46 protein-coding genes (1 of these 46 running past the window's edge) are annotated in these 57,671 nt (G+C 40.4%); 30 read left to right on the top strand and 16 right to left on the bottom strand.

The features are described 5' to 3' along the window. On the bottom strand, positions 1–4,009 hold the 5' portion of the coding sequence (locus tag RMY16_RS19295; protein ID WP_322737772.1) for a non-ribosomal peptide synthetase. 1,967 nt of this gene lie to the left of the window's left edge; the window shows 4,009 of its 5,976 coding nt (coding positions 1–4,009); it begins with the start codon at positions 4,007–4,009; the stop codon falls past the left edge of the window. Between the two features lie 294 nt (positions 4,010–4,303). Then, complete coding sequence (locus RMY16_RS19290) at positions 4,304–4,645, bottom strand: hypothetical protein (RefSeq protein ID WP_322737771.1); 342 nt, start codon at positions 4,643–4,645, stop codon at positions 4,304–4,306. 1,509 nt (positions 4,646–6,154) lie between these two features. Here RMY16_RS19290 and RMY16_RS19285 point away from each other — a divergent pair. The 7 genes from RMY16_RS19285 to RMY16_RS19255 all read left to right on the top strand — a co-directional run bounded on the left by RMY16_RS19285 (position 6,155) and on the right by RMY16_RS19255 (position 16,415). Beyond that, on the top strand, positions 6,155–7,597 hold the full coding sequence (locus RMY16_RS19285; protein ID WP_322737770.1) for a sugar transferase: 1,443 nt from the start codon (positions 6,155–6,157) through the stop codon (positions 7,595–7,597). A gap of 232 nt (positions 7,598–7,829) precedes the next feature. Further along, complete coding sequence (locus tag RMY16_RS19280) at positions 7,830–9,263, top strand: oligosaccharide flippase family protein (RefSeq protein ID WP_322737769.1); 1,434 nt, start codon at positions 7,830–7,832, stop codon at positions 9,261–9,263. An 80-nt stretch (positions 9,264–9,343) separates the two neighbouring features. Further along, positions 9,344–10,441 carry a glycosyltransferase family 4 protein gene (locus tag RMY16_RS19275; RefSeq protein ID WP_322737768.1) on the top strand — a complete coding sequence of 366 codons (1,098 nt, stop codon included), beginning with the start codon at positions 9,344–9,346 and terminating at the stop codon, positions 10,439–10,441. Positions 10,442–10,458: 17 nt separating this feature from the next. Beyond that, a complete protein-coding gene (locus RMY16_RS19270) occupies positions 10,459–11,673 on the top strand; it encodes an O-antigen ligase family protein (RefSeq protein WP_322737767.1) in 1,215 nt (404 codons plus the stop codon). A gap of 272 nt (positions 11,674–11,945) precedes the next feature. Continuing rightward, entirely contained in the window at positions 11,946–13,142 is a 1,197-nt protein-coding gene (locus RMY16_RS19265; protein ID WP_322737766.1) for a glycosyltransferase family 4 protein, read from the top strand. 643 nt (positions 13,143–13,785) lie between these two features. Continuing rightward, the gene (locus tag RMY16_RS19260; RefSeq protein WP_322737765.1) at positions 13,786–16,014 is read left to right on the top strand and encodes a GumC family protein; all 2,229 of its coding nucleotides are present in this window, start codon (positions 13,786–13,788) and stop codon (positions 16,012–16,014) included. A 206-nt stretch (positions 16,015–16,220) separates the two neighbouring features. Then, positions 16,221–16,415, top strand: a complete 195-nt coding sequence (locus tag RMY16_RS19255) for a hypothetical protein (protein WP_322737764.1) — start codon at positions 16,221–16,223, stop codon at positions 16,413–16,415. 200 nt (positions 16,416–16,615) lie between these two features. Here RMY16_RS19255 and RMY16_RS19250 read toward each other — a convergent pair whose 3' ends face one another. The 5 genes from RMY16_RS19250 to fabI form a co-directional block, all read right to left on the bottom strand. Further along, the gene (locus RMY16_RS19250) at positions 16,616–18,001 is read right to left on the bottom strand and encodes a right-handed parallel beta-helix repeat-containing protein (RefSeq protein ID WP_322737763.1); all 1,386 of its coding nucleotides are present in this window, start codon (positions 17,999–18,001) and stop codon (positions 16,616–16,618) included. A 931-nt stretch (positions 18,002–18,932) separates the two neighbouring features. Then, on the bottom strand, positions 18,933–20,402 hold the full coding sequence (locus RMY16_RS19245; protein ID WP_322737762.1) for an SLBB domain-containing protein: 1,470 nt from the start codon (positions 20,400–20,402) through the stop codon (positions 18,933–18,935). A 498-nt stretch (positions 20,403–20,900) separates the two neighbouring features. Further along, positions 20,901–21,884, bottom strand: coding sequence for an ABC transporter ATP-binding protein (locus RMY16_RS19240; RefSeq protein WP_322664794.1), 984 nt, complete (start codon positions 21,882–21,884; stop codon positions 20,901–20,903). 262 nt (positions 21,885–22,146) lie between these two features. Next, positions 22,147–22,788 (bottom strand): imidazoleglycerol-phosphate dehydratase HisB, encoded by a 642-nt coding sequence (hisB, locus tag RMY16_RS19235; protein WP_322664796.1) that lies wholly within the window; start codon positions 22,786–22,788, stop codon positions 22,147–22,149. A gap of 81 nt (positions 22,789–22,869) precedes the next feature. Then, complete coding sequence (fabI, locus tag RMY16_RS19230; RefSeq protein ID WP_322737761.1) at positions 22,870–23,646, bottom strand: enoyl-ACP reductase FabI; 777 nt, start codon at positions 23,644–23,646, stop codon at positions 22,870–22,872. A 380-nt stretch (positions 23,647–24,026) separates the two neighbouring features. On the opposite strand from fabI, the gene ntcA reads away from it, so the two are divergent. The 3 genes from ntcA to RMY16_RS19215 all read left to right on the top strand — a co-directional run bounded on the left by ntcA (position 24,027) and on the right by RMY16_RS19215 (position 26,960). Continuing rightward, positions 24,027–24,698 carry a global nitrogen regulator NtcA gene (gene ntcA / locus RMY16_RS19225; RefSeq protein WP_017652326.1) on the top strand — a complete coding sequence of 224 codons (672 nt, stop codon included), beginning with the start codon at positions 24,027–24,029 and terminating at the stop codon, positions 24,696–24,698. Between the two features lie 168 nt (positions 24,699–24,866). Beyond that, positions 24,867–26,357, top strand: coding sequence for a DUF3084 domain-containing protein (locus RMY16_RS19220; RefSeq protein WP_322737760.1), 1,491 nt, complete (start codon positions 24,867–24,869; stop codon positions 26,355–26,357). Between the two features lie 147 nt (positions 26,358–26,504). Continuing rightward, on the top strand, positions 26,505–26,960 hold the full coding sequence (locus tag RMY16_RS19215) for a pre-16S rRNA-processing nuclease YqgF (protein ID WP_322737759.1): 456 nt from the start codon (positions 26,505–26,507) through the stop codon (positions 26,958–26,960). Between the two features lie 46 nt (positions 26,961–27,006). On the opposite strand, the gene RMY16_RS19210 is transcribed toward RMY16_RS19215, so the two are convergent. Beyond that, entirely contained in the window at positions 27,007–27,270 is a 264-nt protein-coding gene (locus RMY16_RS19210) for a DUF3146 family protein (RefSeq protein ID WP_118171445.1), read from the bottom strand. 911 nt (positions 27,271–28,181) lie between these two features. On the opposite strand from RMY16_RS19210, the gene RMY16_RS19205 reads away from it, so the two are divergent. From RMY16_RS19205 to RMY16_RS19175, 7 genes are all read left to right on the top strand, one after another. Continuing rightward, a complete protein-coding gene (locus RMY16_RS19205) occupies positions 28,182–28,382 on the top strand; it encodes a heavy-metal-associated domain-containing protein (protein WP_322664804.1) in 201 nt (66 codons plus the stop codon). 421 nt (positions 28,383–28,803) lie between these two features. Continuing rightward, on the top strand, positions 28,804–29,670 hold the full coding sequence (locus RMY16_RS19200) for an aldo/keto reductase (protein WP_322737758.1): 867 nt from the start codon (positions 28,804–28,806) through the stop codon (positions 29,668–29,670). A 263-nt stretch (positions 29,671–29,933) separates the two neighbouring features. Further along, a complete protein-coding gene (locus tag RMY16_RS19195) occupies positions 29,934–30,734 on the top strand; it encodes an EndoU domain-containing protein (protein WP_322737757.1) in 801 nt (266 codons plus the stop codon). A 40-nt stretch (positions 30,735–30,774) separates the two neighbouring features. Then, a complete protein-coding gene (locus tag RMY16_RS19190) occupies positions 30,775–31,314 on the top strand; it encodes a GNAT family N-acetyltransferase (RefSeq protein ID WP_322737756.1) in 540 nt (179 codons plus the stop codon). 257 nt (positions 31,315–31,571) lie between these two features. Then, the gene (locus tag RMY16_RS19185; RefSeq protein ID WP_322737755.1) at positions 31,572–32,348 is read left to right on the top strand and encodes a class I SAM-dependent methyltransferase; all 777 of its coding nucleotides are present in this window, start codon (positions 31,572–31,574) and stop codon (positions 32,346–32,348) included. A 92-nt stretch (positions 32,349–32,440) separates the two neighbouring features. Then, positions 32,441–32,785, top strand: coding sequence for a cupin domain-containing protein (locus RMY16_RS19180; protein WP_322737754.1), 345 nt, complete (start codon positions 32,441–32,443; stop codon positions 32,783–32,785). 21 nt (positions 32,786–32,806) lie between these two features. Further along, complete coding sequence (locus tag RMY16_RS19175) at positions 32,807–33,298, top strand: hypothetical protein (protein WP_322737775.1); 492 nt, start codon at positions 32,807–32,809, stop codon at positions 33,296–33,298. 44 nt (positions 33,299–33,342) lie between these two features. Here RMY16_RS19175 and RMY16_RS19170 read toward each other — a convergent pair whose 3' ends face one another. Together RMY16_RS19170 and RMY16_RS19165 are read right to left on the bottom strand one after the other, a co-directional pair. Beyond that, entirely contained in the window at positions 33,343–34,041 is a 699-nt protein-coding gene (locus RMY16_RS19170; RefSeq protein WP_322737753.1) for a Crp/Fnr family transcriptional regulator, read from the bottom strand. A gap of 2 nt (positions 34,042–34,043) precedes the next feature. Continuing rightward, positions 34,044–35,447 carry an amidase gene (locus tag RMY16_RS19165; protein WP_322737752.1) on the bottom strand — a complete coding sequence of 468 codons (1,404 nt, stop codon included), beginning with the start codon at positions 35,445–35,447 and terminating at the stop codon, positions 34,044–34,046. Between the two features lie 208 nt (positions 35,448–35,655). Here RMY16_RS19165 and RMY16_RS19160 point away from each other — a divergent pair, with 208 nt between their 5' ends. Beyond that, positions 35,656–37,119 (top strand): hypothetical protein, encoded by a 1,464-nt coding sequence (locus tag RMY16_RS19160; protein WP_322737751.1) that lies wholly within the window; start codon positions 35,656–35,658, stop codon positions 37,117–37,119. A 138-nt stretch (positions 37,120–37,257) separates the two neighbouring features. Here the strand turns inward: RMY16_RS19160 and map are convergent, their stop codons facing one another. The 5 genes from map to RMY16_RS19135 all read right to left on the bottom strand — a co-directional run bounded on the left by map (position 37,258) and on the right by RMY16_RS19135 (position 43,129). Beyond that, complete coding sequence (map, locus tag RMY16_RS19155) at positions 37,258–38,085, bottom strand: type I methionyl aminopeptidase (protein ID WP_322664819.1); 828 nt, start codon at positions 38,083–38,085, stop codon at positions 37,258–37,260. A 322-nt stretch (positions 38,086–38,407) separates the two neighbouring features. Beyond that, positions 38,408–38,932 (bottom strand): plastocyanin/azurin family copper-binding protein, encoded by a 525-nt coding sequence (locus RMY16_RS19150; RefSeq protein ID WP_322737750.1) that lies wholly within the window; start codon positions 38,930–38,932, stop codon positions 38,408–38,410. Between the two features lie 103 nt (positions 38,933–39,035). Next, positions 39,036–41,954: a pitrilysin family protein gene (locus tag RMY16_RS19145; RefSeq protein WP_322737749.1), complete on the bottom strand. Its 2,919-nt coding sequence runs from the start codon at positions 41,952–41,954 to the stop codon at positions 39,036–39,038. Positions 41,955–42,096: 142 nt separating this feature from the next. Then, complete coding sequence (locus RMY16_RS19140; protein WP_322737748.1) at positions 42,097–42,540, bottom strand: VOC family protein; 444 nt, start codon at positions 42,538–42,540, stop codon at positions 42,097–42,099. Between the two features lie 76 nt (positions 42,541–42,616). Further along, on the bottom strand, positions 42,617–43,129 hold the full coding sequence (locus RMY16_RS19135) for a TIGR02652 family protein (RefSeq protein ID WP_322737747.1): 513 nt from the start codon (positions 43,127–43,129) through the stop codon (positions 42,617–42,619). A 239-nt stretch (positions 43,130–43,368) separates the two neighbouring features. Here RMY16_RS19135 and RMY16_RS19130 point away from each other — a divergent pair, with 239 nt between their 5' ends. The 3 genes from RMY16_RS19130 to RMY16_RS19120 all read left to right on the top strand — a co-directional run bounded on the left by RMY16_RS19130 (position 43,369) and on the right by RMY16_RS19120 (position 45,760). Next, the gene (locus tag RMY16_RS19130; protein WP_322737746.1) at positions 43,369–43,896 is read left to right on the top strand and encodes a gamma carbonic anhydrase family protein; all 528 of its coding nucleotides are present in this window, start codon (positions 43,369–43,371) and stop codon (positions 43,894–43,896) included. Between the two features lie 222 nt (positions 43,897–44,118). After that, on the top strand, positions 44,119–44,244 hold the full coding sequence (locus RMY16_RS19125) for a photosystem II protein Y (protein ID WP_012411301.1): 126 nt from the start codon (positions 44,119–44,121) through the stop codon (positions 44,242–44,244). 217 nt (positions 44,245–44,461) lie between these two features. Beyond that, positions 44,462–45,760 (top strand): folylpolyglutamate synthase/dihydrofolate synthase family protein, encoded by a 1,299-nt coding sequence (locus RMY16_RS19120; RefSeq protein WP_322737744.1) that lies wholly within the window; start codon positions 44,462–44,464, stop codon positions 45,758–45,760. A 156-nt stretch (positions 45,761–45,916) separates the two neighbouring features. On the opposite strand, the gene RMY16_RS19115 is transcribed toward RMY16_RS19120, so the two are convergent. After that, positions 45,917–47,215, bottom strand: coding sequence for a sugar ABC transporter substrate-binding protein (locus tag RMY16_RS19115; protein ID WP_322737743.1), 1,299 nt, complete (start codon positions 47,213–47,215; stop codon positions 45,917–45,919). A gap of 152 nt (positions 47,216–47,367) precedes the next feature. On the opposite strand from RMY16_RS19115, the gene pilM reads away from it, so the two are divergent. From pilM to RMY16_RS19070, 9 genes are all read left to right on the top strand, one after another. Then, positions 47,368–48,474 (top strand): type IV pilus assembly protein PilM, encoded by a 1,107-nt coding sequence (pilM, locus tag RMY16_RS19110; RefSeq protein WP_194042182.1) that lies wholly within the window; start codon positions 47,368–47,370, stop codon positions 48,472–48,474. A gap of 4 nt (positions 48,475–48,478) precedes the next feature. Then, positions 48,479–49,255 carry a PilN domain-containing protein gene (locus tag RMY16_RS19105; RefSeq protein WP_322737742.1) on the top strand — a complete coding sequence of 259 codons (777 nt, stop codon included), beginning with the start codon at positions 48,479–48,481 and terminating at the stop codon, positions 49,253–49,255. Next, positions 49,252–50,016, top strand: coding sequence for a pilus assembly protein PilO (locus RMY16_RS19100; protein ID WP_322737741.1), 765 nt, complete (start codon positions 49,252–49,254; stop codon positions 50,014–50,016). Before RMY16_RS19105 ends, RMY16_RS19100 begins: the two co-directional genes overlap by 4 nt. A gap of 277 nt (positions 50,017–50,293) precedes the next feature. Continuing rightward, positions 50,294–52,621 carry an AMIN domain-containing protein gene (locus RMY16_RS19095; RefSeq protein ID WP_322737740.1) on the top strand — a complete coding sequence of 776 codons (2,328 nt, stop codon included), beginning with the start codon at positions 50,294–50,296 and terminating at the stop codon, positions 52,619–52,621. Positions 52,622–53,305: 684 nt separating this feature from the next. Further along, positions 53,306–53,881, top strand: a complete 576-nt coding sequence (locus RMY16_RS19090; protein ID WP_322737739.1) for a Uma2 family endonuclease — start codon at positions 53,306–53,308, stop codon at positions 53,879–53,881. Between the two features lie 56 nt (positions 53,882–53,937). Further along, the gene (locus RMY16_RS19085) at positions 53,938–54,579 is read left to right on the top strand and encodes a Uma2 family endonuclease (RefSeq protein WP_322737738.1); all 642 of its coding nucleotides are present in this window, start codon (positions 53,938–53,940) and stop codon (positions 54,577–54,579) included. Positions 54,580–55,342: 763 nt separating this feature from the next. Further along, positions 55,343–55,627: an HU family DNA-binding protein gene (locus tag RMY16_RS19080; protein ID WP_010998076.1), complete on the top strand. Its 285-nt coding sequence runs from the start codon at positions 55,343–55,345 to the stop codon at positions 55,625–55,627. Between the two features lie 26 nt (positions 55,628–55,653). Further along, positions 55,654–56,784 (top strand): threonine-phosphate decarboxylase CobD, encoded by a 1,131-nt coding sequence (gene cobD / locus RMY16_RS19075; protein WP_322737737.1) that lies wholly within the window; start codon positions 55,654–55,656, stop codon positions 56,782–56,784. Between the two features lie 72 nt (positions 56,785–56,856). Next, positions 56,857–57,671: FAD-dependent oxidoreductase (locus RMY16_RS19070; RefSeq protein WP_322737736.1), on the top strand; the 815-nt coding region annotated here is incomplete at its 3' end.

Genomic DNA, 57,671 nt, shown 5'->3' with positions numbered 1-57,671 from the left:
GAGTCGGTTCTAAGTTATACTCTTCTTCTGGCAAGCATAGGGTTGCACCACTAGTTAAAGGTAAAAAGATATCTCTAAGAACGACATCAAAAGAAAGACCAGTTAATTGGGCAATGCGGTCTTGCTGATTAATTTCAAAAGTCTGTTGCTGCCAGTTCAGAAAATGCGCCAACCCTTTATGACACCCCAGCACCCCTTTGGGCACACCAGTAGTGCCGGAAGTAAAGAAAATATAAGCTGCATCGTCGTCAGCGATTTCAGGTAGATTTACTGCTTCAATACTCTTTTGGGAATTTATAGCTTCTCCTGTGTCTCGGTTGACACAGATGCTAGTTAAAGGCTCCCCTATCTTGTCGTCTTCTGGACGCTGACCATCAATATATAATATGTATTTAGCTTTAGCTTCCTGTAGCATTAGGCGCTGGCGTTGGCTGGGAAGTTTCGGATCGAGGGTGAGTAGCACACCACCACTCAAGAGTACGCCTAGCATACTGGCAATTAGCCCAAAGCTGCGTGTACCATATACGGCTACGACATCTCCCCGCTCTACTCCGTGAGATAACAAAACCTGTGCTAAGGTTTGAGCGATTTTGCCCAATTCCCCATAATTCCAAGTGCGAATTCCTTGACGAAGTGATGAATGTTCTGGGGTACGGTTTACCCAAGAGGTAAACATTGTTGTCGTCAACTGATACTGTGGTTCTGGTAAAACCGCCCTTGGTTCTGGCAGCAAAAGTTGCGCTTTTGGTGTCACCAGAGAATATAAACTAATTTTCCTCTCTGGAGCAGCAACAATTTGATTTAGCAAGTGATGGAATTGATGAAGCATTTCCATCATCCGTTCTGAAGTAAACAGAGCGGTGTTGTAAACTAAATCAAGTTGGATTCCTTGATTTTGTTCTGTAACGTAAAGGGTTAAGTCGAACTTAGAAGCTGTTTCTAGGATCGAGACTGGTTCGATAGCCACTCCAGGTAGTTCTAGTTGGATGTCCCTTAAGTTGAGCATATTAAACCACACTTGAAACAGTGGGTTACGACTGGTATCTCGCTCTGGTTGCAGTTCTTCTACCAGCTTCTCGAAGGGCATATCTTGATGGGCATAAGCAGCTAATGCCATCTGGCGAACTCGATTTAGCACTGAACGAAAACTGGGGTTGTCGGCAAAATCAGTCCGTAAAACAACGGTGTTAATAAAAAATCCAATTAACTCTTCAATCTCAGAACGGTTACGTCCGGCAATGGGAGAACCGATAAGAATGTCTTCTTGCCCAGTATAGCGGTGCAGTATTGTCCCAAAAGCTGCCAACAATGTCATGAATAGAGTGACACCCTCCTGATGCGAGAGTTCTGTGAGTGATGCACTCAAAGTCTGCGGTAGCATCAGAGATTCGGCTGCTCCTTGGTAAGTTTGCACTGGTGGCCGTGGTCGGTCGGTGGGCAATTCCAGTACAGTATTAGCACCTGCTAATTGGGTTTTCCAATAGTTAATTTGACTGGAAAGCACCTCACCTGATAGCCATTGGTGCTGCCACACAGCAAAATCCGCATACTGAATGGGCAATTTTGCTAATGGGGAAGGCTTATTACTCAAAAAGGTTTTATAAAGCGCTATTAACTGCTGCCAGAGAATACCAATTGACCAACCATCTGAAGCGATGTGGTGCATCATTAACAAGAGTATATGCTCCTGTTCGTCTACCTGGAGCAAAGTAGCACGCAGCATCAAGTCAGATTCTAAGTTAAAGGGGCGTTGCACCTCTTGATTAAGGAGAAATTCTACTTGGTCTTTTGTTACCTTAATAATTTTGAGTTCCACTGGCCGAGGCGTACCAATTACTTGTATGGGGCTACCATCAGGTGATGTAATAAAGTTGGTTCGCAATGCCTCATGATGGACAACGATCGCATCTAGTGACTTTTGCAATACACCCACATTTAACTTGCCCGTTAAGCGCTGTGCATTGGAGACAATATATGCTGCGCTGTTAGGTTCCAACTGCTCCAAAAACCAGACTCGCTGTTGGGCAAAGGATAAAGGGGCTGACTTGCGGTTTGCTATTTGAGGAATGGTCTGATTTTGGGGATCGTTTTCTGGAGTTTGGTTTTGAGCGTTCCTGCTTCGGGTTGCCGTAGGCATCGCTTGAGCTAAAGTAGCGATCGTGGGATTCTCAAATAATAGTTGCAACGGTATTTCTATTTGAAAAGCTTGGCGAACTCTCGACATCACTTGAGTGGCCAGCAGTGAATGGCCTCCCAATTCAAAAAAATTGTCGTGGATGCCTACTTGCTCCAAACACAAAACTTTCGCCCAAATGCCAGCTAAGACTATTTCTATCGAATTCTGAGGTGGAACAAAGTTAGTTGACAGCTTAATATCAGATGTATCCGGTGCAGGTAAGGCGCGGCGGTCTATTTTACCGTTGGGATTTAATGGTAGGGTGTCCAAAAATACAAAGAAAGCAGGCACCATGTATTCTGGCAACCGAGCTTCCAAAAAGCGACGCAATTCAGCCTGACTAAGAATTTGCTCTGGACTGGCAACAATATATGCCACGAGTCGCTTGTCCCCAGACACATCTTCTCTGGCTATGACTAAAGTCTGCGTCAGTGCCGGATGTTGAGCTAGTATGGCTTCAATTTCTCCTAATTCAATTCGGAAGCCACGTATTTTAACTTGGTGGTCAATCCGACCAAGGAACTCGATATTACCATCGCTCAAATAACGTGCTAAGTCCCCAGTTTTGTAAAGGCGTGCCCCAGGTTCAGAGCTAAAGGGGTTAAAAATAAACTTCTCTGTGGTCAATTCTGGACGGTTAAGATAGCCTCGCGCTAGACCAATACCGCCAATGTGCAGTTCACCTGATTCACCAACAGGCACTGGCTGCAAATTGTCATCGAGGATGTGAATCTCTGCATTGGTAATCGGACGACCAATAGGTGCTATAGCATAATTAGTACCGCGCTGGCAACTCCAGAAAGTGGTATCAATGGAAGCTTCTGTTGGGCCATAGCAATTATGTAAAACATTGTCCAAATTCAGTTGGGCAAAGAAGCGTTCTATAAGTTCCCCAGGTAAAGCTTCACCACCGCAGGTAATGTGTTTGATGAATCGGCAATTCTCAATTCCCCTTTCTTCCAATAAGACACGCAGTATGGAAGGTACTAAAGCCAGGACGGTGATTTGCTGCTCAGTAATTACCTTCACAAGGTAAGCAGTGTCTTGATGTCCACCAGGCCGAGCTATGAACAATTGCCCCCCAAAGCACAATGGCCAGAATATCTGCCACACTGAGGGATCGAAGCTAAAAGAAATAGTCAGTAAAACTTTGTCTGCGTGAGTTAATCCAAAAGTTGTTTGCTTCCAGTGGAGTTGATTGCAGATACCACGGTGAGGGATCATTACACCCTTGGGCTGTCCTGTAGAACCAGATGTGTAGATTACGTAGATGAGGTTATCAGCCGTAGTTTGATTTACAGGATTTTCTTGACTGTTTTGAATATTCCCTTGCCAATCTAAGTCCAGACAAACCACTTGTGCCTGATGTGGTGGTAAGTTCTTGACTAATTTTTCTTGGGTTAACAATACTGGTGTCTGGGTGTCTTCCAAAATAAAAGCTAAACGTTCTGAGGGATATGCTGGATCTAAAGGCACATAAGCGCCTCCAGCTTTGAGAATGCCTAGTAGTCCTACAATCATCTCTAAGGAGCGCTCTAGGCATATACCTACAAGTACTTCTGGCCCAACGCCTAAAGCACGTAGGTGGTGCGCTAGTTGATTCGCCCGCTGGTTTAACTGTTGATAAGTAAGTTGTGTATTTTCACATACTACAGCAATTGCTTGGGGCGATCGCTCTACTTGCATCTCAAACATTTGATGAATGCACAGATCCTGATGATGAACTACTTGGGTGTCATTCAATTCTTGTAACACTTGAGTGCCGATGATGTTAGTTAAGGTATTTAAGGTAATATTTTGCTTATATTCTGATGTTTGACTATTTATCTGCATTTTCTATATTAAGGCCAGTGGGCATAAAATAATTAAATATGAGAACGCAAATTATTAAAGGTTTATGACTAAAAAAAGATGTGAGCAAATACAGCCCCCAATCTATAAAAAATGAGCAGAATACTATTAATTCTCACATAACCAACATATAGCAGTTTTGAATGATACACGCTAACAGCACACAGGTATGTTGTGCGTCCCTACTAATTGTTTTGACTCCAAGCAATTGCAAACTGTTATAATACTTACTAAACTCAAAAGTTGCTATTTAGCTTTCAACTATTACCAGTAACTTCATTTCAGCATTGAGAAGAGGTTGATGATAATTTTTTTGAGATCTGGTACAGGTTTTGCACCTACAATAACTTTGTAGATTTTTGCATAGCAGTTGCTCGAAAAATTATCAATAATTCTTGTTTTAAACACAGTAAGACTATAGGTTCTAGCAAAGCCTTCATATACACCCCATCCAGCCAAGCTTGCAGCTGTATTGTCAAAAATTGTGATTGCTTTGTCAACATTGGACTTCTGAATCCGTTTATTATTCCAGATTTCTACATATTCGTTAGTTAGAATATAGTGGGGGACAAGTTTACTGCCCACTTTCAATAAATTTAATGCCTCTTTGATATCCAAAACGTCTTTAAAATGCTCAAAAGGATGATAGTAGCTAATTTAATCTAAGGATTTATCCGGGAGAAGGATCTCATCAATAGAATCACTAATCTACTTAATTCCATCTATAATTTTTCCGTCCAATAAAGAGTCTTGACAGTCAGCAGTCAATTTAAATTCTGAAACTGTCATTAAAGCTTTTATATATTATTCAGCTTTTTCACCATCAGCAACATCTAATATTTAATCACCTTCTTTCAACTCTAATCAGAGCCATTGTCGTCAAGTATTCAAGTGGCTTGGAATGGATGTAACCAAGCTAATTATATATGACCAATACATCTGAATTTACAAAATGCCTATAATCCTTTCCAGAAAAATATAAATTAATTGTTTATTTATATTTGTGCTTTTTTATTTCCGAATCATTTTTTGAGCGTAATACTTTTATTTAGATGCAAATTTGTCAGTAGACGCCACTTGTTATTGTTGAAAAATTGCCCAATATATCTTCTATTATATCTAATTTACTAGTCACCATACTTTCACCCCATGTTTTATTGATTGAAATGAAACTTTTAATTGCGATTGAATCCAAAAGATCAAATTTCTGTTTTACCAAATAAACACAAGCACTTACACACAATTATAAAATTACATTATCCTATTGCAGGAAAATATACTGAATGAAAAATAGGTTTTACAAAATCTTCATTTTGTATGTAATTATATAAAATTAATGTAAAGTCGTAATATTATTTTTTTGAAGAATTTAGATGAACTTTATAAGATAAAACTCAACTACGTTTGTAACATCAGTTTTCTGCTCTAAACTACAGTCTCGTCGTTAAGGTTACTGCCCTTTTAAGACTTCATTTAGAAATGTCTATGAAACTGACTCAAATTTAACCATAAATATTCAGCAATGTAAAGTTTTATTACAAATATCAAATTTTTGATGCGTTTTGTTATAAATTCTGTATAGTTTTTGTTAATCAGTAATTATGCTTAAAATAAATAAATGCAATAAGACAACTTTATATTCAAAGCCGAATTAGTCTAAATAAATATGCTAGAGTAATTTCTGAGGTGATGTTAATCATTCTATACCTCCAAGAGGTGAAACTCTCCAAGATATCTGCGATATCCTTAATTAATTCAAGCTGATGTATCAGTAACCTCAAAAATTATAATATTTTTATTTTGCCTACTTGCTTAATTATTAGCAGTCAGGAGTTTTGTTTAACTGCTAATTTAAATTGACCAACAAAACCTTTTTTTATTAATTTTTTACAAGACTAAAATGTGATTATTAAGCTGATATCAAAGCTAAGTATCTCGGTAGTAAAAGGCACTCAAACCCTCCCTGGAGGATGCTTTTGATAAAGAACTTAAAGTTACTCCCAAGAAAATGGTTAAGACTAGACTAAAAAGCCAAAGTTTTTTTGTAAATAAAAATAGTGAGATACCCAAATTGTCTTGTATATTTAAGCTTTTATCAAATTTTACCTACACCAAGTGTTCCTAACTATGAGTAATCAAAGCATTACAACAAATAAATTCAGTGAAGTGCCTTTAGATTTACGTGCATCGACATTTGTCACGGTACGTAAGGGTTCGTGGTGGTTGAGATTAACAACATTATTCTTAGTAGACTGTACCCTTTTATTTGTAGCTTGGGTGTTAGCAGCACATCAATCTACCTATGGACATTTTTCTTGGTATGTACCAAGTCATTATTTACCAATTTTAACAGCTATTGGAATTCAAATAGGATCTCTAGCTATCGAAGGTATTTATCGAGAAGGTCACAAACGCTATGACTATTTCAATATTATAAAATCCCTAACTTTTGCTCATGGATTAATTCTTTTAGTTAGTTTTTTGTATAAACCAGTTATTGATATTACACGTCCGAGATTAATATTATTACCTTGGCTGTTAAGTATATTTTTTATTTGTACTGGTAGATACGCTGTAAATATTACTCTTGAATATCTACGCAAGCAGAAAAAAATAGTTCGTTCTTCTGTTTTCATTATTTGTGATCCTCAAGATCACGATCAGATTGCGAATTTTATAAAAAAAGAAAAGCATTACATTATATCTGGAACGGCGAATGCCAATTCACTAGACAGATATCAGCGTCAGCAAACATTGACTCAGCTTAATCAACTAGGAGTGACAGAAGTTTTTATATCTTGGGATGCGCTAAAAAATAGAATGTTTTTGTGCTGGTTATTTCAAGCATCTGGGATACAAGTACATATTTTACCAATGGAATTAAAACCAATTTATAAAAACGTACAATTCAACAAAATAGGTGGAATGCCTTGTCTGAGTTTGGATTGTCCGATAATTACAGGTAAAGATTTTTGGATAAAGCGTAGTTGTGATTTTTGTTTTGCGACTTTATTTGTAATGTTATTATTCCCGATTTATATAGCTATAGCTATAGCCATAAAACTTGACTCTCCAGGCACAGTATTCTACAGACAAACGCGTATAGGTTTACATGGTCAACAGTTTAAAGTATGGAAATTCAGAACGATGAGGTCTGATGCAGAAAAATTACAGAAAGAATTAGAAGCTTTAAATGAAACAAAAGATGGAATTATCTTTAAAATTAAAGATGATCCTCGCATTACCCGTGTTGGAAAATTTCTCCGTCGTTACAGTTTAGACGAATTACCTCAACTTTTTAACGTTATCCTTGGAGAAATGAGTATAGTAGGACCTCGCCCTTTACCTACCAGAGATGTTGAAAAGTTTTCTGAACACCATTTTATTCGACATGAAATCTTACCTGGTATTACAGGTCTTTGGCAAGTATCAGGTCGCTCAGATATTTTAGACTTTGAACAAGTCATTCATTTAGATATTAGCTATATCGAAAATTGGTCGCTTGGGTTAGACTTTGAAATTCTCCTTAAAACAGTTATGGTGGTTTTGAAAAAAGATGGTGCTTACTAACAGAAAAAATCCACAGCATGACAGCTAGGATTAGAGAATTTACTTTCCGTATCAATCTATTGCAGTATTCAGTTTAATTTATAGCGGATTAAATTTAGATTTTTCTACATTCATTATTGAGTAATTAGTTACTTGTTTTGTCTAGGGATGCTCAAGAAAAATCTATAAATGTCCGAAAAAAATTGTGGTGACTCAAAATGAAAGAATTAAGCTGAAGTAGGAATTATTAAGAATGGTAGAAAAGTACAAATTCATAAGTAATTCCTTCTCAATGATACTCAATCGGTTAGCACAAAGTGTTACAGCCTTTGTATTAACCGCTTCTATTGCTCGTACTCTAGGAGCTGAAGCTTTAGGGCAATATTTATTAGCATATTCCTATTATTTTATCTTTGTGGGCATTGCTTCACAAGGGCTAAAAACATTGTTTACTAGAGAACTAGCTCGTGAGCCAAAAAAAACACCAGTCTATTTAATCAGTGGTACTTGCCTACAGTTAATATTTAGTTTTTTCAGTTATGCGGCATTGGTGATTGTAGTATTTTTACTTCCCTATAGTTCCAAAACCTCGACTGTTTGTTACATAATGGGTTTAACGATCATCCCCTTTGCGCTTTCTAATATCACAGAGGCAATTTTTCAAGCGAAAGAAAAGATGCATCTGATTGCGATCGCTACAGTGCCAGTTTATATTTTACGCCTAATAATTATGATTTGGGCGATGCAACTAAAATATGAAATTGAATATTTGGGGGCAATCCTATTTTTCTCAGAAGCAATAATTTTGGCAATTGAATGGATTTTTATCGCTCGCTTAGTAAAAATAAAATGGCAAATTGATAGAACTTTTGTATTTAATACAATCAAAAGTGCGCGCACGTTTTTTGCTATTGAAGCAATAGCTGTAGTTAGTGGCAGAATTCAAATATTGATACTTTCATTGTTAGGAAATGAGTTTTTAGTAGGTTTATTTGGTGGAATAGCACAATTATTACAACCCTTTATGATTATTGCTAACAGTATAAGTTTAGCAATATTTCCAAGACTTTCAAAGGCAGTAGAGCAAGGACGGGAGAAGCAGAGGCAGATAGCTGAAAATATTATCGAAATCTTATTAATCATTGCATTACCCTTATATCTTGGAATCTTATTGTTTGGCAAAGAGTTACTAGTTTTTCTCTATAATGCTAGTTTTGCTGAAGCAAATTTAGCTCTTGTTATAAGTGCTGCATCACTCGTTTTTTTGCCGTTTACACGCTCACTAAGTTATTTACTTGTAGCCAATGGTTTCGAGATAGTAAACCTACGTGAAGTAGTTATTACCACTACATTAGGGAGCTTGGGAGGAGTGGTACTAGTTTCGCACTATCAGTTACTAGGTGCAGCTTTAATGGCATTATTAATGACTTTTTCTGGTTTTAGTCAGTATATTTATTTCACATATACTCGCCTATTTTCATTAAATTTATGGCGAATTGTGCGCCGACCATTAATAATAACTATTGTGATGCTACCTATATTAATATTATTACAAAAGCTTAGCTTAAACTTTATATTAACTCTAATTATTGCAACTTGTGTTTATGCTTTGTTTGTGATGTATTTAGGTATTCGTGCATTTGGAGGGTTTCGCTTTTTATGGTTAAAATTGTTAAGGTCGCAGTAATTAGTATCCGATAAATTATTATCATTAACTTACAAAAACTGATAAAATCAATAATTTAATAAGAGGGGATAATTTTAATTATGATTAAAGTTGTTTTATTACATTTTAGCTTTGAAGATTACACCATTGAATTAGCAAACAGTCTGGTTAAACATGTTGATTTAACACTAATTCACCCGGAAAAAGTCTCAAATGTCTGTAGCAGTGTTCTTGATCCCAGTATCCGCGTAATTAGCTTTAAAAAACCACGAATTCGTGACCCACGCAACCTATTGTCGATGTACGCGATGATGCGTATTATCAAAGACATTCAGCCGGATGTCTTGCATGTGCAAGAAACTAACGATCCTTGGTATGATTTGACTTTGTTTCTCAACAAAATGCCGCCATTGGTGACAACTATCCACGACGTATTCCGTCACCCAGGAGATAGCATGGCTGTATTCGGTTCAGAGTATACCAGGCGTATTGCCTTCTATCGTTCCCAACAATTGATTGTCCATACTCATCAACTCAAAAAGATTTTAACTGAACAATTTCGTATACCTCAAGAGCGAGTCAATGTTTTACCACATGGGGAACTTGGTAGTTTGTATCAGCGTCGGGGTAAGAAGAATAGTCAGACTCGTGAGCCAAATACATTACTATTTTTTGGACGCATCTGGCCTTACAAAGGATTGAAATATTTACTTCAGGCTATGCCTTTAATTGCTGAACGTATACCTGAAGTCAAGCTGATTATTGCTGGACGGGGAGAAAACATCAAACAATATTTTCCGAATGGTTATGATGAGAAACGCTACGAAATTATCAATGACTTTATTCCCCTTGAAGAAGTAAGTAATCTATTTCAACGCAGTACGGTAACAGTTCTACCATACATAGAAGCCTCTCAGAGTGGTGTGGCAGCTTTATCTTATGGGATGGGAACACTGGTTGTAGCCTCCGAAGTAGGGGGATTAAGTGAGATAATTCAGCATAAGAAAGATGGGTTGTTAGTTCCACCTTGTGATGTCCAATCTTTAGCTGATGCCATTATTTATTTGTTAAGCGATCGCGACTTACAGCAACGTATGCAAGCTGCGGCATTAGCTCGTTGTCAGGAAGATTTAAATTGGTCAAATATTGCCGCTCAAACAGCTCAAGTTTATTATAAAGAACTGACATATGCAAAATAAATATTAGTTAAACTATTATGAGAAAAATATTAATTTTTGCTGAACAGGGATTCACAATTGCTAGCTTACTGATGTATTCAGGGGCAATCTTTGTTCTCTTACTGTCAGGAGGAGCAGGACAGAGCGATTTAGTAGAATATGATAGCTCTGTGATCCGGATTATTTTTTCTTTCATCTACGCAGTTACATTAGTACTACTAGTTTTGCGTTGGAAAAAAACTCTTTATTTACTTAGTAAAGACTTTTTGCTTTATTCTTTAATTTTATTGGCAGCTGTTTCTATTCTTTGGTCTTTTGAACCATTAACAACATTAAAAAATAGTTTTTCCCTCATTAATTCCAGTTTATTTGGACTATATTTTGCTTCGCGATATAGCTTAAAACAGCAGTTACATTTACTTGCTTGGAACTTTGCAATTATTATAATACTTAGTTGCGTTTTTGCTATAGCCTTGCCTAAATACGGGATACAGAGCGATTTGGATGGCTCAAAGTGGCGTGGAGTATTTACGCACAAAAACGGTCTGGGAGCAAGGATGGTAACGAGTGGTATGACTTTTTTTATCCTTGGTTATCAAACTCAAAAACGTAGTTGGCTTTTCTGGGCAGGGTTTATCTTGTCAATACTACTCTTACGGCTTTCCGCTTCCGGTTCATCTTTGCTTAACCTATTAATGATATTATTGGCATTTTTTGCTTTTCAAATTTGGCGTTGGTCATACCAGTTCATGGTACCAACCTTAATAATGATGGCGACTATCAGCCAAAGTTTATATTTTTGGTTGTCTAGTAACGCGAAGGTCCTGTTCAGTGCAATTGGCAAAGATGCGACACTGACGGGTCGAACAGAGTTATGGCCATTAGTAATTGATAAGATTTGGAAACATCCTTGGCTTGGTTACGGTTATGGTGGATTCTGGCAAGGATGGAATGGCGAATCTGCCGATATTTGGCTTGGAGCTGCATGGACGCCAACCCACCCCCACAATGGCTATCTGGCTCTTTGCCTAGATTTGGGCCTTTTAGGATTAGGGATATTCTTTTTAGGATTTTGGCGCAGTTATCTGCAAGGATTTGCTTGGGTGCGTAGTAATAAAACAGCATTCGATATTTGGCCACTTATACACATGACATATATAGTTTTATCTAGTCTCACTGAGTCTAACTTAGTAGAATCAAATAGTTTGACTTGGATACTCTATGTGGCGGCATCTCTCTCAGTTAGAATGTAAAAATCAGATGATTAATCAATATAAATGTAACCAGCTAGTAACGGCAAAACTGATAGATATTATGATGTAGATATACATATTGATTGTTCAACCCAGTTTTGACAAGGATGACTATAGGTTACATAAATAAGGTATATTTTAGACTTGACAAGTGAGTGTTTTACTAAAATAACGTTTCAGATTTCCCCTACCTATCACCCATAAATTATGGGTTTTGACCATTTTACTGAGTGAATAATTACTTACGAAACTAATTAAAAATTGAAATTATTATGGCATCACCGAAGAAAGTACTAATTATCGTTGAAAATCTTCCAGTTCCCTTTGATAGACGGGTATGGATGGAAGCAACTACTTTGCAAAAAGCTGGGTATGAAGTTAGCGTAATTTCACCTACAGGTAATGGCTTTGATAAAGATTACGAAATTATTGAGCAGATTCACATTTACCGTCATCCCCTACCAGCGGAAGAAAGTTCTGTCGTTGGTTATCTCCGAGAGTACAGTTGGGCGATTAACTGGCAATTCCGTCTAGCTCAAAGGGTATGGCGAGAGCGTGGTTTTGATGTCATACACATTTGTAATCCGCCCGATTTACTTTTTTTGGTAGCAGCATGGTTTAAATTATTTCATGGTATATCTATTATCTTCGATCATCATGACCTCAGTCCGGAAATGTATGAAGCTAAGTATCGGCGGCGCGATATTTTTTATCATGGATTACGCTGGGCTGAACGCTTGACCTATGCCACAGCAGATATGGTAATTTCAACGAACGAGTCACACCGAGAGGTGGCTCTTAAGCGTGGGCACAAAAAACCAGAGAAAGTATTTGTAGTTCGTAGTGCGCCGGATCTTTCGCGCTTTCGCCGAATGCCTCCAAACCCGAATTACCGTAGAGGTAGAAACTATTTGATAGGTTACATGGGTGTCATGGGAGAGCCAGAGGGTATTGATTATCTCTTAAGAATGGTATATTACATTGTCCACAAAAAAAATCGCTCTGATATTCACTTTATGCTAATTGGTAGTGGACCTATGGCAGAAAAGCTCAAGGACTTATCTAAAGAGTTAGAAGTGAATGAGTTTGTAGAATTTACAGGGTTTAAGCAAGGTGAAGAACTTTTAGAGCGGCTTTCCAGCTGCGATGTTTGTGTAGAGCCTTCTCCAACATCTGCTTATAACGAAAATTGCACGATGAATAAAATTCTTGAATACATGGCAATGGGAAAAGCAATTGTCCAGTTTGATTTGCGGGAGGGAAGACGTTCTGCACAAGAAGCATCTCTTTATGCCAAGCCTAACGATGAGGTAGAATTTGCCGAGAAAATTCTGGAACTTCTAGATTCTCCTGAACGCAGAGAAAAGCTCGGAGCAGAGGGGCGACGCAGAATGGAGGAGATTCTTGAATGGCAATATCAAGCTCCAAAACTGTTAGATGCTTACGATAAAGTTTGGCAAAATAGGTAGCTATTTTAACTTTCAAAATTACTATACTGAGTAATGAGTAGATGTTGATGGTCAAAAATTACAAACTGATTAAAAGTCAAGTTTTTTACTTGACTTTTAACTTTTGGCTTTGGCTAAGATAATTGTTCTGACAAGGAATAAGGAATATAGCTGTACAATATCCAAGTAAAAATAAAGTCTTTAATAATCCAGAAATAAATTTGAATGAATATTAATGGTTGATGGCTAATGCAAAAAAATTTAATTGAACGTCCTGTTAATAAAGGTTGATTTATGGGACGGCTGTTAGAGTTAGGACGTAGTTAACTCACCTAGAATCCCAAAATTAACAAAGGTTTTGCTCAATTAAAGGTACACACACCACCGTTACAAATTTGTACTAAATGGGGACTGAATTTTGAACTTAAATATATACTACAATACAGTTCAGTTAAGCACTTCTTGCTTCTTTTCTTTGCATCTTTGGCGGTTCGTTAAAAAAATGATTTTGATAAAGAGTTAAGCTTTAACTGAACCGTATTGGTCTATACTATATTTTATATTGTAAAATTATACATAATCAGTATTGTCAATTGTGCTGGTTTGTGGCTGTTATTAAGTCAATTTTGAGTTTCTTGCTTAACACCTGTACTTTGGAAGATTTATGTCAGAAAAATCTATGGAATCTAGAGAATCTATTGATTTAGACCTTAATCGTTACTTATTGATATTGAAACGCTGGTGGGTGCCTGCTTTCAGTATATTTGTGGCAACAGTTATTTTGAGTGCTATATCTACAAAATTTCTGAAGCCAGACTATGAAGCAGAAGGAAAACTGTTATTCAGAGTTCCTAGTTTTAAAGTAGCAGGCAATAATCTTTCCCCTGGTAGCTCTGAAGGTGGAGACTCAGGAGATTTGAAACCATTGGTAGCAACTCAAAATCCCATAAGCAGTCAGATAGAAGTTATTTCTTCCCCAGCTTTATTGCAACGGACAATAGACAAACTACAACTCAAAGACAAGGAAGGTGAACCTCTGGAGGTGAAAGAACTACAAAAAGCTCTGAACCTAAAAATTATCGGTGGGACGGATGTATTGCGTATTAGTTATAGCAGTCACGATCCTGAAGAAGCAGCGGCAGTAGTCAACACAGTTATGAGGTTTTATTTAGAAAATGATATTCTGACAAATCGGTCTGAGGCAGGAGCGACTCGTCAGTTTATGTCCAAGCAACTTCCTACAACTCAAGCTGCTGTTAATAATGCAGAAGTAGCGCTACGTATATTTAAACAAAAGCATCGGATTGCAGATTTATCCGAGGAGACAAGGTCAGCTGTTGCGACTATTGGAAATCTAGACAATGAGATGAATACTGTCAAGGCTCAACTGGATGAGGTAAATGCCCAAACCAATGAACTGCGGCAGAAAGTAGAGCTAAATTCTCAGGAAGCGATCGCTGTGAGTGCCCTCAGTCAGTCACCAGCAATACAGGGAATTCTTACACAACTCCAAGAGACTGATCGGCAGTTAGCGGTTGAGCGCAGCCGTTTTCTAGATGACAACCCTATAATTATTAACCTAGAAGCAAAAAAAGCCAATTTAAAATCTCTCCTGCAACAGCAAGTTGGTCAGACTATTGGCAATCAAACACAAGTTCCCCAGAGCCTATTGCAGATTGGAGAACTCAGACAAAGCCTGATACAAAACTTTCTGCAATCAGAAATACAACGTTTTGGCTTAACTCAAAGACTCTCCTCTCTATATAATTCCCGTGCTAGCTATGAACAGCGAGTGAAACTCATACCCCAGTTGGCACAAAACCAGCGAGAGTTAGAACGCAAAGTTGAAGTTGCAGAATCGACCTATCAAACTCTATTGAAAAAAGTTCAGGAATTACAGTTAATTGAAAATACAAATAGCCCTAGTTCCCGAATTATTGCTCAGGCTTTAGTGCCCACAGATCCTACATTAGGCAAAAAAATAATTGTCTTGGTGCTAGGAGTCATGTTCGGTTTATTTTTTGCCACTACAACAGTACTCTTTCTCGCTATGAGAGATAGATCTCTAAAAACACTTAAAGAAATTAGAGATGTATTTGGATATACTTTACTAGGAATTGTTCCTTTATCTGCTAAAAAGCTTCGTTCCCGTGATTCCAATACAGAATCAACATCTCAAATAGTTGCCGTCAGGGATACTCCCTACTCTTTAACGAGTGAAATGTACCGGATGATTCAAGCAAATCTGAAATTCTTAAGTTCAGATAATTTGCTCAAAACCATTGTGATAACTAGCGCAGTTCCTAAAGAAGGCAAGTCTACGGTTTCAGCTAATTTGGCAGCAGCGATCGCTCAACTAGGACGTAAAGTTTTACTAATTGATGCAGATATGCGAATTCCTTCTCAGCATCATCTCTGGCAACTAACCAATGAAGTTGGTTTGAGTGAGGTTCTTGTAGGCCAGGCTGAATTTGACATTGCCGTATCTAAGGTAATGGACAACCTTGATGTTTTAACTGCTGGAGTTAGGCCTCCCAACCCACTTGCTTTGCTTGACTCAAAACGGATGGCATCACTCATTGAGAGTTTCTCGTCTCAGTACAAGTATGACTTTGTAATTATTGATGCCCCTCCACTGCTTTTGGCAGCCGATGCTTTGACTTTAAGCCAAATGACTGATGGGATTTTGTTAGTAGCCCGACCCGGAGTAATTGATTCCAACAGTGCTAATGCTGCTCAAGAGGTATTAGAGAGATCCAATTACAACGTTCTAGGTTTAGTAGTCAATGGAGTCATTGATAAAAATGAATCTAGTAGTTATCGATATCATTCTCACGAATATTTTAAACCAAGAGAATTGACAAAAGAGCTTAAGGGACTGGCGAAGAAATAAAGCTTCTAAAAAATTATTTTAGGAGTTACATCAAGTCCGGATAAATATTTATTAATAAAGACTGACGCTAAGACGCAACAAGTTTTAAATAATAAGTAATTAACCGGACTTCTAATTATATAGCGATCTTAGATAGCATAAGGTATATCTTTACCAGTATAGAAAAAGCTATATTAGGATATGTAGATACAGCAGATTTCAGGTAAATGAAGTACATAGACAAAACCCGAAAGCCTGTAGAGACTTTGCATGTAACGTCTCTAGATGTAGTGTATGAAACCGCTAACTGCTGTAATTTTCTGGATGGTAGTCCGATTTCTTCAGGTGTTGCCACTCCAGTTTCATTGAGTTTATTAGAGTTTTTGCTCGCCTCGAAAGCAACTCCATGCACAAAACCCTGATTCATCCAAATATTTCAGGTCTATTTCTCCAGTAGCCGCACATAGTTCCCGCATCTGTATTCTGCTTGTTTCTGCGGTCAGTCTATGGGGTATTGTTTTCCCTTGTGGCTCTTCCTCTCCACTTTACAATTGGGTTGTAGACAAAAAACCTGTATAAACTAAGAACTTTACCATACAACCCAATACCATACTTTTAACTACTACCGATTTTCGTATGCTCCTCTATCGGGTGCATAACCGGACACACGAGGATTGCCTTGAAAATCGGTTTTTAAACTACTCCACTTTAAACCACTATTAATTGCCGGACTTGTTGATTTCAATCTAAAGTCACGAGCTGATGCATTAACAAACTGCGGATCTCCAATCATATCATTAGATCCTTTCATATGGATCGTCGAATTATGGGGATAAACGTTGTAGTTATAACTGACGTTGACATTTTTCATATTGCTATTCACAGCATTACCAGGGGAAGCATACATAATGTTATTGAAAATTTTGACATCAGACGAATAACCTGCATAAATTTCGCCCTTTCCCTTTTTTTTAATTTCTGGACTTTGCTGATTCAAATATGCCGTGTTGTTGATAATATCGATACGTTGACTATCATGGGCATGAATACCTGAACCGCCATTATTGTAGGTGAGATTGTTCGCAACTAAAATCCGTCCTTTATATCCTTTTGAAACATCCACAATAATGCCATTACCGTCTGTAATCCTTCCGGCATCAATCCAAGGAACGTACATTCGATTGTTGTAGCTCCTGTTATTGGTTACAAATATCTTGTATCCCTGTTTGTTGTCAGAACTCCAATTATTAAGCATGGAAATGCCACTGCAACCATAAACTGTGTACCAAGAGTTATTGAAAACAGTATTATTATCCACTTTCACATAATCAGCTTGGATTGCTGAGATACCTGCTCCTCCACAATCATGCACTTTGTTGTTCAGAATATTTATGTGATGAGAACGGCCTTTGTTTCCTCCCTCAATGCTTATGCAATTTCCGTTAGTAAGCGGATTTGATCTGTTATATTTCTGACTTAATGCATAAGAACGGGTGATATTAGCATTGTTCCCTATAACCTCCAGCCCGTTAATCTCGATATATGAAGCTCCATTTGCAATCACGATACCATTCCATGTATTGTGCTGAATTTTTGGAAAATGCCCAGGATATGCTTTATATTTAATCCATGCATTTGCAGTTCCAGAACGTTTAATAGCTAGTACGGCCCCATTTTTGGGTCCATTCTTGTATTGCCCGTTCATAATAAGTACCGTGTCGCCAGGACTAGTAAGATTTGCTGCCCTTTGAAGTGTCTTAAAAGCGGATGAGGTAGAGAGTCCGCTATTTCTGTCGTTTCCGTTACCACTAACATAGTATGTTGTCGCAGTTGAAATACCACTGATCAGCTTGCGGCTAGGTAGTGGTATTTCCTGAATAGTGGATGGCTGAGGAACATCTTTAAAAAAAGACTCTGTTATTTTTTGTCCTTGAACCAGACCTGTTAATGCCCAGGGAAGTACAAGAGATGCGCTCAAACTGAGAAAACCGAAACCATGAATCATCATAGGGAAAAAATAGGGTATGTTGCAAAAACTCAATCATTAACGGTTAGTAACTCTAGCCTTAGTTAATAACCCAGTATTGGATACGGTCGTATCACTGCCACTTGTAAGTTTATACACGGTTTTATAGGTTTAAACCTGCGCATTTTCGCGTAAATATGGCTGAACCACCTTTTGAGCTTGTGTTCCAAAAAATCGCAAACATCCGATAAAATCACTGAATCAAAAATATCAGTATCCAGAGTTACCCTAGCCATGAACACTAAGCAACCGTACAAATGGCGTCATTTCCAATTCGACATCATTCTACTGTGTATAGGCGGTATCTGTGGTTAAAATAGTATATCTGTCATCAATTAGTTAATTTACTTAAATAATTCTTATGATAATAATAATCACTAAATGGCTAAAAATAGGTTATAAACTAGTATTTAATGAATCTGCTTTCTAAAATATTCTCATTATCATAAAAAATCCGAGTACTACAATAAAGATTTCAAAAGCCTATCAATGCACATTATGAAGCTACAGTAAGAGTTTTAAAGTTTCCAGTATTTCTATATGAGTAATATTACTAAGAATTATTATAATGACGGATATATAGAAGGGGTCAGATAGCTTAGAACATTGGCAAATCAGAAGAGAGCGGCTATCACAGCTATTTATAGCAGACTTGTCCTACCAGTATGAAGCCGCTATAAGAAACTTCCAGGTAAAAAAATATCCCATCGTAGGGGAGCAAAGCCTTGCGCTCCGAGAAATCTAGAATTAATTTGGGATAATTTATTTTTTGCAAGTCCCTAAAACACAATTTGGAAAAATCGATGCCTTGTGGAGCATCCGCCATGTGTAACTTGCTTTTGATTAAAGGATAGTGCAATTTTAGGGACGAAGAGGGTTGCCCAACGTCCCCAATTTGCATCTATCTCTTAAACTAAAGTCCAAATAAGTTCAAAAGATTAAAAATAACACCTAGAGGCCCAGTTATGGTGTTGACGGTATCGCCAGTCTTAGCTGAACCAGATCGGTTGACTACTACAACGTCATTATTGCGGAGTATGGGATTAGTTTGCTCATTAATCCCAGCGGAGAAATCCACTTTTACTATACGTTTAGTGACAGAACCATTAGGGTTGAGGCGAATCAAATCAACAGCACTACTACTAGCTCTGGCATCATTAAATCCGCCAGCAGCGAGTATAGCTTGATTTAAAGAACTATTTGGCTGAACGTCTGTTAGACCTGGTTTTTTAACTTCGCCTACCACACCAACCTGAATCCGTGTAGGAGACAAAGTAGTGGTAGCTAATTGAGTAGCTTCTGCGGGGATAATTTCAGTTGCCGTCGGAATAACAATCGTATCTCCGTCTTGCACAATGATGTCTTGATTGGCATCACCACTCTGTAACAGTTGCCAAAGATTAATATCTATAGATTGTTCTGAGCCAGTTCTTGTAGGTCGGCGTAGCTTGAGATTACGCACATCAGCTTGTGCTGTAATTCCGCCAGCTAGTTGAATAACTCGTGTCACATTTGGTAAACCATTAGGAGTGGTAGTACCACTGTTAGTAGTTGCGCCCCCCTGTGCATCTGTGTTGGCTGGGGTGACAAGATACGAACCAGGACGGTTAACTTCACCAATAATTGTTACTGTGCGGGGTGTCGTTTGACTGGCGGCAAAGTTGGATGCAAATATATTGCGAGATTCTGCGACGTTGAAGTTGGTTGCTGTTGGCACAACTATAGTGTCTCCATCCCGCAAGGTAATATCCTGCGATAACTTACCTGTTTGAATGAGTTCTTTCAAATTGAGGGTGACAGCTTGCTCTGAAGAACGTCCTATTCTACGCCGTAATTGAACTTGAGTCACATCCGCAGCTAAAGTCACTCCCTGCGCTGTTGTTAATGCAGCTAATACAGTGGGGTATTGTACGCCTGGATTATTCCCGGCGCCTCCGCTCAAGTTTAGAGTGTAAGCTCCAGGACGTGTCACCTCTCCAGCAACGAAAATATTGATGGGACGAGGGGATAACAGATTGACTGAGATTAAGGGGCGTTTGAGGAAGCGAGCATATCTTCTAGCTATTTCGTCAGAAGCTTGTTCAGTTGTTAGCCCTAATACCGACACACTGCCAATTAAAGGTAGGTTGATTGCTCCACCTGGGGGAACTTGGTATTCACCTGTATATTCAGGTACTTCAAATACATTTACACGAATGAGATCGCCGCCTCCTAATGAATAATTAGTATCTAATAGTGTTTGTGTGGTTGGTGGTTGTGTAGTTGGGGGTAATGGTTGTCCCTGAGCTAGACTGGCAGATGACACAGCGGCATTGACAGCAGTTAACAAAGCCATACCTACAGCTGGCTGAATTAAGAATTTAGACAAACTTTTGTTAAGCATATTTACCTGAGACTCTGAAACTACGATCAATAAAGTACTGTCTAAACATTTTTATTTTGACTATACCTAAGTATTCAAGTTCCCCGACACTCTTATTTTCCTAGAAAAGTGTTATTTTCCGGAGGAAATTTGTTTATTGAAGTTAAATTTTTAGTGAAGTTAGCTTAAAGTTAATGTTGCTTGAATAGAGTAATATCAAAAAATATAGGATTTACGCAAATAAACCCAGTTTTTACAATAAATTGTCTGTTAGCCAACAATCAAGTAGTCACTAATAAATTTTTCTTGTCAAAGCTAATTTGATGACATTTAAAATCTGCGATGAGTAGTAAGGGACTACTGAAATTAGGAACAAGTTCATTAAAGAAATACAAATAACCTTGAAAAGATGTCGAAATTTTATTTTTTTAGGTTGTGTTGGGCGAAGAGAACTCAAAAAAGCAGAATTTTGGGTTTTGTTCTTCAACCCAGTCGACAATTTACTATTTGGCAACAAAACTAATTCAAGAAGTTGTTTTTTCTTTGGATTTGTTGAATAAAAAATTCTTCTAGGGAGTGACGTGATAAGTTCATGGCGATAATTTTACCTTCCATGAGACGAAGACTGGCAAGAAAATCATAGTAATCATCTTGTAGTGTACCGTGCCAGGAACCATCAGGTTCAAATATGAGGGTGGGTATCCATTTTTTGAGAATTTCCCAGTCGCCACCTTGACCTTTGACGTGATACGTGTTTTTACCGCCTAAGAGTTCATTAAGCGAACCAGAGCAAATTAGTTCACCTTGAGCGAGGATGGCAATGCGATCGCAAATCTGTTCTACTTCACTAAGAATATGGCTGTTGAAAAAAATCGTCTTCCCAGCGGCTTTGAGGGCCAGGATAATTTCTCGCATTTGATAGCGTCCCACCGGATCAAGACCAGACATTGGCTCATCCAGAAAAACTAAATCTGGCTCATTAATTAGTGCCTGTGCCATACCAACACGCTGTAGCATTCCTTTGGAATAGCGACGCAGCAGCTTTTTACGGGCATCGGCTTGGGATAAACCCACTAATTCCAGCAGTTGGGGAATGCGTTGGCGTTGGACACTCTGGGGAATTTGGAATAGTCCAGCAGCTAGCTGCAAAAATTCCCAGCCAGTGAGATAATCATACAAATAAGGATTTTCTGGTAGATAGCCGATATGTTGCTTAACACTGCGATCGCCTATGGGTTTACCCAACAATAATCCTCGTCCAGAGGTGGGATGAATAATTCCCAGCAATAATTTTAAAAGGGTGGTTTTACCAGCACCATTAGGCCCCAGCAACCCAAAGGTTTCGCCTCTGTAAACCGTTAAAGAACAGTTTTTGAGAGATACGACTTTTTGATTTAGCCAAAAACCAGTGCGATAGACTTTTCGCAACTCCGAAGTTAGGACTACTGGCGGAGTGTCTGTCGTATTAAGTTGAGAATTAGGGTCATCTGCAACAGACTTCATCTCGGTTAAATCACTATTTATCAGCTTGGTATGAATTAAAAATTACCCAGTAGGCTGATAATAACCATCACCAAGCTGTGTGTCAATTATCGGGAACTGAGGATTGGGGACTGGAGAAGAAGCAAGGGAGCAGGGGAGAAATCAATTCAAAATTCAAAATTCAAAATTCAAAATTCAAAATTAAAGAACTTCTGCCTTCTGCCTCCTCTTTACCAATGACTAATGACAAATGACAAATGATCAATCCCCAATTTGACTCTTTTCATAGAACTCCCTTAGAACTGGGAATTAAGCCAGCACGTCGGGGGTCAATTTCCACTGCCTGCCGTGTTGCTCTTGCAAAGGCTTTAAATGTCGCTTCAATGATGTGATGGGAATTAATGCCATCCAGTTGTCGAATATGCAGTGTCATCTGGCTATGGTTTACCAAAGCCACAAAAAATTCTCGCACCAGTTGGGTGTCATAGGTTCCTACCCGCTGAGTAGGAATTTGCAAGCCGTAGCTGAGGTGAGGTCGTCCAGAAAAGTCTAGCGCTACTTGAACTAAGGCTTCATCTAGCGGTGCAAGAAAATTACCAAAGCGGACAATGCCTTTTCTGTCGCCTAATGCTTGGTTAAAAGCTTGCCCTAAAGTAATGCCTACATCTTCGTTGGTGTGATGATCGTCAATTTCCCAGTCTCCCTTGGCTTGGACATCTATATCAACCAGCCCGTGGGAAGCAATTTGATGCAACATGTGATCCAAAAACGGAATGCCTGTTGCTGCTGTGCAAGTTCCTCTACCATCTAGGTTGATGGTAACTTGCACATTAGTTTCACCAGTGGTGCGGTGAACAGTGGCAATCCGAGGAGTTTGGGTTAAGCGATCGTAGTTTGAATTAACTTGGCGATTGGTTGTTTGCATGGGGAGTGGAAAGAGCTAAGAATTAGGAGTTAGGAGTTAAAAATTCATAACTCATAACTCCTAACTCCTAACTTTATCGCGTCACATTCCCATAATTTCATATCCTGCATCTACATAGAGAATTTGTCCGGTAATGCCGCTGGACAAATCACTACACAAGAAAGCCGCAGCGTTGCCTACTTCTAGCTGAGTGACGGTGCGTCGTAGGGGAGCTACCTCTTCTACATGATGAATCATATCCAAAATCCCACCCACTGCTGAAGATGCCAAAGTGCGGATGGGGCCTGCTGAAATAGCATTCACGCGGATATTTTGCGGCCCTAGTTCAGCAGCTAGGTAACGCACACTCATTTCTAAACCTGCTTTAGCAACTCCCATAACGTTGTAGTTGGGAATTGCCCTAACACCACCTAAATATGTCAGGGTGACGATGCTACCTCCCTCTGTCATTAAAGGTTTGGCTGCGCCACTTAACTGCACCAGCGAGTAGGTACTAATTTCTAAAGCGGTGTTGAACCCAGAACGAGAGGTTTGGCTAAAATCTCCACTTAAATCGTCTTTGCTGGCAAAGGCTAAACAATGGATGAGGATATCTAGCTTTCCCCACTGTTCGCGGATTGTCTCAAAGGTAGATTTAATTTGTTCGTCATCTTGGACATTACAGGGTAGAAATAAGCTGGGCTTAAGAGGTTCTACTAACTCGGCGACTTTTTTCTCCATCTTGCCGCGTTCATCCGGCAGGTAGGTAATACCCAGGTTTGCTCCGGCTTTGTGCAACTGTTGAGCGATTCCCCAGGCGATCGAGCGGTTATTGGCAATACCTGTAACAAGGGCATTTTTTCCAGTCAGATTTAGCATAGAAATTGTTAATGCGATCGATCATTTAGGAGCATACTAGAATCTGAGGCACGTTTAGTCTTTGTTTTATACAGGATTGACAAAAATGAATATTGATAAGGGTGTTTACTGTGACAAAAATCTTGATTTTTTATAAAGATATTCTCAAGATATCTTTATTTGTTCTTCAAAAAACCTTTTGAATACAGCTATTGGAACTACTTATCAACAAGTTGTAGCTGAAAGGATCAACAATTATGTATCATTATAAACAAAGAGTTATGAAGAGATTAGTTTGAGTATAGGAAAGTACAAAAAGGTTGACGGTGCTTTATTCATTTTTCGGGTGTATTCTTAGGTAATCAGTTTTTGTTTTTCCGGCATTGGGTAGGGGAAGGGAGATGATCGTGACACAAGATAAAGCCCTAGCAAATGTTTTTCGTCAGATGGCGACCGGGGCGTTTCCGCCAGTTGTGGAAACGTTTGAACGCAATAAAACGATCTTTTTTCCTGGCGATCCTGCCGAACGAGTTTATTTTCTTTTGAAAGGTGCTGTTAAACTTTCCAGGGTGTACGAGGCAGGAGAGGAAATAACGGTAGCGTTGCTGCGGGAAAATAGTGTTTTTGGTGTATTGTCATTGCTGACAGGAAATAAGTCGGATCGGTTTTACCATGCAGTTGCATTTACGCCTGCGGAATTACTGTCAGCACCAATTGAACAAGTGGAACAAGCACTCAAGGAAAATCCAGAATTATCAATGTTAATGCTGCGAGGTCTGTCTTCGCGCATTTTACAAACAGAGATGATGATTGAAACTCTTGCTCACCGAGATATGGGTTCTAGGTTAGTGAGTTTTTTACTAATTCTTTGCCGGGATTTTGGGGTTCCTTGTGCAGATGGGATCACTATTGATTTGAAATTATCTCATCAAGCGATCGCAGAGGCAATTGGTTCAACTCGTGTTACCGTTACTAGGCTACTAGGAGATTTGCGTGAGAAAAAGATGATTTCTATCCACAAAAAGAAGATTACTGTACATAAACCTGTTACCTTAAGTAGGCAGTTCACATAAAAACAATTGGAGAAAGGGGAATCGGCGCGTGTTCTATTTTGAAAAATGACACTAATAGCTAGAGGTAAATCTAAAATTGAATAATTTCAGCTATTGCCAATTCCCACTTCTTTCCAGACAATGCTTAAAAGTAGTAGGCTGTATCTGGAAGGATTTCGGTAGCTAAAGATGACCACCGGATACATCCTCATCGCAGCAATTTTGATTCTGGGAGGCGTAATTGCCACCGTGGGCGATCGCATCGGCACACGAGTTGGCAAAGCCCGCCTCTCACTTTTTAAGCTTCGTCCGAAAAACACTGCTGTACTAGTAACAATTTTTACTGGTGGTTTGATTTCAGCATCGACTTTAGGGATTTTATTCGCTGCCGACGAAGGTTTGCGAAAAGGAGTCTTTGAGTTAGAAGATATTCAAACAGACCTGCGACAGAAACGGGAACAGCTAAAAACCGCAGAAACTCAGAAAAGTCAGGTAGAGGGCGAGCTAAATCAAGCAAAAATCGCCCAAGCAAAAGCACAACAAGACTTACAGGCAATTAATCAATCCTTGCAGGCGGCAAATGCTAAACAGAGGCAAACGCAAGCCCAGTTGAACCGCACCATTAGTCAACAAGCCCAAACTCAAACTCAACTCCAACGCACTCAAGGTCAGCTAGATCGGGTTGTAACTCAATACCAAAAAGCCATAGCTGAATTACAAAGTGTTTATAACCAGAGAAAGGAACTACAGGCGGCAGTTGAACTATTGAAGACAGAACGTCAAAGACTCTATGCGGAAGCGAAAAAAGCCATTGACGAAGCCAAAACAGCAATTGAAAAACGCGATCGCGAACTTGCTAACCGTCAAGAAGCCATAAAACAGCGAGATCAAAAAATTGCCCAACTGGATCAACTAATTCAAAAACGTAATGTAGAAGTTGCAGCACGAGAGCAAGTGATTGCCAAACGGGAATCACGCCTCAAAGAATTGGAAACACAACAGGAGGAACTAGAACAGGAAGTTGCCAGGCTAGAAAAATATTATCAGTCCTACCGCGACCTGCGTTTGGGTAAGCTGGCCTTAGTTCGTGGTCAAGTTTTGTCCGCTGCTGTAATTCGTGTTACTCAGCCTGCTGCTGCTCGTCAGGCAGTGGTACAACTTTTACAAGAAGCCAATCGCAACGCCAACCTGGAATTAAGCGAGCCTGGTGCAAATCCGGCAAATTTAGAGCTGCTACGCGTGACCCAAGATAGGGTCGATCAATTGAGCAAGCAGATTGGCGATGGTCAAGAATACGTCGTGCGAATTTTCTCTGCTGGTAATTACGTCAGAGGAGAAAAGCAGATAGAATTTTTCGCGGATACAGCCCAGAATCAACTGGTTTTTTCGGGAGGCGCGGTGCTAGCCACCACTACTGCTGATTCCAAAACCATGACATCTTATCAGTTACAGCAACGGCTAGAAATACTGATTTCTGCTTCTCAATTTCGTGCCCGTAATGCCGGAATTGTCGAAAATGTGCAAGTAGAGGGGACTTTTCTGCGCTTTGTCAGCCAATTAAGACAGTATAATCAACCCTTAGAGATCAAAGCGATCGCAGCAGAGGACACTTATACAGCCGGGCCATTAAGAGTAAAATTGGTGGCAATAGTTAACGGAAAAATTATTTTTAGTACTTAAAAAAGTATTTGCACACTGTTATTAGTAAGATTTAAACATATTGAACAGCAGTCAAAATAGTTGCTGTAGCTGAATTTTTTATTTAGCAGATACTATGCGTAGCAAGATCCCTGTAAGGGTACATTTCTAATTTTTATTTAATTAATTATGAATTTCCGTGAATTTTCAGCAACGCAACCAGTCATTTTGGGGTTTGATCCAGGTCGAGATAAGTGTGGTTTAGCGGTGATGGGACTGGATCGGCAACTGTATTATCATCAAGTTGTGTTAGCAAAAGAGGCGATCGCTACCATCGAGACACTGCGTCAAAAGTTTCCGATCTCTTTGATGGTCATGGGCGACCAAACTACAGCCAAACAATGGAGACAGAAATTATATCAAGAATTGACAGAACCGCTGAGTATTATTTTAGTGGATGAGCGCTACACAACCTTAGAAGCACGCGATCGCTATTGGCAAATGTTCCCGCCCAAAGGGCTAATAAAGCTATTGCCACAGGGTCTACGGCAGCCACCAAGACCTATAGATGACATTGTTGCCATCCTCTTAATCGAAAGATACTTAAATCGCCTCACAGAGTCAACACTAAGCAGTCAGGAGTGAGGACTTAGATCGTTAACTTCTAACTCTAACTCCTAACTCCTAACTTTTAAAGTTCCGCCCGAATCGTAAAAGCGTAGTCTCCTCCAGGCTCTAGCTGATAATCTTGTTGCTCCAAAAATCGACCAAGGGGTTCTTTGATTAAGGCGCGACCTTGGGAAGGCTTGACGGCAAGTTCTCCCCGGCGAAAATGCCACTGGAAATGCCACTCAAACTCACCCGCATTCACTTCGCCTTCTAGGAAGCCGTGTTGCCAGGATTGGCGGGTAATTCTGACATGGGCAATGGTTTCTGGCAGACGTTTTGCACTCACAATGCTTTATGTCAAGTGTGAAATAACAGCCGATGATGTAGGCTACTTATTTTATTTACCAAACATATCTTAATTAGACAAACTGACAAAGTGGGTATTTGTAGTTGACTAGGTTGTGTTTATGAGCAAAATGACTTCAGCATCCTGAAGTCGCGCAATCACCGAGACCTTACCCCACGGGAAAACAAGCTACGCGTAGCGTCTTGTAGAAAAGCATTAGCAAGTCTTAGAGAGTCACAGTTCATTGTAGAGATTAGAAAATAAATCAAACGAAAAATGCTAATTTTTTCGTTACTTTTAGCGATCGCGCTTTAACTAATGGCACATTTTAGGAATCGTTCCCATTCGCAATGTGAAGCAGTCTCTATCGTCAATACCCAAATTAGCAGTGTCCAACACTCCTATCATAATTGTGTCGCTCAAAGTCTTTGTTGGGAACCCACAGTATATTTATGTCGCAAGATAGCTGTTTTTTGAATCTATATGTACTCCAAATGTTGGGCAAAAGTATCTGAAGCATACAATAAATTAAAAACTAGAGATAAAAAGGTTTTGTGAATTACGCATAGACGCTTGTACGATTGGACAGTGCTATAAGAACAACTACGTCAAACAGCAACGCCTAGAAAAACAGAGTGAATGTCTGGTGGAGTCTTTATAATAAACTAAACAAGCGGCTTTTTATAACTTAGTAGTACTAAGTACATTTTCATAAAAATTTTTATATATTTTGGTATTTTATTTTGGTTTTGCTACCTAAATATTTTGTCAATAACGATTTAGATATAACTATTAGTTATTACTATTTCTGTGACGCTCAATTCCCTAACTCAAGTAAGATGTGCGCTCACTATTAAAATTGATATTATATCTCTTAAATGTAAATTTAAGTTTACGTAATGAGGTAAGTAATGGCAATTCAATTGAAAGTTCCAGATATTAAAGGTGATGAGTGCGCCAAGAAAATTACTAAATCTATTCTGACTATGGAATCTGATGCCAAAATAGATGTAAACGTTGATACTAAAACTGTAACTGTAGATGCTGCGGCTTCTGAAGAGTCAATTAAACAGATGGTTCAATCTGCTGGTTATACTATAGAGGGCTATTAATTAAATTTCTAAATTTTCTAATAAATTTAGAGAAAATAAGTTAGCCAACAGAATTAATTAATGATATTTACGTCCGTTTTCAGGGCGTAAATATTAATAATTACTCTACTGGGTTGCAACTATTTTTCCTCTCATAAGATGGCAAACGAATCTAAATATTGGCAAGCTTGAGCAAGAATTAAATTCACCAAAACTGCAATCAAAAATGACTTGAATAAAATTAAATACTAAATTTTATATTAGTAATCATTATTAGGTAGAAGTTAGAGGAAACGACGGTTGCTTGTCAAATAATGTGGTATTCTCACACCTAGCTTAAAGAAGAATTACATTCACTTCTCCTCAAGTCTAAGTACTAGGGAGGATTTATGAGGAATAACTAACTGGTAGATAATTGGGGCAGAAAGCTATAGCTATAAGCATGGAAACCAAACAACTAGGAAAAACTGGTATCTTTGTAAGTGCGATCGGTTTGGGTGGTATGCCCATGTCAATTTCTAATCGTCCTCCCGAACCGGAATCAATCCAAGTTATTCATCGTGCCTTGGATCTGGGTATTACATTTATTGACACTGCGGACTCTTACTGCAAAGATGAGTCAGATAAGCACCACAACGAGCGATTAATTCACAAAGCACTTACTAGTTACAAAGGGGATGTTAGCCAAGTAATTGTGGCAACCAAGGGCGGATTGATGCGTCCCGATGGCAACTGGACAAGCAACGGCAACCCAGAACATTTGCGCCAAACAATTCGCGACAGTTTTGAAGCATTGGGTGGTGCTAAACCCATCGATGTTTGGCAATACCATTCTCCCGATACTAATTACACCATTGAAGAATCCCTTGCGCCAGTTAAAGAAGCAGTAGAGGCTGGTTTGATTCGATTTGTGGGAGTTTCTAACTTTTCCGTTGAACAAATTAAGCGGGCGCAGGATGTGGTGGATATTGTCTCGGTGCAGAATCAATACAGCCCTTGGCAACGACAGCCAGAAAATGATGGCGTATTGAAATATTGCGAACAGCAAGGATTGACTTTTTTACCTTGGAGTCCCTTTGGTGGTAGGCGCCGCCATCAGGGCTTGCAAGATATTCCTGCGATCGCTCAGTTAGCTAAAGAAAAAGGCGTATCAGTGTACAATATCGTTCTGGCGTGGTTGCGTTCCAAATCGCCCGTTATTTTGCCAATTCCTGGCGCTAGCAAGGTCTTTAGCATTGAAGACTCAGCACAAGCTATCAATGTGAAACTATCTGATCAAGAAATGCAAAAAATTGATGGGGCAACTTAATGATTCCATTAAATAACGTGGATTTAATGAAAGTTGCCAAAAATTAACGTGGCACGTTTAGTTAGCTTAAGACAGGGTAATCAATAATTTAAAATTCCAAGCCAACAGACTTTTAAAGAACTTTATCAACCCGGTTTATTAAAAAAGCCGGGTTTTTTATAAAGTATGCTATCCCTTAAATTAAACTTGATGTAGTATTGCCATGTAAGTAATTCATCTAAAAATTTATGCAGCCAAATTTTCTAACCGATAGGTCAAAGCAGATGATAAATTTGTTTGCTTTTTTACTACTGGTTTCCTCATTTTGCTGGCAAAATTCAGTGAAAGTTCAGGCTCAGTCAAATACGCAACTTTTGCCGTTTTTTGATAATGTTGATAACCCGGTTCCTGTTCGCTTTCCCGCAGGGCAACAGGTAGATATCACGCCACCTCCACCGCTGCTCAATCCTTTTGACAAGGCTGTACTAAAACTTTGCGGCCCTATTGGTACAAGAGTTAGTCCTAATAATTTTAAACAATTGTTATCTTATTACCCAGATGTCTTGCAGAAAATTCAGCAAGTTAGCGGCGGTGAACTGCGCCCTGGACGTAGGAATAAAGCACAATTTCTTGAAGATTTAACAAATATTTGGTTCCAACGTCAGGGGTTTGAACATATATTTTGTGGCGAAATATATAATGCCAAAGATATTGGTGGCTTGCATTTTTACGGCAGATATTTACAGTTACAAAATGAAGGTATAGGCGGACGTTTGCCAAATAATCAAGGACGAGAGGAAGTTATTCCTAATGTAATTTATACAATGGGTGTAGTAATTAAACAGAAAAATCGCACAGTAACAGATGTTATTAAAGGCTATGGATATCTCAGTAATGCCGAAGAAATGCTTTTAGATGCCACCAAAATATTTAAACTCCAAGGTAATAATCAGGAAGCATGTATTTATAATGTACGTGACAAAGAAACGGGAAAGTTTTTCACTACGGTTTTTGTAAGTAAAGAAAAAGCGATCATTACCTATTATCCCGATGCTACTCCTCAAGGTGCAAAATGTAAAAGTTAAAATTATTAGATTGCTTGTACTAAGCGCATAGAAGAAATACATGATGTTAGAAACACACCGTTTGCTAATGCGTGATTTGATAGAGGCAGACTGGCAGGCGGTTTTTACTTATCAATCTGATCCTTTGTACTTGCGTTATAGTTACTGGACACAACGCACACAGAAGGATGTTTGCGAATTTCTCCAGATGTTTATCGAACAGCAAAAAGAGCAACCTCGGACTAAGTTTCAGTTAGCTATTGTCCTCAAAGAAGAAAATCGTCTGATTGGCAATTGTGGTATCCGTGTAAATGACCCGGAAATGCGGGAAGCAAATATCGGCTATGAACTAAATACTCAATATTGGGGACAAGGTTATGCAACAGAAGCAGCACAGGCAATTTTAAAGTTTGGCTTTGAAGAATTGAGAATGCATCGTATCTGGTCTTGGTGTGTTTCAGAGAATGTTGCTTCTGTAAGGGTATTAGAAAAAATTGGTATGCGTCGTGAGGGTCATCTGCGGGAAAAAGAGTTAATCAAAGGCAAATGGTATGACAACTTTCTTTACGCGCTCCTTGAGCATGAATGGAAAGCAAACTAAGAGGATGTTTGAAAAGTCATAATTGATGTATCAAATATTTTTTACCCCACCCTAACCCTCCCCTTTCTAAGGGGAGGGAACCAGATTTTTCTTGTTTCCCCCCAATGCATCGGGTGAATTAAGGGGGGTGATAATGTGATTAAAATTACAAACTACTTTTCAAACAACCTCTAATACTGCTTCTATGAGCTACCTCAAAGACAATATCATAAATTACTGAGAAATTGAGGATAAGACAAGTTCAGAGGGTCGCACAAATGACCAATACTATCCTCAATTTCCAAACAGCTAACGGGCACGAAGTATTAGCAGCAGCGGGTAAAAAATATTTACGTCCTGGTGGACGAATAGCCACCGAGAAATTATTTCAGTGGGCAAATTTTCAACCTGGAGAGACAGTTTTAGAGCTAGGTTCTAGCTTTGGATATAGTGCGATCGCTTTAGCAAAAAGCTACCATGTGAAAGTAGTAGGCATTGAAAAAAATCCTGATAGTGTAGCTAGTGCGCGTGCTAATATCTGCGCTGCTGGGTTAGAAAATCAAGTCGAAATAATTGAAGGTAATATTTTCAACCTAGAGGCAATCTCAGGAAAGTTTGATTATGTATTGGCAGAAGCCATTCTCACAATGCAATCCCCATTGGGAAAAACCAAGATTTTAGCTGAAATTCATAATCGGCTCAAACGGGGAGGTAAATTTCTCTCCCATGAACTGTTAGCCAGTGATAAAGAAGAACAAATTCATGCTGACTTAGCACGAGTAATTCGAGTTAATTCTACACCACTTTCAGAATCAAACTGGATTACGGCTTTTGTAACAGCAGGATTGCAAATACAGAAATGCCAAACTGACTCAATGAATTTACTGAATTTAGGGCGGATATTTCAAGATGAAGGTTTTTTTAACACAACTCGAATTTTCTGGAATATCTTGATGCAAAGAGATATCCGCAACCGAGTTTTAGAAATTCATCAAGTTTTTCATAAATACCAACACGAATTAGGCTACATCATTTCGTGTGCTGTTGCTCAGTAACATAATTTATTCACTAAAACCATCTCCTGAAAAATAGTGATAATCCTTGAAGGATTATCAGCCTTGCTTACGGTTTATCATCCCAAAATACTATGACCAAAATCATAACTAACCCATCTTTTATTACTCAACTACGAGAACAAATTCAATATCCCAGTGCGGGAGTTTTCAGCAAAGTACTGCTGAAAGATAACGCTTGTCAATACACTTTATTTTGTCTCGCAGCTAACACTGATATTTCTGAGCATACCTCTATTTGGAATGCCACCATTAATGTAATTGAAGGCAGAGGTATACTCAGTTTATCTGGAGAAGATATTCAACTTGAACATGGGATTTTTGTCTTTATGCCTGCTAACGCACCTCATGCCTTAAAAGCGGAAGAAAATCTGACATTTTTGCTCACACTTTCTGAGAAATTCACAGATAAAAATTAGTTAATTATGGAGTCTAAAAAAATGCGATCGCTAATTTTAACTTTTGCTGAAAATTTAAATTTCTCTGAAGCTCAGTTGGAAGAAATACTATCACAACCTCTAACTAAAGTTCTAAATTCGCCTGGATTACAACAAGAATTAAACAGCTTAGATACCAATTTGCTTAAAGAAACTTTACCCACAGCAGGAGGAGTTTTAGCTAAGGAATTACCACCTTTTTACAACTGGCTAAAAAATGAATTGGGAGTAAAGCGGGTTCCTGATAGTCCCGATCACACAACAACATGGGTAATTGGTTTTCTCCATAATCAAGAAAGTCTAACTCATTTGGTTGAGTTGCACCGTCCAGTACCTCGTCCGGCTTTAGAAGCTTCTATTCCCCGCTTGATAGGGATGTTTGAAGGTGTCGAAGACGCGCAAGTTCAGCAGGAATGGCAAAAAGCGATCGCAGCTCTATGTCTAGTTTTAGTTGTTGCTGCACGCGAACAAGATAGAGTCGCTGTAGCAGTCTGAATTGCTGTCCCCCACGTGTAGGGGCGTACATCTGTGCGCCCTGACTAATCTATATCTCCAGATGCGATCGCATCTAATTTCTCAGTATCAAGTATAGTAATTGTCCCACCACGATGATAGACAATTACTGACTTGAGACTTTTAATTAATCGCACGCATTCTTCGTAAGTAATGCCGCTACTTCGAGCCATCCGATAATAAGATAATTTGACTTTTAAGCACTCGCCTTGTGGACTAGATTCAGTTCCAGATTCAGTAGCAAAATATTGAATCAATCTCGCAAGGCGAACAATAGCTCTCTCAGAAACTAATCCGTGGACTGTTTCATGTAATTGCTGAATCCGACTGTTAAAAACCATCAGCATTCGTAAGGCAATTTCAGGATTTTCGCCAATAGCTTTTAATAAAGCATCTCGCTCTACAGTGAGGATTTCACAATCAGATTCAGCAGTGACAGTTGCTGGAGAAATTCCATTTCCTAACAAAGCAGGAGCCGCAAAAATTTCCCCAGCAGCTAAGGCACGGAGAATTGTTTCTTTCCCCGTTGTTGCTGTTTTGGTAACTTGAATTGATCCACTGACAACAGCGTAGAGCTTTGCTGGTAAGCGATCGCCTTCATGGAGAATAATTTCTCCTTTACGATGGTGCTGCACCTGGGTGTAAGGTTGCAAACCGATCTTCTCTGCTGTTTTTAAACCCGCAAACACAATAATTTGCGAAAGTTGTTCCAGAGATGCCTGCATGATTAGCCCGATATTGCCAAGGCTGGACGATGATGAATCCAAGGGTTAGCCGCTTCTAATTGTGCTGCTAGGCTGATGATTGTGGCTTCAGCGGCAGGTTTACCAATTAGCTGGACACTGATGGGTAAACCCTTACTATCAAAGCCGACAGGAATTGCGATCGCAGGTTGTCCAGTTGCATTCGCAGGCGGACAAGGGGCAACCCACTCAATAATATTTTGGAATGTCTCTTCTGGACTGAGCGAAGCCCATTCCCCAACGCGAATAGGTGAATGTAGATAAACTGGCAATACCAGCACATCCACAGTATCGAAAAACGCCACAATCTGACGTGCCACTACCTGCATTTGGGAAACTGCTTGCAGGTATTCTCCAACAGAACCTGTGCGTGCAAATAGCCAGCGATTCAATGGCTGCAAAGCTTCAACAGGAAGTCCTGATGCAGCTACTCCAGCTTGCCAAACGATTTGAAATGGTTCAACTAAACCACTAAAATCTGGGGATTTTTGTTCAACGTGGTGGCCAAGTTGTTCTAATAACTGGACTGTTTGGCGGACACCTTGCTGACAGTTGGCGTCAGCTTCTCCCAAAGGAGAAATACTAGTGTCAAAGGCAATTCGCAAAGCACCAAGTTTTGTCCCAGTTGCAGCGAGAAATGATGGTTCGGGATCTGGCAACCAGTAAGGATCGCCTGTCATGTAACCAGACATGGCATCCAAAACGGCAGCAGCATCGGCAACAGTCCGGGCGATTGGCCCGTTGACGGCAATTCCAGCGAGGCGTTCGCCTACGGGTGCTTTACTCACCCTGCCTCTGGATGGTTTAAGTCCCACCAAACCACAACAAGCCGCAGGCCCCCGAATTGAACCACCGCCATCAGAACCTTGAGCGATCGCACACAGTCCCGCTGCTACCGCCGCCGCTGCGCCACCACTGGAACCGCCAGGGGTGTATTCTAAATTCCACGGATTTCTCGCTGGGGGAAAACCCATAGGCTCACTGTAGGGAAAAGAACCTAATTCGGAAGTAGCTGTTTTACCGAGAATAGTAAATCCAGCTTGCTTAATCCGCGTTACAACCCCATCATCATAGTTAGAGATATTGTTCAGTAATGCCGGATTTCCATAAGTACAGGTAACACCTGCTACAGCATTGAGGTCTTTAATGGAAATCGGCACGCCAAAAAATGGCGGTAGTTCTGAGGTAGTTGTCAATAATTCTGTTTTGGCTTTGGCATCTGCGATCGCTAATTCTGCCGTCACTGTAAAATAACTTCCTAATTGGGGATTTAATTGCCCAATCCGTTCTAAATATATTTCTACCAACTCTAACGGTGATATTTCCCGGCGACGAATTAATTGCGCCAACTCTAATGCTGGGGTAAATGCTAAATCAACTTCATTCATAGGTTAGTGAATGGGTAATTTTCTCTTTATCTGGGATTTTTAAACTGAAATTGTTACTTTAGCAGGATTTCCGGGAACTATACATTTTATAGCTCCTAAGATTTGTGACTTGTTTAGGATGCTCAGATGCAATAGGCGTGGTTGTATTCTTACTCAAGCCATTTTAATTGTTCCGCATAAACTTTCGACAAATCCCCAAGGGGTATTTATGGCTAACCTAGAAATACTTGTTAGTGAATTGCCAACACTAATTCAGAGTTTAAAACTGACTCTTGGCGATTCTAATCAAATTATGGAACAAATTATCCTAATCAATAATGCTCAGGAACAGCTACGGAATATTAAAAAATTAATTGCTCAGGAATTGAGATTTGAGCATATCAATAATTCTGCGATTGCTACACTTCCTAGATTGAGCGCAGCAGCTACTTTATTTATACCTAATCTGGGATTAGTCGATCCAGCGATCGCAGAAAATTTTGGAAACTCAGAAACTAAAATTTCATTAACTGATTTAAACTCAAAACTTGATAATTGGATTGAATGGGGTTATTTTTTGCAAGCAATAGCTGCTGATATTCTTAGTGATATTCAATTAGTAAATCAACTAAATTTTAATATTATTAATTTAAGTATATCCAATGAATTTCAAACCTTGAATGACAGCTTACAAATTGATTTATCTTTGGCTAACTATAATATTTTAAAACATCAAATTGAAAAAAATAGCGATTCTCAAAAACAACTATTACAATTACAGCAAAAAATAAATTATATTTTTGATACTATTAAAAATAGTCGCAATCTATTAAATATTTTATTAGGTGTCTCAGCTTTTTATGGTAAATCTGGTTTCGCTTTAGAGTGGTTAGACGATGACCACGAATTAATCATATCGAGTGAAAGAAAATTTCAAGAACTGACAGATATTCTCAATGATTGTGATTATTTCCAAGAGCAAATTGCTGCTTTAATTATTCAGGCTAATACTTTAACTCAACAGGGAGAACAAGCCCTGGAAAAGATTGAACAGGAAAGTAGTAGCCAGGAAGTAGGAATAGTACCAAAGTTTTCAACACCAAAAATAATACGTTCAGCTTTGATTATCGCTTCAAGTTTATTAATCTTAACTTTTGCTGGTTTGAAAATTAGAGAGCAAAATCTAAGTTTAACTCAAGAAACAAATGCGTTCGTCATAGACGATGGCAGAGCGATCGCCAACTTTAAATCTGCTCAAAAACTTGGCATGGAAGCTGCTTCTCTGGTTCAAAAGCCACCGCATCCTCTAAAGGTCTGGCAACAAGCAGAAACTAAATGGTATCAGGCAATAATTTTGTTAGATAGAATTCCTGCTAAAACATCACTTTATAACCGAGCAAAGAAGAAATTAGCTTACTATCAAATTAACTATAAATCTATCAGCCAAAGAGTCATAATTGAAAAGAAAGCTGTAGGAAACTTAGAATCAGCCCACAAGCTAGCAACAGAAGCTAATTTATTTGTTCAAAATTCACCTCATTCACAACTAAGTCGAAAGCAAGCACAAGATAAATGGCAGCAAGCAATTAATTTGTTAGAAGCTATTCCAGAGAGTACGTCTGTCTCTGTCCAAGCTAAAGAGATGCTTTCTATTTATAAAACTAATTATGCGGTGACTAGTCAGCATTCCTAAATCATTTGTGAAAAATTAGATAGGATTACTATATAGTAGGTATTGAATATTTTACAAATTGCGTTAAAAAAGTAAAGAGGTAAATCGCCCTCTTTCAACGCTTTACCTCTCTCAACAACAGATAATTACAACTGAGAATTACAGCTTAGAACGGTCAGTTAAAATCTCATAACCAGTCTCTGTCACCAAAACTGTATGCTCAAACTGAGCAGACAAAGAATTATCCATAGTGACTGCTGTCCAACGGTCAGATAATGTCCGCGTGTGTCTAGAACCTGCGTTTAAAATTGGCTCAATTGCCAGCGTCATCCCCGCTCGAAGTTTAACATTTGGCATCTCACGAGTACGGTAGTTGAATACTGAAGGTTCTTCATGCAGGTTACGACCGACACCGTGTCCAGTAAACTCTTCAACTATACTAAAGCCGTTAGATTTCACATGATCTTCAATTGCTCCAGCTAAGTCAAGCAGGTATACACCAGCCTTTACTTGCTCAATGCCTTTATATAAAGCTTCTTCTGCTACACGAATTAATTTAGCCGCTTCTTCTGTCACTTCACCGACAGCAATTGAAATGCAAGAATCACCATGAAAGCCTTGGTAATAAGCACCCGTATCTACTTTTAATACATCCCCGACGCGAATCACTTTCTTGGGGCTAGGAATGCCATGTACTGCTTCATTATTAATACTGGAGCAAATAGAACCTGGAAAACCGTGATATCCTTTAAAACTCGGTGTTGCACCCATTTCGCGGATGCGCTTTTCTGCATAAGCATCCAAATCAGCTGTTGTCATTCCTGGCTTTACTAGCTCGGAAATTTCTTTTAGGACAGTTGCGACAATTGCCGATGATTGCCGCATGATTTCAATTTCACGCGGCGATTTAATTTCAATTCCTCGGCGCTGTTTTTTCGCAGGTGCAGGTTGAGTCGCTTGAGAAAGTAAGTTACTGAAAATGTTCATGGGAAATTAATAATTACTGGTGGCTGTGACGCTGAAGTATCAATGCTTTCTCTAGATTAATTGAGAAATAATATCTATAATTTAAGTTATTTTAATCCCTGATAGGGATTCTTCTATTTTTGACGCTAATGTATATAGAATAACATATTGGCATACTCCTTATGTGTTGGACTTGAATCAAAAACGTCCTAAGCTATTTTTCAGAACGCACTATGAGAGTTAGTACAGTTTTGTTTAAAATGAGGGTTGAAATTTAAACGCAGAAGGGCGCAAAGGTAAACGCAGAGCTACGCAGAGAATTTAACTCAATTATCTTTAATTTTTAATTCTTGATGGCAATTTCTCCAATCATACCTGCTTCTGTATGTCCTGGTATTGTACAACGTAAGCCATAAGTACCAGATTTCAAGGGCACAAATACCCATTCGGCTTCAGCACCGGGCTTAAGTTCCAGTTCGTGAATGGCTCCTTTGATCTCTACTTTGCCTGCTTCAACTTTTTGTGTCCAGATGCCATCGGCAAAATCTTTAGCAGTAAAATAGTGCTTCAGTTGGCTAGGATTAGTAAGCCGTAGTTGATAGCGTTTGCCAACCTCAAATTCCAAATGATTTGGCTCAAATTTGAGTTCGTTAGCCGCATTACCCAAGCTAACTGTAATTTCTGTAGCTGGTTGCTTGAGCAAATCAAAAGACTTATTCGCCGCCATTGCTGGAGTAGCAGCGATGAAATTTAGAGCTAGAAGTAACGTTAATATCACGTAGTTACGCCGTAATATTTGTACCCAAGTAGGAAGTGTAAAACTAAGGGATTTAATTACAATTTCGTAAAAATAGTTATAAATTTTCATCACTAATTCTCAAAAGGCAATGCTAATGAGCAATAACAATTAATAGGTAGCGGGGAAAACCACTTTACCTATTCTTTATATTATCCATGCCCAGTGCCTATCTCTATCTAATACTTTTCTCTGCTAACACAGATGGCCCAGCAGTAACGACTACGATTTGATCTGGGTGGAGTAACTCACGAGCCGCTTGATTAACTTGAGTAAGGGTGACTTTCTGGATTTTATCAGTGAAGGAGTGCAATTCTACTTTATCTAGTCCGTACACCTCATTCATCAGAATTCTATCTGTTAATTCCTCTGGGTTTGCTAGGGAAACGTTGTAGCTGCTGATGAGGGTGCGTTTAGCTGTTTCTACTTCTAGTGCTGTGACACCTTGTTGATGGATTTGCTGTAGCATTTGGCGGGTACTAGCGATCGCTTTACTGCTATCTTCAGGACTAGTTTGCATCTCGATCAAAAATGTCCCTACATTCTTAAGAGCTTGGAAGGAGCTATAAATTCCATAGCTCAAACCTTGGCGATCGCGCACTTCTGCACCTAGTCTACTAGATAGGGTATCGCCTCCCAATATCTGGTTTAATACTAAGGCTGAATGAAATCGAGGATCGTAACGGTTAATGCCTGTGTAACCCATATAAGTTACAGCTTGGGCTTTATCTGGTAAAACTGGGTTGACACTGACGATTTTCTGTGGCATTGCCACCGGAGGATATTTTAATGTCGGTGCTTGGCCGCTAACTTCCCAGTCTCCAAACTTATTTTTAATCAGCGATCGCACTTTGTCTAGATCGAAATCTCCCACCAGCGCTAGCACTGTTGTATCTGGACGATAATGTTTAGCTTTAAAATCAATCACATCCTGGCGCTGAATCTGCTGTAAACTCTCCTCTGTGGGAAAGGTATGTAAGGGGTGTTTTTTCGGATAAATTGACTGAACAAATACTCTTCTGGCTACTTCTGATGGCTCATCTAATTCCTGTTGCAAATCAGTTAAAGTTTGCTGGCGATGCAGTTCTAACTCTTTGGCTGGAAAGGTACTATTTTTCACAACATCTGCCAATATCTCCAGGAGTATCGGCAAATCATCTGCTAAACTATCACCTTCGATATGCACACCTTCGCGGTAGGTTTGAAAGTCTAGACTTGCCCCTCGTTCTCCTAAGACTTTAGCAATAGTTAAAACATCCTTGCTCTTAGTGCCATTTAGCAAATTATCTGACACAAAAGCAGCCAATCCAGCTTTATTCTCTGGATCAAATTCTGTCCCAGCTTGAATATAACCGCTCAAGGTAACGGTGGGAGTACTCCGATCTGGTAACAGCAATATCCGCAATCCGTTAGTCAATTTAAATTCCTGCGGTAAGACTTGGGCAATCGCATCTGTAGCCAAATCCACAGGTGGTAAGTATTTCATCACCTCAGAAAAAAGCACAGGTGCGCCAGGAGAGAAATTTTCTGTAGTTTGGGCTGAGTGTGGTTTGTCAGCAACTTCTGTTATCCGCTTCTGGGTTGGTTCAAAAAACCCAACTGTCCGCGCTTCTTTTGTCAGGTATTTGTTAATCACAGCAACGACATCCGTCGGCTTCACCAAACGAACAGCTGCCAAATAGCGATCTGTATAGCGATAATCACCAACAGTTGTCTCATCAGTACCCAATCGCATTGCTTGAGAGGTGATATCACGGTTACTCAAAATTACATCTGCTGCTAATTGAGTTTTGGCTCGTTCTACTTCCTCAGATGTCACACCTTTTTCTGCTACATTGGCGATCGCACTACTCAAGATTGAGTCAATTTTTTTCAAATCTTGTTTAGCTCCAGCCGTTACCAACAACTCATACCAGCCAGATTCTCGCAAACTGGTAACGGATGCTGTAACTTCACTCGCTAAACCTGATTCCACCAATGCCTGATAAAGTCTAGAATTCCGTCCCTCTGTCAAGATGTAATCCATCACATCCAGCGCAGGCACATCTGGTTGATTTGCATCAGGTAGCGGATACACAACTTGTAACAGTCGCCCTGCTCCCGGTTCTCGCAATACGATGGGAGTGTTGAGTGCTGAGTGTTGAGTGCTGAGTGTTGAGTGCTGAGTGTTGAGTATTGAGTGCTGAGTGCTGAGTGTTGAGTGCTGAGTGTTGAGTGTTGAGTGCTGAGTGTTGAGTGATAGAGATGAGGGAGAAATAACTCCTGCCTCCTGCCTGGGTAATTTGCCAAATACTTCTTTAATTGTTTCGAGAGTATTGGCTGTTTGAAAATCTCCAACAATCACCAAGACAGCATTATCAGGACTGTAAAAATTGCGGTAATATTTTTCTACCTGCTCAACTTCAAACTTCTCGACATCAGCTTTAGTGCCACCTACTGGCAACCCATAAGCATGATTGGGAAACACCGCTTTCATGACAGCGCGATTGAGGCGATATTCTGGACTATTTTCGTAACCCTGCAACTCGGAAATTACTACCCGCTTTTCACTGGCTAATTGCTCCGGCTCAATCTGGGAATTTCGCATTCTGTCTGCTTCCAACACCAAGAGCGCTTTCAGCTTGTTTCGTTCCACAGTACCGTAATATGCAGTTTGGTCATAGCTGGTGAAAGCATTGGAATCACTACCTAAAGCACTAAACAAACGTCCAAATTGAATCGGACGATTTTTTGTACCTTTAAACATCATGTGTTCCAATTGGTGGGCAATGCCATTCACGCCCGGTTCTTCGTTGCGTGATCCGACTTTATACCAAGCCTGCACCGTCACCACTGGCGCAGTATGCACTTCTTTTGTGAGGACAGTTAGACCATTCTCCAGCACTGTCTTACGGACATTTTCTGTCAGTGTTGAGGGCATTATTCTTTTTGCTAACAAGCTTGACTGATATTTTTCTTTATTAGATGTGGCTGTATGTTGGCTATGAGCAGGTCGATCGCTCAACAAAAAAACAGCTACTAACCATAAACTTAAAAGTAATAACGGCAAGGGATATTTATAAAACTTAGAATAAAATTTGGAAAATCCATACATGTATTTAGCAGATTTATCTGTAAATTAAGTTACATAATTATTTTCGTGAGTGACTACACTTTAATCTGGCAAAAAAATCTGTGACTTCAGTAACAATACAGAAAAACAATATATTAACAACAAAGGTCATAAAAAAGCTAAATTATGGGAGTTTTGCTAAAACCCGAATGAATTCCAGAGGTAAGCCATCGGTATCGGCGATGAAAGCCACTTCGTAAATGCGATCGCCTATTTGCTGTTGTGTTGGTTCTAAAAGCACCTTCAACGGTTGTAATCCTTCGGTTTGACTCTCAGTCGCCAAGAGTACACGTTCTTGTAAATTTGTCAACCAACTAGGTAAATCTGGTGTAATCTCAGTTAAATCGAACGAAAGATGATAATACCCTACATAATGCTCGTCAGCAAACGCATCTGGGGCTGGCTTTGGTTCGGGAATTTGGATCAGTTCAATTCTGCCGCCCAATCCTTCCATCCAGCAAGCTAAGGTATAGCCTGTGGTAAAACGTTCTGAGATTGTAAACCCTAAAAGTTCGTAGAAAGCGATCGCTCGATGAATATTCGCAGTCCGAATAGAAGCGTGGTGCATAACAAAAGTTAGGAGTTGTAAGTTATGAGTTATAAATTGAATTTAACTCCTAACTCCTAACTCCTAACTCCTAACTTTACTCAAACAACCTGAAATAAGGGTAGCGTACAGGGACACCAGGCTCTTTTTCCAAGTCAAAATTAATCACTTCCCAACAGGCATCATCTGAGCTATCAGGGCTAAACTCCACGGGTAAACCGTACAAACGCGCCGCAGTAGCTTCTGGTTGTCCAGAACGCCAAGGCGTGCTGCGTTCTAAGTAGCCACTCATCAATTCCTGATAGCGTCGAGCAATAATTACTCGTGTTGCTCGAAAACCTTGGGTATAGAGCTTGTCTAATGCTTCGTGAATTTCAAAGCGAATACCATCAGGATGAGTATGTTGTCTATACCATTCATTATTCCACCTCCGCCAATGACGCCCCGATTGCAAATGGATTAACTCTCCATTTTTAGGATTAGCTTCAAACGCGCCATGACGAGAACACAAATAGGTATCTGTTAGTGTCAACGCCGGAATAGTCTGGCGACAATGGGGACACTGTATTTCCGGCCCAAACATCGGGTACTGCAAACCTGGATTCATCATGAAGTGCGTACAAACATAATTTTGTCTTCACTAGCACTAGTGGGTCGGATTATACACTTCGGCTCAACCACTTTGGGTTACTTGCTCACTGCTGCATAAACACGGTGTTGCGGCAGGAACATTATTCACTAGTGTTTTCCTCAGCGTAGAGGCTTGACGCTGTGATATCCTGGTTGTGCAACCAGCCTCAAAGGTTGGAGTTTTTCCAGTGTTCCTGGGTACCATATTCATATTCTATCGTGTCTACCGCTTCTTACTGGACATCTCCTGATTTTTCTCAAGCTGCCTTCATTGCATCCAATGCTGTTGTTATGGGTTCAGTAAATATAGCAACAGGAGTGAGCATTTGGTATGGCGCAGTGGTAAGGGGAGATGTAGAACGGATTGAAATTGGCGAATGCACCAATATTCAAGATGGTGCAATTTTACATGGTGATGCTGGTTTTCCAACAATCTTAGAAGATCATGTTACCGTAGGACATCGCGCTGTCGTACATTCTGCTTACATCGAGCGTGGAAGCTTGATTGGCATTGGCGCAGTGATTTTAGATGGGGTACGAGTAGGTACTGGTAGCATTATTGGTGCTGGCGCAGTGGTAACTAAAAATGTACCGCCTTTGTCTCTAGTTGTCGGTATTCCAGGTAAAGTGTTACGCCAAGTAACAGACGTTGAAGCCGCAGAACTGATTGAACACGCTAAACGTTACCAAAAGTTAGCTTTAGTTCATGCTGGTAAGAGTACTGATATTGGTTTTGGCAAGGCTTAGAGAGTGGGGAGTGGTGAGCAGAGGAGAAGAGAAGTTGTAGTAAGTTTTTTCCCCTCTGCCCCTTTGCAACTCTGCCTCTTATCCCCAATACCCAATACTCAATACCCCATAATTTAAACATTCTTTACATTTGTATTTGGAAAAGTTGCCCACTTCAGCTAAAAATAAAAATGAGAGCAGTTGACAAAACTTTAATTTCTACTTAAGAGAGGGGTTCTAGATATGGATATCGATTACCGTATAGCGATCGTTTTAGCACCAGTTGTTATTGCCGCTAGCTGGGCAGTGTTTAATATTGGCGCTGCGGCTTTAAGACAAATTCAAGGCTTTTTGGATCGGGAAGCCTAATTTAGGCTTAATATCATCACTCTTCAATCGGCTGTTTCTGTCTATGGAGACAGTCGGTTTCATTCATATCGATTAATGCCATTGGGAATTGGGTAACAGGAGCCACAGAGGTAGCGAGCAGGGAGCAAAGGCAAAAGACTGCAACTTCTCCCCTGCTCCCCTGCTCCCCTGCTCCCCTGCTTTCCACTCCCCACTCCCCACTCCCCGCTCCCATTCCTTGGATATCGATTCTGTAATACAACCCCTGCAACGCTTTGGCGTCCATCTGGGACTCGATCGCATTGTCAATCTATTGACAAATCTCGGCAATCCTCATCACCAAGTTCCGGTAATTCATGTTGCTGGCACTAATGGCAAAGGTTCAGTGTGTGCCTATCTTTCCTCGGTACTCACTGAGGCTGGTTATCGTACAGGACGCTACATTTCCCCCCATTTAGTTGATTGGACGGAACGTATTTGTCTGAATGAACAGCCAATTTCCTCAGAGGAATTAAGCCAATTATTAGAAAAAGTCCAAGTGGTTATTCGTGCTGGTGACGAATCGGCAACCCAGTTTGAAGTAATTACGGCGGCTGCTTGGTTATATTTTGCCCAGCAGCAAATTGATGTGGCTGTGGTAGAAGTCGGACTGGGAGGGCGGTTAGATGCTACGAATGTCTGCTTAGAACCTTTAGTTACACTCATTACTTCCATTAGCCGGGAACACTGGCAACAACTTGGCCCTACCGTCGCTGACATTGCTAGAGAAAAAGCAGGTATTCTTAAACCTGGATGTCCCGTTGTAGTTGGACCATTACCACCAGAGGCAGAGAAAGTGGTGCGATCGCGCGCCTTAGAATTACAATGTCCAATTTTTACGCCTCAACCTGCCCGTGAAATCGCCACAGGATGGGCAGAGTATGAAACAATTCAAAATTCAAAATTAATTAAATATCCGTTGCCGTTGGCGGGACAAATTCAATTAACTAATTCAGCTTTGGCAATAGCTGCTTTAGAAATTCTTCAACAACAGGGTTGGCAGATTTCAGAAGAAGCCATAATTAACGGCATGGCAAAAACTAAATGGCCGGGGCGGATGCAATGGGTTACTTGGAACAACCATAAATTATTACTTGATGGCGCTCATAATACCGCCGCCGCTCAAGTTCTTCGCCAATATGTTGATAGCTTAGACGCAGTTAACCATAAGCCCGTCAATTGGATTGTGGGAATGTTTGCCGATAAGGATCATGCTGATATTTTTACCGCTTTACTGCGACCAGGCGATCGCCTTTATTTAGTGCCAATACCAGTAGAACCTTGGGCCGGTAGAACTTCTGCTGACCTAGACTACTTATCAAACCTAGCTTACAGCCTCTGTCCAGAATTAAGCGATCGCCAAATCCATCCAGATTTATTCACAGCACTAGAAGCCGCAACCTCAACCACCACCATAGACGATTTAATCGTTTTGTGTGGTTCCCTTTATCTAGTAGGAGATTTTTTATCAACCACCAATATAATTCGTAATTCGTAATTCGTAATTAGGGACTGACAAATAAAAAAATATTCAATTATTTATTGTGGGATGGGCATATTGCCCGCCCAGTTCATATAGCGGGCAATATGCCCACCCCACAAGATTGGATAATTTATTTCTTGGAGTTCCCTTAGGAATTAGAAATTACAAAACTTATCTGTTGTTCCACTCTTGCGCCGCATCTTCTACGGCTTTATCTACAGTTTTCTCGCCTAACATTGCTGCTTGCAAGTTTTCGTAAACAGCCTTTTGCAGTTTGTTGGAATCCTTCAAAGTAGGAGTTAATATTTCTGCCTGTTGCAGTTGTTGGGCAGTGATAACCCGCGCCTTTTCTACTGTTGAAGCATTAGCTGGAACATCTTTAAAGTAAGTATCAGATAATGCTTTGATTGTAGAAGGTAGAACATTTGCAGCTTTAGCAAAGGCTAACTGATTTTCGTCATTGGTGACAAATAAAGCAAATTTCACAGCGCCATCTGGTTGTTTACTATCGCGGGGAATAACTATGTTCATTACCGCGACATTTTTCTTACCTGTGTCACCAGTGAGTTGAGGTGCTATTTCTGAAGCTTGAGCAATTTTTGGGGCATTATTAGCGATCGTTTTCAGGAACTCTGGCCCAGAAGCTAGAAACGCAGTCTCTCCAGATTGGTATAAATCGATCGCGTGGCGATGTCCTTGAGTTAAAGCCTCTTTAGGAAGCAAACCTTTTTTATACAAGTCCACCCAATACTGAAACGCAGCTTTACCTGGTGCTGAATTAAACGCGGCTTTGCCCTCAGCATCTATTAAAGTGACTCCCATTTGCACGAACGATTCCAGCACTTCACCGGAATCTTGCGGTACGAAAGTCACAAAAAAGGCATATTTACCCGTCTTGTCTTTAATTTGTTGCGCGGCTTGTGCCAATTCTGCGTAGGTTGCAGGGACTTTATTGATACCTGCCTGTTTTAATAAATCAGTGTTATAAATGGTTAACCGTGTGGTGAGATACCAGGGAATCCCAAAACTCTTACCATTAAGCGTGCTTGCTTTCCAGATATTCGGCAGATAGGAGGAACGTACATCATTTGGGACTTTCGCATCTAAATTTAACCAGGCATTTCGTCCGGCAAGTTGAGAAGCAAAACCCGGATTTAAGTTGACTACATCAGGTGGCGTTTTTGCGGAGACAGCTGTTAATATTTTGTTCTCCATTGCTGCCCAAGGTACATCAACCCAGTTAATCTTTATACCTGGATTTTGCGATTCAAAATTCGCAATTAGGCTTTTGAAGTAGTCGGTAAATTGAGGTTGGAGTTGCATTGTCCAAAACTCAACAGTTCCCACTCCTGAAGTAGCTTGTTTTGTACTTGTATTAACATTGCCTGTACTGCAACTTACAATCCAACTGGTTAATAAGCCAAGCAGTACTAAAGCAACAAGTTGTTTAAATTTTCGCAATTGAATCATTTTCCCAGTATTTTTACGCTTGATCGGTGTGAAAAGCTTAGACAGAATTGTTGAGATTATAGGCTAAATAAATTACCCGTAAAGACGTAATATATAACGCCTTTACTGCAACTAATTTAAATTTTCAATTTAGTAGTCCAGCGGGCACAACTGTGGTAAAAAGCTTCAATAGTCTGTTTGGCAAATCGAAAAAAGGGGTAGGCATTGAACTTGCTCCTGAACGGGTGAATGTTGTTCAGCTACGCAAGCAGGGTCAAGGCTTGAAACTAGAAATCTATACATCGGTAGCAGTTCCAGAAGGGATAGTTACTGATGGTCAAATCAACGACCCGCCAGCAATGGCGCAATTAATCCAGCAGGCGCTAGCTGAGAGCAAAATCAAAACTTCTCACGTTGCTACTGGTGTACCAGGACGAGATTCTATCGTTCGGATTATACCAGTGCCAGCAGAGTTAGATGATAAAGAACTGCGAGAAATGGTGCTGAACCATGAAGCAGGTTTGTATTTACCCTATCCTCGTGAAGAGGCTGATGTAGATTATCAGAAACTTGGGTATTTTGTAGATGAAGATGGCATTGAAAAAGTACACGTACTCCTAGTTGCCACCCGCAAAGAGATAACGGATACCTATATAAGCACATTTGAGCAAGCAGGATTACAAATTGATGTTTTAGAAATTAACAGTTTTGCTCTAATTCGGACTATTCGCGAACAACTACGACAATTTGGGCCGCAAGAAGCAGCAGTATTAGTTGATATCGAGTTCGACAGTACAGAAATTGCCATCATCGTTAACGGAGTACCGCAATTTTCACGCACAGTCCCAATCGGGACTTATCAAATGCAAACTGCCTTAGCAAGGGCAATGAGCTTACCTACATCACGAAATATGGAAATGTTACACGGAATGGTTATTCCTGCAACTCCCATAGATGGCGGGAAAACTGGCGTTACCGAACTCGATCCTGGCATGGCTGCCATATTAAGAGTCTTGGGAGAACTAACGGATGAACTGCGCCGCTCCATCGATTTTTACCTAAATCAAAGTGAAAATTTGGAGGTAGCGCAGATTTTATTAGCTGGACCAGGAGGTGGACTTCAACAGCTAGATGAATTTTTTACCCAACGATTGAGTTTGCCAACTACCCAAATAGATCCAATCGGGTCTTTGTCTTTGGAAGTGGACACTGATAAATATCCACAGGTACAACGCTCTGGTTTGGCGATCGTACTTGGTCTAGGAATGCGGGAGGTGTAATAAAATGTACAGCCTAGATGTTAACTTTCTTAAAGACCGCCCAGCATACCAGAAAAAGCCTGAGAAAAAGGGAGGAATAAACCTCAAATTTCCTACAGGGGATTTAACACTACTGTATGTGGGAGTTGCAGTAGGTGTAGGTCTTCCAGCTTTATTGGGAGTTGGTTGGTGGTTGTTACAAGGGAAGATTGTTGAATTAGATGGTCAAATTGCACAATTAGATCAAGAAAGCAAGAGGTTAGATACAGAAATAGGAAATCTGAACAAAATCAAAGCCGAGACAAATGCAATTAAAGGGGAAACCCAAGCTTTAGTAACTGTATTTGACCAGATTCGTCCTTGGTCAGCCATGCTGCAAGATTTGCGCGATCGCATCCCAAGCGCAGTGCAAATCGAGAACATCAAGCAAATCCCACCCATTGCGGTAGCGGCAGGTCAGCCACCAAATAATCCCGCAGGGGGATTAGAAATTAACGGATTGGCTCGTTCTTTTAATGATGTCAATGATTTCTTATTGAGTTTACAACAGTCTCAGTTTTTGAAGTCCGCAGAAACCAGAATTCTGACAGCAACGTTAGTAGAGGCTCCCTTAACAGCAAGTGCGAGTCAATCTTCTACTGATGTAATAATTAAGCCACCTCAAGTAGTTAAATACACTATTCAATCGAGCATGAACGACGTTCCAGCGTCGGAATTAATTCGAGAGTTAGAAAAAAAAGGCACAGTGGGGTTAGTAACTCGAATTCGTAATATGCAACAAACAGGAGTCATTTCAAAATGACGCTGAGTGATGATTTAAATTTTGCCGAACAAGCTGGGGAATTCGATCAGGCAGCGCCAGCCTCACCTGTGGTATTTGGTATTGCTTTCACACCAAAAATTATTGGAATCTTGGTGGGGGTAGTTGGTTTAGCGGGAGCAGGTTATATAGTGTTAAACCTGCTGATGCCAGCTTGGGAAAGCTATCAGCAGCAGCAAGCCAAAAGCACAGAGCTGCAAGCGCAAATTGAGCAAAAAAAAGCCAATATCAAACAGATTGACAAAGTTAAAGACGAACTAGCACAGGCAAAGCAGCAAAAAGTTCAGGTTTTAAGTTTATTTGCTAACGAAAAAACCTTAGATACATTGCTATTGGATTTGAACCGCTTAATTGAGTCTGGCAATACTCCAACTTCTATTAATGCAGTAAGAGCCAAACTAAAGAAATTTGTGCCAATTTCCCAAAAACCAGAACCGATTGTCGATGGAAGTCTAGGACTACAGGTTGACGGCAAGCTGCAACGCAGTAGTATCAATGCCGAGATTACTGCAACTTATGAACAAACACAATCGATAATTCGTAACATCGAGCGGTTACAGCCTTTGTTAATAGTTAAAGATTATCAAGCAACTTTGGCTCCAGCAGAGTCAAGATCCCCATTAGACAAAACGCCGATGCGGGTTGGTCCAGCAGCGATTAATACATCATTCCAGTTACAGGTATTGATGCCACTTAGTCCAGAAGAAATAGCCGCAGCAGCTAAAGCTGCTGCGAAAAAGTAGTCAAATTAGAGCTAGGACGAATATAGAATTCGCGGCTACACAAGCGTAGACAAACCCTTGCCGCAGACTAAGGAAAAATTGAGGGTTTTGAAACTCACGTTCGCCGTTGACGTTCCCGCAGGGTAGGTGGGAAAGTCTCGTGTAGTCAAAGCGCAGTCTTCTCCCACAGGAAGAGGCTAGCACCAATGGGGTTTCCCCATAAGCAATTGGTGTGCGGTTTCTAATCGCCTACTCAAAATTGTATGTAAACAGGGTTTTATAAGGTGAGGAATGAACTGTGAAACAGCTTCACGGTAATAGTTTTATTTTAGGTACTGCCGCTTTTGTATTTTTGGCGGCTCAACCAGTTTGGGCACAAATTAGTCAAGTTACTGATGTCAAGCTAAATCCCGTTAATGGTGGAATTAGCGTTGCTTTGAAAACTTCTTCTGGGTCGCGCCCCCAAGTTTTCACTACAAAAAGAGGCAAGGCTTTAGTCGCTGATGTTATCAACACTCAATTACGATTACCACAAGGTAATAGCTTTCGTCAAGATAACCCAGCACCAGGAATTGCATCTGTCGAGGTTAATCAGCTTGATGCTAATAGTGTTCGGGTGACGGTGACTGGTAGCAACAATGCACCTGGCAGTCAACCTGTGGTGCGATCGCCAAATGGAATTACACTCAGCTTTAGCCCTTCAACAGGCACTACAGCATCAGCGCCAACGCCAACAGCGCCAACATCCACAGCACCACCTGTTACTAGTCCAGCCCAACCTGGTCAAAATCCAGGTGTTCTCGTTCCCAACCCGGAAGTCACCATTGACGGACAACCTGCACAAGCTGCTGGGCCAGGTCAACCTGTGAGTCAGGCTCCACCTTTCTTACCCAGAGCCGTCGCCCCACCAGTAGGAGATATTGCTATTTCGGCTACCGATGCTTCTCCTAGCACTGTTGACTTAGCAACTCAGGAACGTGTACCTCGTCTAGTGCTGCGAGATGCGCCAGTGCGTGAGGTTTTATCACTGCTTGCTCGTGCTGCTAATTTGAACCTGGCTTATATCGGAGGTGAGCAAGCTGCTGGTGCTGGAGGTCAAGCAACCTCTCAAACAATCTCCCTGGATATAGAAAACGAGCCAGTGCAAGATGTGTTTAACTACGTCTTGCGCTTGAGTGGTTTGGAAGCTAACCGCAGCAATCGCACAGTTTTTGTTGGACCTAAACTACCTAATTCCACCCGTGACATGATTATGCGTAGCCTGAGACTCAATCAGGTGTCAGTGGGAGTCGCCCTGAACTTTTTGGTCGGCTTGGGAGCAGAAAGTGCCGTCAGCCGAGAACGACAAGTTACCAGTGTTAGTGCCGTAGCTGTGGGTACTGGAGTTGCGCCTGTCACCCAAAGTCAGACGACCACAGAAACCAGAGTTGAAACTCAACGCGTTAATTTTACAGACTCTAACCCATTACTTAGAGGATTACAGGCATTAGGAGATGAGCGCACCAATTCCCTTACCTTAATTGGCCCTCCCCGGCTAGTTGAGATGGCAATGGCTCAACTAACTCAGCTTGATATCCGCCGTCGTCAAGTGGTAGTTAACGTCAAGATTATCGATGTTAACCTCTTAAACACCCAGGATTACAACACCAGCTTTTCTTTTGGGGTTGGCAATCAATTTTTTAGCAGTGATGGTGGTGCAGCATCTTTGAATTTTGGCGGTTCCAGACCAGCTACTAGAGCTGAAACGTCGAGCAGTGTTACTAGTACGCCGGTTATCCAGAATCCCGTTACAGGTGGAACATTTCTAGGTGATGGATTTTTTAACCCACAAGGCAACAGACCATCAGCTACTGCTGATGCAGGAGGTAATGCATTACAACCAGGTATTACAGGTTTTACTCCAGGAACTCCGGCAACAGGCACAACCTCTGGAACTCCTGATACATATACATTCGCTCTCCCAAGTTTATACCAGTTCCCCAAAAAGTTACTAGCTAGCTTGCAGGCCCAGGTTACAAATGGCAATGCTAAGATTTTGACCGACCCTACCTTAATTGTGCAAGAAGGTCAACAGGCTACTGTTAAGCTGACCCAAGAAGTGCTAGGAAACATTGTAACCAGAATAACTAGTGCTGATGGTATTGCTACACAAACAATTACAGCTGAAAAAACAGATGTGGGTTTAACCCTAGCTGTCAAAGTAGATCGGATTGATGACAATGGTTTCGTATCCTTATCAGTGGCTCCCGTTGTTAAAGCACCCCAATCGTCAGCTAATCTAAATGTTGGAGGAGGTAATCTCCAACAAATATTTTTGGTGTCTGAACGATCGCTAAATTCTGGTATTGTTCGTCTGCGAGATGGTCAAACACTCATTCTTTCAGGCATTATTCAAGACACAGATCGGACAACTATTTCCAAGATTCCCATTTTGGGTGATCTTCCACTTATTGGTTCGCTGTTTAGAAGTACAAACAGAAATAATCAGCGCAATGAGGTGATTGTATTGCTTACACCTCAAATCATGGATGACTCTGAAAACTCCTCCTACGGCTATAACTATGCGCCCAGCCCAGAGGTGCGACAAATCCTTGAGCGTCGGGGGTTGAAGGTTCCTGGCAGGTAATTAAAGATAATGAATGAGTAGGTGAGTCACCTCTGCTAAAGGCTCAGATCCCCAACTTCTTTAAGAAGTTGGGGATCTTCTTGTTCACAAGTAGGATTAAATTTAAACGTCATTCTACAATAAAAATACCCAATCACAATAGAAGTAACAGTAGTGGGTAAATACTAATGAGTTCAGAACAAGAGTTATTAACAAAGTGGCGTTCTCTTCTATAAGACAAGCAAGAAAAAGTTTTAGATTTTGTTGAATTTCTTAGTTTGAAAAACTCTGCAAATAAAATCCCATTGAGCGAACGTTTGCAGCAAATTCGCACTAAGATTGTTGCTTCTGGTAAACATTTATTAGATGAAGATGAAATTGAAAAATAACTAGCCAGCCGCAGAGGTGGACTACAGGGTAGAGAAGAATGAAAATAACTTATATTACGCTATGTGCAACTTTACTCTCAAACCTAACCCCCAACCCCTTCCCTACCAGGGAAGGGGAGCAAGAATCAAAGCCTCTCTCCGTTTCGGGGAGAGGAATGGAAGTGGGGTTTTAAGAATAAGTTGCACATCGCATTATATTAATTCTGGGGTGTTACTCAGCGCAACAGATGGTGTTGGTATAATTGCCGAGAAAGCCCTTGAAATATATGGATATAGATTTGTAGCCCACTCGTCTAATAAAAAGGTAAATACTCTTATGACAGCACTTACATTAAACCTCAATTCTGTAATTAAACTGACAAGAGAGCAGTTTTATAAATTGTGTGAAGAAAACCCCGATTTAAAATTAGAACGCAATGCCCAAGGAGACTTGATTATAATGCCACCTACGGGAGGGGAAACGGGAAAAACTAATTCTACTATTAACGCTCAAATATGGTTCTGGAACGACCAAAATCAATTGGGCGAAGTTTTTGATTCATCAACTGGATTTACTTTACCATCCGGTGCTGACCGTTCTCCAGATGTTTCTTGGGTAGAAAAATCTCGTTGGGATGCTTTGACTAAAGAACAAAAAGAAAAATTTATTCCCCTATGTCCTGATTTTGTCATCGAGATCCTCTCACCTAATGACAGCTTGAAAAAAACTCAGAATAAGATGCAAGAGTACATCGAAAATGGTTGTCGTCTAAGTTGGTTGATTAACCAAAAAAAACAGGAAGTAGAAATTTATCGTCCAGGACAGGATGTAGAAGTTTTAAAATTTCCTCAAACTATTTCCGGCGAAAATGTTTTACCTGATTTTGTACTCAATATACAACGAATTTGGTAAAACGTTCGGTGTAAGGATACAGTACTGGAAAAAGGTTTGTTGCAAAGAATTGAACTATGGTGGCAATAACAACACCCGCAGAAAATAGGGTTTTACTCCAAAACATTAGCTGGCAAACATTTAAAACCATGCTGGCTGAAATGGGTTCAGAGCGAAACTCCCGACTGGCTTATGACAATCGAACCTTAGAAATTATGATCCCACAAATGCCGCACGAGAACTCAAATCGCTTAATAGAGGTTTTTGTTGGTGTATTGTGCGAAGAGTTGGGCTGGGAAATTAAACGCGCTGGTTCGCTAACTTTAACGCGGGATGATTTGCAGCGGGGAGCCGAGCCAGATAGTAGCTATTATATCCAAAATGAAGCGCTAGTTCGAGATAAAGAAAATATTGACATAGCAATCGACCCGCCCCCTGACCTTGTGCTAGAGGTGGAATATTCCCGGTCTGCAATAGACAAGCTTAAGCTTTATGCTGCAATGGGATTCCCTGAATTTTGGCGTTATAACGGCAGTGTGCTGAGAGTTTACACGCTTGCAGGTGGACAATATTCAGAAGTTCAAACCAGCCCTACTTTTGTGTCTGTGTCGGTGAAGGAGATTCCTCGGTTTATTCAAGAAGCGAAAAAGAATGGGGAAATTGCTACTACCCGTGCTTTTCGGGTTTGGGTGCAACAAAAAATTTCTGCTAGGGATTGACTCACTCGGCATGAATGCGCGGATATTCAACAGCCACATACTCAGGGGCTTTCAGCATTTATTCTTACAAGGGTTTGTTGAGTGCCTGCGTTCGTCATAATACTAGGTCGAAGCAAGCTACGCGTAAGTCTTGCAGAGGAGAAGTTGTCGCAGCGTAGTTTACCGCCGTAGGCATCGCTATACAAATGTTAAGAAAGATGTGACTAATGGATAGCCTTCTAGGGAAAAAGCTTTAATTTCTACCCCTTCTTGACTAAAGAAGCTTGTTAGGAGGTTAAATTTTGCGTTGGATTTTTCAGAAGACATAAAAACTGAGCAAAATCCCTGATTTTTTAGAGAAATCGGGAATCTGAGCCTTCAATTTCCATAAAAATTGGTTAATTTCAGCAATAACTCTTCAACATCGGTAATGAATGCCAACAAACATTGACCATCTCCCCCCTCCCCACTCCCCTGTTTTCTTTGCAATTGCGGGATTTACTAGGTATTTTTTCCTACTTTTTGGGTGGTTTTTAGTGAAACAAGTACCCTAAAATTACAAAAAATCCTGAAATCTATATAAATTAATGGTTTCATCTATCCACATCAGGCTACAACACCTTAGAATGATTCATTGAAAAGTCGAGCCGATGGGATGTACAGCCGTTTTGAGTAAAAATACTCCCAAAGGATGATTTTTGTATTTCCGCAAGCAAATATTTCAGTACAAATGTATTATTGTGCATCCGTACTGAAATTTCAAATAAACCTTCAGGAGTTTGACATGAACAAAGGTGAATTAGTTGATGCCGTAGCTGAAAAGGCTAGTGTTACCAAGAAACAAGCGGATGCAGTCTTAACTGCCGCTTTGGAAACAATTATTGAAGCGGTTTCCTCTGGTGATAAGGTGACATTGGTGGGATTTGGCTCATTTGAATCACGGGAACGTAAAGCTCGTGAAGGTCGCAACCCGAAAACAAATGAAAAAATGGAAATTCCAGCGACGAGGGTTCCTGCCTTCTCCGCAGGAAAACTGTTTAGAGAAAAGGTAGCACCCCCAAAAGCATAGGTTCTGTCTTCGGGAACCCTTTTTTAATGCGGCAACCTGCACACGGGGGAAATTTAGCCTGGGCAGCAGCACTGGCTGGCTGTCCCCCTGATGCTATTCTGGATTTTTCTGCTAGCATCAGCCCGTTGGGTCCTCCAAACAGCGCGATCGCTGCTATTAAGTCCCAAATTGGTAATCTTAAGCACTATCCAGACCCAAATTATAGTGAACTGAGACTAGCTCTCAGTCACTTCCATCAATTGCCGTGTGAGTGGATTCTGCCGGGTAACGGCTCCGCAGAATTACTTACTTTAATCGGTAGGGAATTAGCTCAATTAGCCGCAACAATTTTAATCACTCCAGCCTTTGGCGATTACTACCGAACCTTGGCAGCGTACAACGCTAAAGTGCTGGAGTGTCCCCTGATTAGTTCTGAGCGACGAGTGTCGAGTGCTGAGTTACTAGTTTTACTCAGCACTCAGCACGGGCTAAACGCCCCGCTTCCGCTAACAGCACTCAGCACTCACTATGGACTATTGCTAAATAACCCCCATAACCCAAGCGGAAAGCTATTTTCACGGGAGTCTATTTTGCCCTACCTGGAGCAATTTGCTTTAGTTGTGGTGGATGAAGCATTTATGGATTTTGTGCCGCCCAATGAGGAACAAAGCCTGATTCCGGTGGTGCAGGAATATCCGAATTTAGTAGTATTGCGATCGCTGACCAAATTTTACAGTCTCCCAGGACTGCGATTGGGATATGCGATCGCACATCCTGACTGCCTAGCTAAATGGCAGCTATGGCGCGATCCTTGGCCCGTAAACACACTAGCCGCAGCGGCGGCAATTGCGGCACTCCAGGATACGGAGTTTCAGCAGCAAACCTGGACATGGCTAACACCTGCACGAAACCAACTATTTCAGGGTTTAGCTAAAATCCCAGGATTGCAACCCCAACCAAGTGCTGCTAACTTTTTACTGGTTGAGTCCCAAGAATCTACTTCCCAGTTACAGCAACAATTACTCAAGTATCACCAGATTTTAATCCGCGATTGCCTTAGTTTTAAAGAACTAGGCGATCGCTTTTTCCGGGTTGCTGTACGTGAAGAATCCGATAACCAACGCTTACTAACAGCGCTAAACTCAGTGCTGAGTGGGGAGTGGAGAGTAGGGAAATAGGGGAGATGAGGTAATTTTTCATTTTCACCCATACCCAATGCCCAATACCCAATGACAAATGACAAATGACAAATGACAAATGACTACGATGTTGTAATTATTGGCGGCAGTCTTGCTGGATACTATGCTGCACTTGCTGCAACCCAACTACGTGCTACAGTTGCCCTGGTACAACCCAAAGTAGACTACGGGTTTACTCATCACCATGCTCTTACCGAAATTGGTAAACTAGCACAGAAGTTGAAGGATGCGGCTGGTTTTGGTATTCATGCCACACACACTGATACCTCAGAAGAATGCCATATATCTATGGCATGGCAAGAAGGGATGCTGTATACTCAATGCGTCGCTTCAAATCTCCAAGAACAGCATTCCCCAGCCATTCTAGCCGCGCAGGGAGTCGATGCGATCGTTGGCAGTGGTCAATTTCAATCTTCATCCCAATTGGCTTTTGCCGTTAACAATCGCCTACTACGCGCCCGTACTTATTTGCTAGCTAGTGGTTCGCGTCCAGAAATTCCAGAGATTGAAGGATTGCAAACCACTGGCTATCTAACCCTCTCTAATATTTGGCAATCTTTCCAGGGAACGACATTACCCAAAAATTGGGTCATTATCGGTGGAATTCCCCAAAGCATTGAAATTGCTCAAACTTTAGCAAGGTTTGGTTGCAGTGTGACGCTGGTAGTCAAGCATCCTTATGTTCTTCCATATCTAGACCCTGAGATAGCCATATTGCTTCAGGCACAGTTGGAAGTAGAAGGTGTGCGCGTCCTCACCGAAAAACCAGTAACTCAGGTGAGGCTAATTGAAAATAAAAAGTGGATTCAAGCAGGAGATAAAGCCATTGAAACTGATGAAATTTTAGTGGCGACTGGACAACAGCC

It is taken from the genome of Nostoc sp. DedQUE12b (genome assembly GCF_034530835.1).
GTDB lineage: Bacteria > Cyanobacteriota > Cyanobacteriia > Cyanobacteriales > Nostocaceae > Nostoc.
Note: the sequence above shows the minus strand (reverse complement) of the source record. Positions and strands in the feature narration are given on the sequence as shown.

Excerpts from the sequence above, each read along its gene's own strand:
- RMY16_RS19160 (WP_322737751.1), top strand. The coding sequence starts at position 35,656 with ATGGCTAACCTAGAAATACTTGTTAGTGAATTGCCAACACTAATTCAG.
- RMY16_RS19190 (WP_322737756.1), top strand. The coding sequence starts at position 30,775 with ATGATGTTAGAAACACACCGTTTGCTAATGCGTGATTTGATAGAGGCA.
- RMY16_RS19220 (WP_322737760.1), top strand. The coding sequence starts at position 24,867 with ATGACCACCGGATACATCCTCATCGCAGCAATTTTGATTCTGGGAGGC.
- RMY16_RS19255 (WP_322737764.1), top strand. The coding sequence starts at position 16,221 with ATGAAGTACATAGACAAAACCCGAAAGCCTGTAGAGACTTTGCATGTA.
- RMY16_RS19115 (WP_322737743.1), bottom strand. The coding sequence starts at position 47,215 with ATGATTCAATTGCGAAAATTTAAACAACTTGTTGCTTTAGTACTGCTT.
- RMY16_RS19080 (WP_010998076.1), top strand. The coding sequence starts at position 55,343 with ATGAACAAAGGTGAATTAGTTGATGCCGTAGCTGAAAAGGCTAGTGTT.
- RMY16_RS19140 (WP_322737748.1), bottom strand. The coding sequence starts at position 42,540 with ATGCACCACGCTTCTATTCGGACTGCGAATATTCATCGAGCGATCGCT.
- RMY16_RS19200 (WP_322737758.1), top strand. The coding sequence starts at position 28,804 with ATGGAAACCAAACAACTAGGAAAAACTGGTATCTTTGTAAGTGCGATC.
- RMY16_RS19085 (WP_322737738.1), top strand. The coding sequence starts at position 53,938 with ATGGTGGCAATAACAACACCCGCAGAAAATAGGGTTTTACTCCAAAAC.
- RMY16_RS19165 (WP_322737752.1), bottom strand. The coding sequence starts at position 35,447 with ATGAATGAAGTTGATTTAGCATTTACCCCAGCATTAGAGTTGGCGCAA.
- RMY16_RS19275 (WP_322737768.1), top strand. The coding sequence starts at position 9,344 with ATGATTAAAGTTGTTTTATTACATTTTAGCTTTGAAGATTACACCATT.
- RMY16_RS19265 (WP_322737766.1), top strand. The coding sequence starts at position 11,946 with ATGGCATCACCGAAGAAAGTACTAATTATCGTTGAAAATCTTCCAGTT.
- RMY16_RS19135 (WP_322737747.1), bottom strand. The coding sequence starts at position 43,129 with ATGATGAATCCAGGTTTGCAGTACCCGATGTTTGGGCCGGAAATACAG.
- RMY16_RS19175 (WP_322737775.1), top strand. The coding sequence starts at position 32,807 with ATGCGATCGCTAATTTTAACTTTTGCTGAAAATTTAAATTTCTCTGAA.
- RMY16_RS19180 (WP_322737754.1), top strand. The coding sequence starts at position 32,441 with ATGACCAAAATCATAACTAACCCATCTTTTATTACTCAACTACGAGAA.
- map (WP_322664819.1), bottom strand. The coding sequence starts at position 38,085 with ATGAACATTTTCAGTAACTTACTTTCTCAAGCGACTCAACCTGCACCT.
- RMY16_RS19250 (WP_322737763.1), bottom strand. The coding sequence starts at position 18,001 with ATGATGATTCATGGTTTCGGTTTTCTCAGTTTGAGCGCATCTCTTGTA.
- RMY16_RS19285 (WP_322737770.1), top strand. The coding sequence starts at position 6,155 with ATGAGTAATCAAAGCATTACAACAAATAAATTCAGTGAAGTGCCTTTA.
- RMY16_RS19145 (WP_322737749.1), bottom strand. The coding sequence starts at position 41,954 with ATGTATGGATTTTCCAAATTTTATTCTAAGTTTTATAAATATCCCTTG.
- RMY16_RS19185 (WP_322737755.1), top strand. The coding sequence starts at position 31,572 with ATGACCAATACTATCCTCAATTTCCAAACAGCTAACGGGCACGAAGTA.
- RMY16_RS19195 (WP_322737757.1), top strand. The coding sequence starts at position 29,934 with ATGATAAATTTGTTTGCTTTTTTACTACTGGTTTCCTCATTTTGCTGG.
- RMY16_RS19245 (WP_322737762.1), bottom strand. The coding sequence starts at position 20,402 with ATGCTTAACAAAAGTTTGTCTAAATTCTTAATTCAGCCAGCTGTAGGT.
- RMY16_RS19240 (WP_322664794.1), bottom strand. The coding sequence starts at position 21,884 with ATGAAGTCTGTTGCAGATGACCCTAATTCTCAACTTAATACGACAGAC.
- RMY16_RS19105 (WP_322737742.1), top strand. The coding sequence starts at position 48,479 with ATGTACAGCCTAGATGTTAACTTTCTTAAAGACCGCCCAGCATACCAG.
- RMY16_RS19215 (WP_322737759.1), top strand. The coding sequence starts at position 26,505 with ATGAATTTCCGTGAATTTTCAGCAACGCAACCAGTCATTTTGGGGTTT.
- RMY16_RS19090 (WP_322737739.1), top strand. The coding sequence starts at position 53,306 with ATGACAGCACTTACATTAAACCTCAATTCTGTAATTAAACTGACAAGA.
- RMY16_RS19100 (WP_322737741.1), top strand. The coding sequence starts at position 49,252 with ATGACGCTGAGTGATGATTTAAATTTTGCCGAACAAGCTGGGGAATTC.
- RMY16_RS19260 (WP_322737765.1), top strand. The coding sequence starts at position 13,786 with ATGTCAGAAAAATCTATGGAATCTAGAGAATCTATTGATTTAGACCTT.
- RMY16_RS19170 (WP_322737753.1), bottom strand. The coding sequence starts at position 34,041 with ATGCAGGCATCTCTGGAACAACTTTCGCAAATTATTGTGTTTGCGGGT.
- RMY16_RS19205 (WP_322664804.1), top strand. The coding sequence starts at position 28,182 with ATGGCAATTCAATTGAAAGTTCCAGATATTAAAGGTGATGAGTGCGCC.
- ntcA (WP_017652326.1), top strand. The coding sequence starts at position 24,027 with ATGATCGTGACACAAGATAAAGCCCTAGCAAATGTTTTTCGTCAGATG.
- fabI (WP_322737761.1), bottom strand. The coding sequence starts at position 23,646 with ATGCTAAATCTGACTGGAAAAAATGCCCTTGTTACAGGTATTGCCAAT.
- RMY16_RS19270 (WP_322737767.1), top strand. The coding sequence starts at position 10,459 with ATGAGAAAAATATTAATTTTTGCTGAACAGGGATTCACAATTGCTAGC.
- RMY16_RS19125 (WP_012411301.1), top strand. The coding sequence starts at position 44,119 with ATGGATATCGATTACCGTATAGCGATCGTTTTAGCACCAGTTGTTATT.
- cobD (WP_322737737.1), top strand. The coding sequence starts at position 55,654 with ATGCGGCAACCTGCACACGGGGGAAATTTAGCCTGGGCAGCAGCACTG.
- RMY16_RS19280 (WP_322737769.1), top strand. The coding sequence starts at position 7,830 with ATGGTAGAAAAGTACAAATTCATAAGTAATTCCTTCTCAATGATACTC.
- hisB (WP_322664796.1), bottom strand. The coding sequence starts at position 22,788 with ATGCAAACAACCAATCGCCAAGTTAATTCAAACTACGATCGCTTAACC.
- RMY16_RS19150 (WP_322737750.1), bottom strand. The coding sequence starts at position 38,932 with ATGAAAATTTATAACTATTTTTACGAAATTGTAATTAAATCCCTTAGT.